General features: G+C 45.5%; 50 protein-coding genes (2 of these 50 cut by a window edge). 18 read left to right on the forward strand and 32 right to left on the reverse strand.

The window, feature by feature from the left end; translation table 11 throughout:
• The 3 genes from BSZ04_RS17660 to BSZ04_RS17670 form a co-directional block, all read left to right on the forward strand.
• On the forward strand, positions 1-378 hold the 3' portion of the coding sequence (locus BSZ04_RS17660) for a response regulator transcription factor (RefSeq protein ID WP_010447445.1). Its footprint begins 300 nt before the window's first position; the window shows 378 of its 678 coding nt (coding positions 301-678); its start codon lies off the left edge, out of view; it ends in the stop codon at positions 376-378.
• Positions 375-1,652, forward strand: coding sequence for a sensor histidine kinase (locus tag BSZ04_RS17665; RefSeq protein ID WP_088881001.1), 1,278 nt, complete (start codon positions 375-377; stop codon positions 1,650-1,652). The genes BSZ04_RS17660 and BSZ04_RS17665 overlap by 4 nt, the downstream gene beginning before the upstream one ends.
• Positions 1,653-1,864: 212 nt before the next feature.
• Entirely contained in the window at positions 1,865-2,761 is an 897-nt protein-coding gene (locus BSZ04_RS17670; protein WP_088881002.1) for a 1-aminocyclopropane-1-carboxylate deaminase/D-cysteine desulfhydrase, read from the forward strand.
• A 19-nt stretch (positions 2,762-2,780) separates the two neighbouring features.
• On the opposite strand, the gene BSZ04_RS17675 is transcribed toward BSZ04_RS17670, so the two are convergent.
• Positions 2,781-3,323 carry an isochorismatase family protein gene (locus tag BSZ04_RS17675; protein WP_162531072.1) on the reverse strand — a complete coding sequence of 181 codons (543 nt, stop codon included), beginning with the start codon at positions 3,321-3,323 and terminating at the stop codon, positions 2,781-2,783.
• A 135-nt stretch (positions 3,324-3,458) separates the two neighbouring features.
• Entirely contained in the window at positions 3,459-4,319 is an 861-nt protein-coding gene (locus tag BSZ04_RS17680) for a LysR family transcriptional regulator (RefSeq protein WP_088881004.1), read from the reverse strand.
• A gap of 114 nt (positions 4,320-4,433) precedes the next feature.
• Between BSZ04_RS17680 and BSZ04_RS17685 the strand changes: the two genes are divergently transcribed.
• The 7 genes from BSZ04_RS17685 to BSZ04_RS17715 all read left to right on the forward strand — a co-directional run bounded on the left by BSZ04_RS17685 (position 4,434) and on the right by BSZ04_RS17715 (position 13,185).
• Positions 4,434-5,498 (forward strand): HlyD family secretion protein, encoded by a 1,065-nt coding sequence (locus BSZ04_RS17685; RefSeq protein ID WP_071236157.1) that lies wholly within the window; start codon positions 4,434-4,436, stop codon positions 5,496-5,498.
• A gap of 9 nt (positions 5,499-5,507) precedes the next feature.
• The gene (locus BSZ04_RS17690) at positions 5,508-6,524 is read left to right on the forward strand and encodes a DUF2955 domain-containing protein (RefSeq protein WP_038885053.1); all 1,017 of its coding nucleotides are present in this window, start codon (positions 5,508-5,510) and stop codon (positions 6,522-6,524) included.
• A 530-nt stretch (positions 6,525-7,054) separates the two neighbouring features.
• Complete coding sequence (locus BSZ04_RS17695; protein ID WP_010447437.1) at positions 7,055-8,029, forward strand: autoinducer 2 ABC transporter substrate-binding protein; 975 nt, start codon at positions 7,055-7,057, stop codon at positions 8,027-8,029.
• Positions 8,030-8,091: 62 nt separating this feature from the next.
• A complete protein-coding gene (locus tag BSZ04_RS17700; RefSeq protein WP_088881005.1) occupies positions 8,092-9,585 on the forward strand; it encodes a sugar ABC transporter ATP-binding protein in 1,494 nt (497 codons plus the stop codon).
• On the forward strand, positions 9,578-10,576 hold the full coding sequence (locus tag BSZ04_RS17705) for an ABC transporter permease (RefSeq protein WP_088881006.1): 999 nt from the start codon (positions 9,578-9,580) through the stop codon (positions 10,574-10,576). Before BSZ04_RS17700 ends, BSZ04_RS17705 begins: the two co-directional genes overlap by 8 nt.
• Positions 10,577-10,579: 3 nt before the next feature.
• A complete protein-coding gene (locus tag BSZ04_RS17710; RefSeq protein ID WP_088881007.1) occupies positions 10,580-11,539 on the forward strand; it encodes an ABC transporter permease in 960 nt (319 codons plus the stop codon).
• Positions 11,540-11,550: 11 nt separating this feature from the next.
• Complete coding sequence (locus BSZ04_RS17715) at positions 11,551-13,185, forward strand: FGGY-family carbohydrate kinase (protein WP_010447431.1); 1,635 nt, start codon at positions 11,551-11,553, stop codon at positions 13,183-13,185.
• A 77-nt stretch (positions 13,186-13,262) separates the two neighbouring features.
• Here the strand turns inward: BSZ04_RS17715 and BSZ04_RS17720 are convergent, their stop codons facing one another.
• The 6 genes from BSZ04_RS17720 to BSZ04_RS17745 all read right to left on the reverse strand — a co-directional run bounded on the left by BSZ04_RS17720 (position 13,263) and on the right by BSZ04_RS17745 (position 20,009).
• Positions 13,263-13,610, reverse strand: a complete 348-nt coding sequence (locus tag BSZ04_RS17720) for an SH3 domain-containing protein (protein ID WP_010447429.1) — start codon at positions 13,608-13,610, stop codon at positions 13,263-13,265.
• A gap of 53 nt (positions 13,611-13,663) precedes the next feature.
• Positions 13,664-14,080 carry a GNAT family N-acetyltransferase gene (locus BSZ04_RS17725; RefSeq protein ID WP_045387896.1) on the reverse strand — a complete coding sequence of 139 codons (417 nt, stop codon included), beginning with the start codon at positions 14,078-14,080 and terminating at the stop codon, positions 13,664-13,666.
• Positions 14,081-14,378: 298 nt separating this feature from the next.
• Positions 14,379-14,732, reverse strand: coding sequence for a hypothetical protein (locus tag BSZ04_RS17730; RefSeq protein ID WP_088881009.1), 354 nt, complete (start codon positions 14,730-14,732; stop codon positions 14,379-14,381).
• 460 nt (positions 14,733-15,192) lie between these two features.
• Positions 15,193-16,221, reverse strand: a complete 1,029-nt coding sequence (locus tag BSZ04_RS17735; protein ID WP_088881010.1) for a methionine synthase — start codon at positions 16,219-16,221, stop codon at positions 15,193-15,195.
• A 30-nt stretch (positions 16,222-16,251) separates the two neighbouring features.
• Positions 16,252-17,226: a DUF1852 domain-containing protein gene (locus BSZ04_RS17740; RefSeq protein ID WP_088881011.1), complete on the reverse strand. Its 975-nt coding sequence runs from the start codon at positions 17,224-17,226 to the stop codon at positions 16,252-16,254.
• Between the two features lie 449 nt (positions 17,227-17,675).
• Positions 17,676-20,009 carry a hypothetical protein gene (locus BSZ04_RS17745; RefSeq protein WP_088881012.1) on the reverse strand — a complete coding sequence of 778 codons (2,334 nt, stop codon included), beginning with the start codon at positions 20,007-20,009 and terminating at the stop codon, positions 17,676-17,678.
• Positions 20,010-20,720: 711 nt separating this feature from the next.
• Here BSZ04_RS17745 and BSZ04_RS17750 point away from each other — a divergent pair.
• Positions 20,721-21,335, forward strand: a complete 615-nt coding sequence (locus BSZ04_RS17750; protein ID WP_162531073.1) for a 3'-5' exonuclease — start codon at positions 20,721-20,723, stop codon at positions 21,333-21,335.
• A gap of 55 nt (positions 21,336-21,390) precedes the next feature.
• Here the strand turns inward: BSZ04_RS17750 and BSZ04_RS17755 are convergent, their stop codons facing one another.
• The 14 genes from BSZ04_RS17755 to BSZ04_RS17815 form a co-directional block, all read right to left on the reverse strand.
• Entirely contained in the window at positions 21,391-22,083 is a 693-nt protein-coding gene (locus BSZ04_RS17755) for an ABC transporter ATP-binding protein (RefSeq protein WP_167381314.1), read from the reverse strand.
• A 22-nt stretch (positions 22,084-22,105) separates the two neighbouring features.
• Positions 22,106-23,389 (reverse strand): ABC transporter permease, encoded by a 1,284-nt coding sequence (locus tag BSZ04_RS17760; RefSeq protein WP_088881015.1) that lies wholly within the window; start codon positions 23,387-23,389, stop codon positions 22,106-22,108.
• 2 nt (positions 23,390-23,391) lie between these two features.
• Positions 23,392-24,606, reverse strand: a complete 1,215-nt coding sequence (locus tag BSZ04_RS17765) for an ABC transporter permease (protein ID WP_088881016.1) — start codon at positions 24,604-24,606, stop codon at positions 23,392-23,394.
• The gene (locus BSZ04_RS17770; RefSeq protein ID WP_088881017.1) at positions 24,603-25,874 is read right to left on the reverse strand and encodes a TolC family protein; all 1,272 of its coding nucleotides are present in this window, start codon (positions 25,872-25,874) and stop codon (positions 24,603-24,605) included. Before BSZ04_RS17770 ends, BSZ04_RS17765 begins: the two co-directional genes overlap by 4 nt.
• Positions 25,867-27,003 carry an efflux RND transporter periplasmic adaptor subunit gene (locus tag BSZ04_RS17775; protein WP_088881018.1) on the reverse strand — a complete coding sequence of 379 codons (1,137 nt, stop codon included), beginning with the start codon at positions 27,001-27,003 and terminating at the stop codon, positions 25,867-25,869. The genes BSZ04_RS17770 and BSZ04_RS17775 overlap by 8 nt, the downstream gene beginning before the upstream one ends.
• A 169-nt stretch (positions 27,004-27,172) precedes the next feature.
• Positions 27,173-28,021 carry an MBL fold metallo-hydrolase gene (locus BSZ04_RS17780; protein ID WP_088881019.1) on the reverse strand — a complete coding sequence of 283 codons (849 nt, stop codon included), beginning with the start codon at positions 28,019-28,021 and terminating at the stop codon, positions 27,173-27,175.
• 262 nt (positions 28,022-28,283) lie between these two features.
• Positions 28,284-28,808, reverse strand: coding sequence for a GNAT family N-acetyltransferase (locus tag BSZ04_RS17785; protein ID WP_088881020.1), 525 nt, complete (start codon positions 28,806-28,808; stop codon positions 28,284-28,286).
• Complete coding sequence (locus tag BSZ04_RS17790; protein WP_088881021.1) at positions 28,805-29,239, reverse strand: GNAT family N-acetyltransferase; 435 nt, start codon at positions 29,237-29,239, stop codon at positions 28,805-28,807. The genes BSZ04_RS17785 and BSZ04_RS17790 overlap by 4 nt, the downstream gene beginning before the upstream one ends.
• Before the next feature lie 17 nt (positions 29,240-29,256).
• The gene (locus BSZ04_RS17795) at positions 29,257-29,862 is read right to left on the reverse strand and encodes a class I SAM-dependent methyltransferase (protein ID WP_338063143.1); all 606 of its coding nucleotides are present in this window, start codon (positions 29,860-29,862) and stop codon (positions 29,257-29,259) included.
• Positions 29,828-30,001, reverse strand: a complete 174-nt coding sequence (locus BSZ04_RS25305) for a hypothetical protein (protein WP_231896300.1) — start codon at positions 29,999-30,001, stop codon at positions 29,828-29,830. The genes BSZ04_RS17795 and BSZ04_RS25305 overlap by 35 nt, the downstream gene beginning before the upstream one ends.
• Positions 30,002-30,026: 25 nt before the next feature.
• The gene (locus tag BSZ04_RS17800) at positions 30,027-30,656 is read right to left on the reverse strand and encodes a class I SAM-dependent DNA methyltransferase (RefSeq protein ID WP_088881022.1); all 630 of its coding nucleotides are present in this window, start codon (positions 30,654-30,656) and stop codon (positions 30,027-30,029) included.
• Between the two features lie 106 nt (positions 30,657-30,762).
• The gene (locus BSZ04_RS17805) at positions 30,763-31,275 is read right to left on the reverse strand and encodes a protein disulfide oxidoreductase (protein WP_038889907.1); all 513 of its coding nucleotides are present in this window, start codon (positions 31,273-31,275) and stop codon (positions 30,763-30,765) included.
• Complete coding sequence (locus BSZ04_RS17810) at positions 31,272-33,383, reverse strand: protein-disulfide reductase DsbD family protein (RefSeq protein WP_088881023.1); 2,112 nt, start codon at positions 33,381-33,383, stop codon at positions 31,272-31,274. The genes BSZ04_RS17805 and BSZ04_RS17810 overlap by 4 nt, the downstream gene beginning before the upstream one ends.
• 67 nt (positions 33,384-33,450) lie before the next feature.
• Positions 33,451-33,849: a hypothetical protein gene (locus tag BSZ04_RS17815; protein WP_231896336.1), complete on the reverse strand. Its 399-nt coding sequence runs from the start codon at positions 33,847-33,849 to the stop codon at positions 33,451-33,453.
• A 139-nt stretch (positions 33,850-33,988) separates the two neighbouring features.
• Between BSZ04_RS17815 and BSZ04_RS17820 the strand changes: the two genes are divergently transcribed.
• From BSZ04_RS17820 to BSZ04_RS17835, 4 genes are all read left to right on the forward strand, one after another.
• Complete coding sequence (locus tag BSZ04_RS17820; RefSeq protein ID WP_088881024.1) at positions 33,989-34,888, forward strand: LysR family transcriptional regulator; 900 nt, start codon at positions 33,989-33,991, stop codon at positions 34,886-34,888.
• A gap of 99 nt (positions 34,889-34,987) precedes the next feature.
• Positions 34,988-36,319, forward strand: coding sequence for a paraquat-inducible protein A (locus BSZ04_RS17825; protein ID WP_010447377.1), 1,332 nt, complete (start codon positions 34,988-34,990; stop codon positions 36,317-36,319).
• A complete protein-coding gene (pqiB, locus tag BSZ04_RS17830; protein WP_088881025.1) occupies positions 36,312-37,958 on the forward strand; it encodes an intermembrane transport protein PqiB in 1,647 nt (548 codons plus the stop codon). The genes BSZ04_RS17825 and pqiB overlap by 8 nt, the downstream gene beginning before the upstream one ends.
• Positions 37,958-38,527: a PqiC family protein gene (locus tag BSZ04_RS17835; RefSeq protein WP_088881026.1), complete on the forward strand. Its 570-nt coding sequence runs from the start codon at positions 37,958-37,960 to the stop codon at positions 38,525-38,527. The genes pqiB and BSZ04_RS17835 overlap by 1 nt, the downstream gene beginning before the upstream one ends.
• 62 nt (positions 38,528-38,589) lie before the next feature.
• Here BSZ04_RS17835 and BSZ04_RS17840 read toward each other — a convergent pair whose 3' ends face one another.
• Both BSZ04_RS17840 and BSZ04_RS17845 read right to left on the reverse strand, forming a co-directional pair.
• Positions 38,590-40,218, reverse strand: coding sequence for a methyl-accepting chemotaxis protein (locus BSZ04_RS17840; RefSeq protein WP_088881027.1), 1,629 nt, complete (start codon positions 40,216-40,218; stop codon positions 38,590-38,592).
• 335 nt (positions 40,219-40,553) lie between these two features.
• Entirely contained in the window at positions 40,554-40,865 is a 312-nt protein-coding gene (locus BSZ04_RS17845; RefSeq protein ID WP_010447370.1) for a DUF3861 domain-containing protein, read from the reverse strand.
• A 245-nt stretch (positions 40,866-41,110) separates the two neighbouring features.
• On the opposite strand from BSZ04_RS17845, the gene BSZ04_RS17850 reads away from it, so the two are divergent.
• Positions 41,111-41,536, forward strand: a complete 426-nt coding sequence (locus tag BSZ04_RS17850) for a MarR family winged helix-turn-helix transcriptional regulator (protein ID WP_088881028.1) — start codon at positions 41,111-41,113, stop codon at positions 41,534-41,536.
• A 69-nt stretch (positions 41,537-41,605) separates the two neighbouring features.
• On the opposite strand, the gene BSZ04_RS17855 is transcribed toward BSZ04_RS17850, so the two are convergent.
• The 3 genes from BSZ04_RS17855 to BSZ04_RS17865 all read right to left on the reverse strand — a co-directional run bounded on the left by BSZ04_RS17855 (position 41,606) and on the right by BSZ04_RS17865 (position 45,426).
• Entirely contained in the window at positions 41,606-43,246 is a 1,641-nt protein-coding gene (locus BSZ04_RS17855) for a methyl-accepting chemotaxis protein (RefSeq protein ID WP_088881029.1), read from the reverse strand.
• A gap of 393 nt (positions 43,247-43,639) precedes the next feature.
• Positions 43,640-44,662 (reverse strand): tryptophan--tRNA ligase, encoded by a 1,023-nt coding sequence (gene trpS / locus BSZ04_RS17860; RefSeq protein WP_010447362.1) that lies wholly within the window; start codon positions 44,660-44,662, stop codon positions 43,640-43,642.
• A 359-nt stretch (positions 44,663-45,021) separates the two neighbouring features.
• Complete coding sequence (locus BSZ04_RS17865; protein WP_010447359.1) at positions 45,022-45,426, reverse strand: MAPEG family protein; 405 nt, start codon at positions 45,424-45,426, stop codon at positions 45,022-45,024.
• A 229-nt stretch (positions 45,427-45,655) separates the two neighbouring features.
• Here BSZ04_RS17865 and katG point away from each other — a divergent pair, with 229 nt between their 5' ends.
• The gene (gene katG / locus BSZ04_RS17870; RefSeq protein ID WP_088881030.1) at positions 45,656-47,836 is read left to right on the forward strand and encodes a catalase/peroxidase HPI; all 2,181 of its coding nucleotides are present in this window, start codon (positions 45,656-45,658) and stop codon (positions 47,834-47,836) included.
• Positions 47,837-48,267: 431 nt separating this feature from the next.
• The gene (locus tag BSZ04_RS17875; protein ID WP_088881031.1) at positions 48,268-49,224 is read left to right on the forward strand and encodes an AEC family transporter; all 957 of its coding nucleotides are present in this window, start codon (positions 48,268-48,270) and stop codon (positions 49,222-49,224) included.
• A gap of 37 nt (positions 49,225-49,261) precedes the next feature.
• On the opposite strand, the gene BSZ04_RS17880 is transcribed toward BSZ04_RS17875, so the two are convergent.
• The 5 genes from BSZ04_RS17880 to BSZ04_RS17905 form a co-directional block, all read right to left on the reverse strand.
• Positions 49,262-49,714, reverse strand: a complete 453-nt coding sequence (locus tag BSZ04_RS17880) for a MarR family winged helix-turn-helix transcriptional regulator (RefSeq protein ID WP_088881032.1) — start codon at positions 49,712-49,714, stop codon at positions 49,262-49,264.
• Positions 49,715-50,168: 454 nt separating this feature from the next.
• The gene (locus BSZ04_RS17885) at positions 50,169-53,330 is read right to left on the reverse strand and encodes an efflux RND transporter permease subunit (RefSeq protein ID WP_088881033.1); all 3,162 of its coding nucleotides are present in this window, start codon (positions 53,328-53,330) and stop codon (positions 50,169-50,171) included.
• A 2-nt stretch (positions 53,331-53,332) separates the two neighbouring features.
• Entirely contained in the window at positions 53,333-54,469 is a 1,137-nt protein-coding gene (locus tag BSZ04_RS17890) for an efflux RND transporter periplasmic adaptor subunit (RefSeq protein WP_088881034.1), read from the reverse strand.
• Between the two features lie 337 nt (positions 54,470-54,806).
• Entirely contained in the window at positions 54,807-56,444 is a 1,638-nt protein-coding gene (locus BSZ04_RS17895) for a methyl-accepting chemotaxis protein (protein ID WP_088881035.1), read from the reverse strand.
• A 1,101-nt stretch (positions 56,445-57,545) separates the two neighbouring features.
• Positions 57,546-57,671 carry the 3' end of a zinc ribbon domain-containing protein YjdM gene (locus BSZ04_RS17905; protein WP_088881037.1) on the reverse strand. The gene runs 210 nt beyond the window's last position, so the window shows 126 of its 336 coding nt (coding positions 211-336); its start codon lies off the right edge, out of view; its stop codon occupies positions 57,546-57,548.

Here is a 57,671-nt window from a genome sequence, read left to right on the forward strand (position 1 = left end):
ACCAAACCATTTGACTTGGATATCTTAGAAGCTCGAATGGAAGCACTCATCCGTCGTTATCGTGGGACTGTGGCTTCAGCCAAACTCGAGTACGGTGAAGTGTCGATTGACCAGAAAACACGAAAAGCTTACAGACAAGACAAGTTACTGGCGCTCAATCCAACCACATACACCATCTTAGAAATGCTGGTAAAGAGTGCCCCGGATATCGTTACGCGTGAGGATATTGCATTTAGCTTGTGGCAAGAAAATGAGCCCAATAATGATGTATTACGCAGCCATATTTACCAGCTGAGGAATCAACTCGATAAACCGTTCGAGTCACATCTGTTAAAGACAATACCGAAAGTCGGCTTTAGATTGGAGAGTGGTGAATGATACGCCGACTGCTTGACAACACACAGAGCATGACTGGGCGGTTAGCTCTGTTTTTCTCTTTGGTTTCAATCGTCATCGGTATATTTTGCTTCCTATTAGTTACAGCGTCACTACTATGGTCTGAAGATCGTGTCGGTGAGCGTCGCATCATGATAGACAAAAAAGAGGCCATAGAGCATTTTCAACTCTATCCTGATGAAGGGATCATTAAACTCGACCTGCTAACCACCGCGTACAACGATATAGAGTTAGTTCCAGCCGAATATCAAGAATACTTAGTTGGAAAAAAACAGTTTCTCGATGAAGTGGGTGACGAAATATCCTCACGTATGGTCTACATGAGTACTTATACACATAATGGTGTTGAGTACCCAGTCATCCTCATTTCGCTCATTGATGAAATTGAAATCACCTACGATGAATTTATCTTCGTCGTCGCTTTAGTACTCAGTGTCGTTGCGGTCCTCATTTTTTTGTTTGGCAGTCTCTTATTGCGACTATCTCAAAGCCTAATCGAGCCTGTAAATTCATTGAAAAGCCAGTTGGATCAACATCATGGTGACCCAACGCAGATTTTTTCAGTTCCAGCCGGATCAGCACAAGAATTCCAGAAACTGGCTTCGCACCTAAACGAATACCGAAGTGAAATTAATAAAACCATCAACCGTGAACAAGCATTTGCTCGATATGCGAGTCACGAGCTTCGTACTCCTCTAACGGTAATGAAAGGTTCAAGCAGCTTATTGGCAAGAAGTGCAAATACAGATTTCCAAACACGCCAAGTGAATCGAATTCAGGATGCCACGCAGCAGATGTCAACTATGGTGGACGCCCTACTCGGTTTAGTGCGATACGAGCGCAATGCAGATGACTCTCCTATGCGAAGCATTACCGAAGAGGAACTCAGCCAAATCATCTCCCAAAGCCAAGCTCAAGCGGATGAAAAAGCGCTCAAATTTGATGTTCAGGTAAAGGGTAATCCAACAACGCGAGCCACCAAAGCGGTGCTCACTATTATTCTTGGCAACCTAATTCGCAACGGTATTGCGGCAACACCATCAGGGTCGATTCACATAGGCATGGATAAAAACACCATCTCGGTCCGTGACGAAGGGGAAGGCTTCTCAAGTATTCCTCATTCTGATGGTCATGGCTTGGGCTTGATGATTGTGGATGACTTATGCCAACGCTATGGCTGGCAATTTAAGATTGGCACACATCCAGAGGGTGGATGTGAAGCACTGATTGATCTCGCTTCAGAACATCAGGAATAACCGAAGCGGTGGTTCACCCAAGTAACCTCCGAGCTGCGCGGCTCATACAATTCGCAAAGAGTGCCGTTCGGGAGCATAGCATTGACCCAATGTCTGCATCTTGAAGTCTCTTAGGTATATTGAAACACGGACTTTTTATCTGAGTTTAATAGCGTTACACTACGCGCCCTTTTTTACGGCAAGGTCACGTGGTTGGACACGTCAGCAGTAGCATGAAACTCTCTGAAAGCCCGATAACTCAACACAACTTTAACGGTCATACCTTTTTCCTAAAGCGTGATGACATGCTGCACTCTCACTTTTCTGGGAATAAAGCACGTAAGTTTATGGCGTTGATGGAAACGCAGAATAGCGATATCAAAACGCTTATCAGTTATGGTTCAGCCCAATCCAATGCGATGTATTCCCTTGCTGCACTGGCACAAATCAAAGGCTGGAACTTCGAGTTCTACGTTCACCACATTCCTTCTTGGCTCCAAGACGCGCCGATTGGTAACTATCGTGGCGCACTTGATCTGGGAATGACCATCACCGCAATGCAAAACATTGGCTCTGAGCTTCACCCTCTGGAGTATATTGAACAAGTGCGTGGCATGGACGAAACCACCCTTGTGGTGCCTGAAGGCGGACGAGCTTCCATTGCCGAACCGGGTGTGAAACAGCTAGCAATGGAAATCCTTGAGTGGACGCGTTTTGAAGGCAGTAAACAGTTTGTCATCGCCTTACCATCCGGAACGGGCACAACCGCACTCTATTTGAGTAAGCATTTAAAACCACACGGAATTGACGTAGTAACCTGTGCTTGCGTAGGTGACGCACAATACCTGACTGAACAATTCAATACTCTAGAAACGGATAACCATCCGACCATTTTATCCGTGCGTGATAAACACCACTTCGGCCGTTTATACCAAAGCGATTACGAAACATGGAACGCGTTGCACGACCAAACTAACCTTGAGTTTGACCTGCTTTATGACCCGTACATGTGGCAGTGTTTACAGCCGTGGTTGGCAGAAAATAAAGACAAGACTCTCATCTATATCCATCAAGGTGGATTACTTGGCAACGAGTCCATGTTGCCAAGATATCAACGAGAATTCGAATAAATACAGTAGCGTAATCTGGTTACTTAATGAGTGCTAGGATTGATTTAAATTCTGGCGCGCGGCAATCTTCAACCATTTCATACAAGCACATTTCAACACCAGTTAAACCAACACCATTGGCGGCCAGTTTGGCTAGCGCCAGCGCCTTGTTAGCTGGTGTTCGGGAAGAAACACAATCAGTCACAAGTTCCACTCGGTAACCCATCTGCCGCAGCGAGACCGCAGTTTGATACACACAAATATGTGACTCGATGCCACAAACCAACCACGTATCGACTTTGGCGTTTTCTACTGCGAGCTTGAATGTTTGCTCTTTGCAACCATCAAACGTGTACTTGGCGATCGGCAGATGATCTTTCGCCAACACTTCACGAATTGGTTCTACGGTTGGTCCCAAGCGATCTGGGTTTTGCTCTAGCCAAACAATAGGTAAGTTGAGTGCTTTCGCTCCTTTGACTAGTTTGGTGGTGCTTTCAATCAGCGCTTCGCTTTCATGCATGAGCGTTGCCAATTTACCTTGTACATCGACAACAATCAGACCCGTGGCATTTTTCGATAACATTCTCATCTCCTATGAGTCGCTTGAGAATCGACATATTCAAGCGTTTGATTAAGATAAATCTACCAGATCCACCAGACAATCAGATGAACAAATTCGCAAAGTTATTGCCCGCTCACGCTATTGCTATTGCTATTGCTATTGAAATTTTTCTCTAAACAGCTCAATCAAGGCTTTAACCTTGTTTGGCAAAAACAGGTTAGATGGATAAATCAACGTCAGATGCTGTTTAGGATGAGTAAACTCTGGCAACACTTCGACCAACTGCCCGTCCTCCAAGGCAGGCTTTGAATGCACTTGAGGTATGAATGCGATGCCGTTTCCTGCAATCGCCATTAGACGCAGCAAGTTCAAATCATCTGACCTAACCGCCACGTGTAATTCTGGGTCCAATAAATCTGCATTGTATCTATTGGTCAACAACCGATGATGTTTTAAGTCATCCATGTTTTTCAGCGGTGGATGTGCATCAAGATAGGCTTGGGATGCCACGAAATGACTACGATACGGCAATAAACTGAACTGAACATAACTGTCATCCGAGACTTTCGCAACGCTCGGAAGAAGCTGAAGGTCGAATGCTTGGCGTTTGAGATCGACACTCTCTTGATGGTTTTCAATCTCCACCGACATCTCCGGGTAGCGCGTGGTGTATTCGTTGATGATCCAATTGAACGCCGCTGAGCTCATCAACGCAGAAGGAATAGCAACCCGTACTTTACCCGTCAGCTCTTGCTGATACTCGTGCATCACCTTCAACCCTTGCTGAATATGTTCAATTGGCTGCCCCACCAGCTCAAACAGACGCTTGCCGTGCTCGGTAAGCTCAATAGTTCGCGTGGTTCGAATCAGCAGTTGGCAACCCAGGGCTTTCTCTAATTCTTGCAATCGACGGCTCACTTTAGAGCGTTGCAGCTGGTTAGCTTCTGCCGCAGCACTGATGCCGCCGTGCACGACAGTTTGGCTAAACAGATGAAGATCATCAAAACTTACGTTCATTGTCCTACTTTTAGGTCATTTGTGCGCTTATTGTCATTCTACTGAATTGTGACCGACTTCTCTATAATTCGTTATCTTATTTGCTTTATAGCCCCATAAATTCAGGATTTCCTTATGACAGCGGATCATAAATTCAAACACTGGATGCGAACACTTATTGTCCTGTTCATTGTACTATTTTTCTACATCATCATTGCTGACCGACACGCGCCAATCACCACCGAAGGGCGAGTTCAAGGCTACGTAGTACAGGTTGCTCCGGAAGTATCGGGCAAAGTTACCAATGTTATGATCGACAACAACCAGGCAGTACACAAAGGCGATGTACTGTTCAAGATTGACGATCGAAAATACAAAATAGCGCTAGAGCAAGCCGAGTTGTCACTGCAATCGGCCTATGAGAAAGAAGCCACCCTATATTCACAACGTGAAGCGGCATTGGCAAACATTGCGCGCGCTCAAGCAACTTACAACAACGCGCACAACGAATACTCCCGTCTGCAAAAGCTGTCTCAACAGAAAGTCATTTCACAATCGAACTTAGACAACGCCTACGCACAAAACCAAGTATCGCGTGCAGCCCTAAAGGCTGAGCAGCAAAACCTGAAAGTGATTGAAGCCCAACTTGGCGATAAAAAAGGCCAAAGCACCGCTGTGCGCATTGCTAAAAATGGTATCGAGAAAGCACAGCTCGATCTTGCAAATACCTCAGTACTTGCACCAAGTGACGGTGTTGTGACTAACCTGCAGTTGGAAGTGGGAACCATGGCAAACACTAACATGCCACTACTGACATTCGTACCAACAGGTTCAATGTGGGTGGCGGCTGATTTCCGCGAGAAATCGGTTGCCAACGTCAATAACAGCTATCACGCAATGGTCGCGTTTGATGCTAATCCAGGCTCAGTCTACGACTTCGATCTGTCCAGCCGAGATTACGGTGTCGCTGCAGCACAACAAACACCCAATGGCGCGCTAACCAAAGTCGAAGTAAACAACCGTTGGGTACGAGATGCACAGCGCACTCGCGTGAATCTAACCAGTGAAGAAGCACTGCCTTCATCGCTATTTGTCGGCTCGCGAGCAACCATCGTGCTTTATCCAGACAACAGCCCGTTCTGGGCGCTGATGGCACAAGTACAAATCTATCTTGCTAGCTGGTTCCACTTTATCTACTAGGCGGCTACAATGAAAACCTTACGTATTTGGTTCGGCTGCTCAATGGGGTTGGCATTGAGCATGATCTTTGGTTGGTCATACGGTTTCTTTGCCGTCATGCTGCCACTGTTCGTGCTCGGCCGCATGGATCACTTCAGTCTGCCCTTAGTATTGATGGTGCTGTTCTCTGCGGTTTGGACCACGGTTCAAGCCACCTTTATTCTTGAATACCTGCAATTTCATCCCACCCTGATGTTTGCTGCTGTTGGCATCATGATGATGTTCAAATGCATTGCAATGATGAACCAGAAAACCTACTTGTTTGGTTATATGGGATTGCTGGTCGGCTCTATCGTACTTAACTTTGCAAGCTACGATTTCATGGATATTGAAGAGTTCAACGTCAACCTTTGGGTGATCTCATTCAGCAATATCTTTGTTTGCGCCCTTGCCTACTGGCTGTTCCCAGAGCCTGAATCAAAGATCCTGCAAACAGAAATGACCACGCCAGTGAAAAGCGATATCGACTACATTAGCCAAGTTGCAATGGGTTGGGTCGTCGCTATGGCAGCGTTTGTGGTGTTCCAAGTGGGTGATTTGTACGACTCACTCTCTGCACAAGCTTCGATACTCATTATCCTAACGCCAATGACACTGGCTGGCTCACTGGCAATGGCAAAGATACGCATCATCGGCACCGCACTAGGCTGTATTGCGGGTATGACAGTACAGTTAATTTTGGGCAGTTGGTTTGGGCACGGTTTGTTGTTCTGGCTAGCATTTACCATCGCGATGGGACCATTTTGTCTGTGGCTCACCAAGGGGCAAGCCAAAGCCGCCATTGCATTCTCGGCCATGTCTGCTCTATCCGTGCCACTAACAACATCGTTAGTACCCGAGCAAAAAGACGCGTTCTTTTCCATCTTGTACCGCTTTAGCTCTATCTTCATTGCGGTGTTACTCACTGCCATGGTGATGTGGGTCGTACACCACTGGATTCGAGTGATGTTATTGAAGCACCCAGAGATTCAACATGTAGAAATGTAGTTGTGCATGGTGAACCGAACCTGGTTCTGGTTCTGGTTCTGGTTCTGGACAGTTTACGTCAGTAGCCGCTTGTGAAAACTGCGCACTATTATTCGTTATATAATTACAAACTGCCTGCGTTCTCTCTTTTTCTTATCATGAACGCAGGTGATGACCATCACCTGCAAGCCATGTAACAAACTGTTTGATTGCTATTTATTGTGATTGAACGTCACTATTTATCAATTAATCTCTCATTAAGAGCCAGTTCTACTCGTCACCATCTGCCTGCATTTTCAAAATTCAATAAATATGTAAACAATACGATCTAATTGTTATGTTTTTGATAACCACAATGGCGAAAACTGATCCTTAAATTACGTCACACTTTCACGATCACAATTTATTAACACAAATCGCTATAGAATTTTTCATTAACGTGTGTAAATCACACTTCAATCTCTGGTGCTCAATCTTCTATTGAAATACACCTTAAGATCACCTCATCGATTCAACTTACCCTACACATAACGAATAAAGGATTGATGAAGATGAAAAAGGTCTTACTAAAAGCGGCAGCTTTAACGCTAGCCCTTGCTGCTGCAGGCGTTCAAGCTAAAGATTATGAAATCGTAAACGTAGTTAAAGTGTCTGGCATTCCTTGGTTTAACCAAATGAATAAAGGGATCGAGCAAGCAGCTACGGATTTCGGCGTGACAGCTCGCCAGCTTGGTCCTTCCACTCCAGATCCAGCGCAACAAGTTAAAATTATTGAAGACTTAATTGCCAAAGGTGTTGATGCAATTACTGTGGTGCCGAATGATGTAACTGTATTGGAGCCAGTATTTAAAAAAGCTCGTGAGAAAGGGATTATCGTATTAACCCATGAGTCACCAGATGGACATGGCGCGGATTGGGATATCGAAACGATTGATAACCAAGCCTACGCGAAAGCAACCATGGATGAGCTTGCAAAAAATATGGACAAGCAAGGTGGTTACGCGGTTTATGTTGGCTCATTAACGGTGCCACTGCATAACAACTGGGCAAATCTAGCGATCGATTACCAAAAGAAAACCTACCCAGACATGTATGAAGTCACTAGCCGTATGCCAGTTGCTGAAAGCATCGATCAATCTTATGCCGCAACGAATGACCTGATGAAAGCACACCCAGATATGGCAGGCATCGTTTCTTACGGCTCATTAGGTGGCATCGGCGCAGGTGAAGCCATTAAGAAAAAACGCGCAAAAGACAAAATCAGCGTCGTGGGTATTATGATGCCAAGCCAAGCTGCTCCGTACTTAGCTCGTGGCGAGATTGATAAAGGCTTCTTGTGGAACCCAGCAGATGCGGGCTACGCCATGGTTGCCGTTGCTAAGCAAATGCTCGAAGGCAAAGACGTATCTCAAGGGGTCAATGTCCAAGGGCTGGGCGATGCAGAAATCGATACGCAAAACCGCGTGATCAAGTTTAACAAGATTCTAGAAGTGGATAAAACCAACGCACGTCAGCTTGGTTTTTAAGCTAAACAAACTCTGTTCTAAATTGGGCGGTGCAACGCCGCCCTACCATATTGGAAATGATCATGTCTGGAACTCCTTTTATTACCCTCAAGCAAGTATCCAAGCACTTTGGTTCCGTAAAGGCATTGGATGGGATAAACCTAACATTCAATCAGGGTGAGGTGCACTGCTTAGCCGGGAAAAATGGCTGTGGGAAAAGCACATTATTTAAAGTGATATCTGGCGTTCACGCACCAGAGAAAGGCGCTGAAATCACATTAGCGGGCAAACGCTACTCTCGACTCACTCCACAGCAATCAATAGAACACGGCATTCAAGTTATCTATCAAGACTTATCCCTATTCCCAAACTTGACTGTCGCAGAGAATATTGCCATTCAGGATCATGTTGAATGGACAAAAGGGCTGGTGCAACAAAAGCGTATCCAGAGCATTGCAACTCAAGCAATGGCAAAAGTAGGTGTCAAATTACCACTGGATAAACGCGTTGAGCAGCTTTCAATTGCCGAATGTCAGCTCGTCGCCATTTGCCGAGCCATGGCATCTGATGCCAAATTAATGATCATGGATGAGCCAACCGCCTCACTCACTCGCACCGAAGTGAATCACCTCATCGAAGTGGTCGCAGACCTTAAATCCAAAGGCGTCACTGTGGTATTTGTGAGCCACAAGCTTGATGAAGTAATGGAGATCTCCGACCGAATCACGGTCATTCGTGATGGCCGTACCATCGGTACCTATCAAGCTGATGAAGTCGACAGTGACGAATTGGCTTTTCTAATGACCGGACAACGATTCGAATTCACTCCTCTTGCCGATTACTACCAGCAAGGTGCCGTCAAACTTGAAGTCGAAAAGCTGTCAAAACGTGGCCAGTTTGACGATATTTCATTTCAAGTTCGTGCGGGAGAGATCGTCTCTATCACCGGCTTACTTGGCGCAGGCCGAACCGAATTGTGCATGGCACTGTTCGGCATGACTCAACCAGACAGCGGCGTTATCCGCATAAATGGCCAACCAACTACATTCAAATCTAACCGTGACGCGATTTCTCAAGGCATCGGTTATGTCTCTGAAGACCGCATGTCGACTGGGTTGGTGATGGAACAAGCGATTCAAGACAACATCACTGCATCAGTGATGCACAGACTGAAGAAGCCCTCAGGTTTTCTTGACCATCTAAAGGCAAACAAGCTCGTCGATAGATTGATTTCTTCATTGTCCATCAAAGTCGCGGACCCAAAACTCCCGGTAACCAGTTTATCCGGTGGTAATGCGCAGCGTATCTCTATCGCAAAATGGATAGCCGCAGAGCCAGAAGTGCTCATCCTTGACTCTCCGACCGTGGGTGTTGACGTTGCCAACAAAGAAGCAATCTACACCATCGCAAAAGACCTTGCCGCAAAAGGAATGGCAATCATCATGGTCAGCGATGAAATCCCAGAAGTGTTCTACAACAGTCACCGCGTGATTGTGATGAAAGAAGGACGTTTTACTCATGACTTCCAACCCGCTCACTCTACCGAGCAACAAATCATGGAGGCAGTCAATGCTTAACCAGTTTCGTTGTTCCTTATCTTCATTCACCAAGCGTCATGAGTTCTACCTCTCATTGATGATTGTGTTGATTGTCGCAGTGCTGACTTTTACCTCTGAAGATTTCCTCACTCTTGGCAACATCTTTGATATGTCAGTCAGCTCTGCATTGCTAGGCATCATGGCTTGTGGTTTGTTTGTCGTGCTTATCGCTGGCGGCATCGACATCTCCTTCCCAGCGACCGCTGCGATTGCGCAGTACATCACCGCGACGTACATTTTGACGATTGGTGGTAACTTCATGATTGCGTTTGCTATTGCAACCGTTGTGGGTGTGTTACTGGGCATGATCAACGCCACACTGGTATACAAACTCAAGGTGCCAGCGATCATCATTACCATTTCAACATTGAACGTGTTCTTTGGCTTACTGATTTACTTTAGTAACGGCGAATGGTTGTACGGTTTTCCTGACTGGTTTATGGATGGTGTTGAGCTGTTCACGTTTACCGGTAGCGATGGCTATGACTACGGTTTATCACTGCCAATCTTAACCTTAGTTGCAATGATTGCCCTCACCTCATTCCTGATGTCTAAGACCCGCTTAGGTCGTCAGATTTACGCGGTAGGCGGCAATGCAGACGCGGCGAGTCGTATTGGTATTAACCTCTTTGGTATTAATCTGTTCGTTTATGGCTACATGGGAGCACTAGCAGGCATTGCTTCAGTGGTTCAAACCCAAATTACCCAATCAGTCGCTCCAAACTCTCTTATGGGGTTTGAGCTTACGGTACTGGCTGCAGTTGTACTTGGTGGCACGAGTATGACAGGAGGCAAAGGTACGCTGTTTGGCGTGGTCCTTGGGGTGATCTTGCTCGCCGTTGCTAAGAACGGCCTAACGTTGCTCGGTGTACCTTCATATTGGCACACGGTCGTAACTGGCTTAATCATTGTTTGCAGCATCAGCATGACGGCAATCAATGAGAAAAAACAAGCGCTACAAGAGGCATAAACCATGGAACAAGTGCTAAATAGTTTAAAGCTACCGACAGACAAGAACATTCGTTACTTACTGGTGATTTTAGTTGGCATTCTCGCCGTTATGGCGTTCTCAAGTGGGCAAGCATTCTTCTCCATTGATAACTTACAATCGATGTCATCGCAAATGCCACTGCTCGGTCTACTCGCACTAGCAATGGCCGTGTGCATGCTGACTGGTGGTATCAACCTGTCAATCATTGCAACAACCAACGCGTGTGGTTTGGTAATGGCGAGCATCATTACTCAAGCTCCTGATAGCTCAACAATGCTTATCTTGGCGCTTTTCGGAGGCCTCATTACCGCTACGGTTATCGGCTTGCTCAATGGTGCATTGATCGCGTATGTTGGCGTTTCACCAATACTCGCCACCTTAGGGACAATGACCCTGATTAACGGTCTGAACGTGTTGATCTCTGGCGGTAGTGTTATCTCTGGTTTCCCAGAAACCCTTTTGGTACTCGGCAACGGATCTATCTTTGGCGTACCTATGCCGCTGATCTTGTTCGTTGGTTTTGCAATTGGCTTGTGGGCACTATTGGAGCACACCAGTTTAGGCCGAACTATCTACCTGATGGGATCCAATGAAAAAGCCACTCGTTTCTCTGGTATCAACACACAAAAAGCGACCTTGTACGTTTATGTCATCTCTTCTGTGCTTTGCTGGGTCGCAGCCATTGTGATGATGGCAAAATTCAACTCCGCGAAGGCTGGCTACGGAGAATCCTATCTTTTGACGGCCATTCTCGCTTCAGTACTGGGGGGAATTAACCCAGACGGTGGTTTTGGACGCATTATCGGAATTGGTCTTGCACTTATCGTATTACAAACATTAGAAAGTGGCTTTAATTTGCTGGGAGTGAGCAGCTATCTCACTATGGCGCTATGGGGCGGCATCTTGATCTTATTTATCTTCTTACAAAAAAATAAGGCTTAACGGAGCAGTATATGAGTATTTATTTTATCGGTGTTGATGTAGGCAGTGGCAGCGCGCGTGCGGGTGTCTTTAACGCAGAAGGTCGTAAAGTGGGCGAAGCCAAACGCGACACCATGATGTTCAAACCTCAAGCTAACTTCGTTGAGCAATCTTCCGATGACATCTGGCAATGTGTATGTCTTGCGGTTAAAGATGCGGTTTCTCAAGCCAACATCGACCCTATCCAAGTCAAAGGCATCGGTTTCGATGCAACTTGTTCATTAGTCGTGTTGGATAAAAGTGGCCAACCGCTAACGGTGAGCCCTACTGGGCGCAGCGAACAAAACGTCGTAATGTGGATGGACCATCGCGCTATTGCGCAAGCCGATCGGATCAACAAAACTCAGCATCCTGTATTGGCTTATGTGGGCAACCGTATCTCACCAGAAATGCAAACACCTAAGCTGCTTTGGCTCAAGCAAAACATGCCAAATACATGGGCAAAAGCGGGTTACTTCTTCGACCTACCCGACTTTTTAACTTGGAAAGCAACATTCGATGCCAGTCGCTCCCTTTGCTCAACCGTATGTAAATGGACATACCTTGGCCATGAAAACAAATGGGATCGAGGCTTTTTCGAACTGATTGGTTTGGAAGACCTACTGGAAGACAATGCAAAAACCATTGGTGACAGAATTCTACCTATGGGCCAGCCTGTCGGTGACGGTCTAACGGTGCACGCAGCCGATGACTTAGGTTTAACCCCAGGAACCGCCGTGGGCACATCCATCATCGACGCCCATGCCGGTGGTATTGGTGTTCTTGGTGCCTCAGGGATGACGGGTGAGAAAGCCGACTTTAACAAACGCCTCGCTTTGATCGGCGGGACCTCGTCTTGTCATATGGCAGCGTCAAAAACTGCTCGATTCATTGATGGTGTTTGGGGAGCATACTACAGTGCAATGATCCCAGGTTACTGGCTCAATGAAGGTGGGCAATCAGCCACTGGTGCTTTGATTGACCACATCATCACCTCTCACCCACTGTATGAAAACGCGAAGGAGCTAGCCGATAAACAAGGCAAAACCGTTTATCAACTATTAAACGATCGCTTGTTGGAACTTGCTGGCAATAAAGAAGACATCGCATTTTTGACAAAAGACATTCATGTTCTGCCTTACTTCCATGGTAACCGCTCACCGAGAGCGAATGCTCATTTAACTGGCACAATCACCGGACTAAAAATGTCAAAAACGTTGGATGATATGGCATTGCAGTACCTTGCGACCATTCAAGGCATCGCACTCGGCACACGCCATATTATCGAAGTGATGAACGACTCAGGCTATGACATCGATACCATTATGGCCTGTGGCGGTGGTACGAAAAACAGTGTCTTTCTACAAGAGCATGCCAACGCGACTGGCTGTATGATCCTACTGCCAGAAGAGAGTGAAGCCGTACTTCTTGGCTCTGCAATGTTGGGCTCCGTGGCTGCAGGGTTCTACAGTGATATTCCAGATGCGATGAATGCGATGAGTCGGATAAGCAAAAGCGTGATGCCTCAGACAGAGAAAATAAAACACTTCTATGATGCGAAGTACAAAATTTTCCACAAAATGTATGAGGACGATGCTCAATACAAACGTCTAATGGAAGCGTTTTAAAACACCAAACCCAAGGCTCATCACCTTGGGTTTTCTAATTCTGGATACAGATAAGCCATACCATCACATTGGCTCGCTCATCCCTTAGATAAATGATTTAAAGGAGCCCATCCCCATTCACCTAACGCCCCAACCTTCTCGCACCATATCCAGCCATTTAGCTCATATTCTTCGACAAGTTCATCGCCCACTGACAGCGTGTGTTCTTTTGCAAAGTAATCTTTGCGCACCAGAACATCGCAGCCTTCAATTGTAAGTATTTGCTTTGGCACCCAGCCTTCTTTCCCGACGCCTTTACAGAATACCCAATTGGCCCAATCCCCATTTGGGTCGGACTCTTCAATAAATTGTAATTGTTCACCTTCAGACACCTGTATCGGATCCTTTGGTGCATCTGTGTACTCTTTGATTACCTTATATTTCATGGTTTTATTCCTGATCGGTTCTTAACGTCTGTTGATTGGGTGAGCAATGCAACCTAAACGTTGCTTAGCTCAGAGGAATTGAAGGAAAACATACGGACTTCATCACGTGGGAACCAACCCAACTTCTCATAAAATGCTTGCGCATTAAGGTTTTCATTAGCAACAAAAAGGTGAGTTTTCGCAATCCCTACTTGAGACAACGCATCCACTGCACTTGAGATAAGTCGAGCACCAGTACCCAAGCCTCGGCACTCAGGCTTAACCGCTAAATGTTGAACATAACCTCTACGCCCATCTGTCCCGACTAAAATGGCGCCGACAACCACATCACCATCCAACGCGACAAAACTCAAACCAGGATTGCGTTCTAGATATTTGGCGATATTTTCTTTGGAATCGGCATCCCTTAGCAGCATGGCTTCTGTTTCAGACCACAACGCAATAACCTGATCATAGTCTGAGATTTCCATTTCTCTTATCACAGTAAACTTCCCTAAAAACAAAATGATGCAATTGCACTTTACTCTATAGACACATCAAGAAGCTTACCAGTCAGTTTTGCTTAAAAATGCCGATAGTTACGCATCAAAGTAGAGGAATCCAAAAGTGCAGGTTTAGCTTGAGGGAGCTTGAATTCGGTCGAATAAAGGATGAGATATTTGAGCCTATTAAGCTATTGTTTTTGCGCAATCAGAAAGTCTTTTTGCAAGCGCAATAGGCTCAAGTGCAAGTAAGAACATTGCGTGATGCACTTACCTGTTAACGCGATTACCAATTACAAGTATCGTTTCGTTTTGGATCTAGCTTTAGGCTGGTTTCAGTGAACCACTGTGAGGTAAATCCATCAGCAGGAAATAACTCTGTTTTGTCGTCTGAGATCTTGAAAGTGAACTTACCGTTCGAGTTCAACACGACGTAGTTACCGTCGTCTTTCTCCTCAATTTGGTACAGTCTTGGAGCCATGCCAGCGTATGCTTTACCGCTATCACAGAAGATAGCTTCATCCATCGAAGATGACTCATCTTGGTTAACATAAACCCCTTCCAACCATTCAGCAGCAAAACAGCCATTAGCAACCAAACCTAGCGAACAAAGCGATAACAACAGTGATAATTTTTTCATTTTTTCCTCTATATAATCACTTATCTATCCAAGTGGCTTCATCACAAATAATTCAGCCACCATATATGAATCGCGATTAATATACTTATTTTATATATTCAGCTCTAGTTGATTAAATAGGCATTTTTTGTTTCCGAATTAAAATCACAAAGGGACTGAATTTTATTAGATGCTTTATCTAATACTAACTTTTATAAACAGAAATCAATCTATACTGTTGATTTAATAGACAAAAATAACCAAGAGCTTAACTCTTGGATTTGTTGTGAACGACATAATTCCTAGCATCTGTCATCCTGAACAGCGAGGGACGAGCGTGATTCAGGATCTACCCACCGAGTGCTGTTAAGTTCGGAGGTTATCGCCATTTCCCAGCGAGTGGTTAGCAGGTTCCTAGTCTCGTCTAGACTCGCTGAAATGACCCGACTTTAGTTAGTTGTGGCGAACCTAAGTTTTGATATTAGCCAGCCAACTCTTTACGAATGATCTCTGCGCCTGCGCTGAGTGCATTGAGCTTCGCAGTTGAAACTTCACGCGATAGAGGCGCCATGCCGCAGTTGGTGCATGGGTAAAGTTTGTCGGCATCGACGTACTTAAGCGCTTCGCGCAGAGTATCTGCAACCTCTTCTGGTGTTTCAATCTCGTTGGTTGCCACATCAATTGCGCCAACCATCACCTTCTTGCCGCGGATAAGCTCTAGTAGTTCGATAGGCACACGCGAGTTATGGCACTCAAGTGAGATGATATCAATATTGGACTTTTGTAGCTTCGGGAATACCTCTTCGTATTGTCGCCACTCAGTGCCTAATGTTTTCTTCCAATCCGTATTGGCTTTGATGCCGTAGCCATAGCAGATGTGCACTGCGGTTTCGCACTTTAGCCCTTCAATGGCGCGCTCTAAACAGGCAATGCCCCACTCGTTCACATCATCAAAGAACACATTAAATGCGGGTTCATCAAATTGGATAATGTCGACGCCTGCCGCTTCAAGCTCTTTGGCTTCTTGGTTAAGAATCTTTGCGAATTCCCAAGCCAGCTTTTCTCGGCTCCCGTAGTGCTCATCATACAGTGTGTCGATCATCGTCATTGGCCCCGGAAGCGCCCACTTGATCGGTTGTTTGGTTTGCTGACGCAAGAACTTCGCATCTTCCACAAACACAGGTTTGGTTCGGCTTACTGGGCCAAAGACCGTCGGTACACTCGCGTCATAGCGATTACGAATGGTCACGGTTTTGCGGTTTTCAAAGTCTACTCCGCTAAGGTGTTCAATAAAGGTTGTCACAAAGTGTTGGCGTGTTTGTTCACCGTCACTGACAATATCGACCCCTGCCAGTTCTTGCTCTTGTAAAGAGACACGGAGCGCATCGCGTTTGCCATCAATCAGTTCGTCGCCTTGCAGTTTCCATGGTGACCAAAGCGTCTCTGGTTGAGCCAGCCAAGAAGGCTTAGGTAAGCTGCCCGCCGTTGAAGTCGGTAATAGTGTTTTCATCGTCATTCCCTTTTAGATTATCGTTTTCGATTACGCGTAATTTGCAGACCATTGCTCAAGGATCGCTTGATAAGGTTTGATGAAGTGCTCCTCAGCAAACTTCCCTTGCTCTTTTGCAAGCTGGCTGCGCTCTTCGCGGTCATAAACGATTTGGGTTAACGAGTGATCAAGATTCTTCAAGTTCGGTTGGTAGCACTGGCCGGCTACCGCGTTCGCGTTGTAAATCTCTGGGCGATAAATCTTTTGGAACGTCTCCATGGTACTGATGGTGCTGATCAGCTCTAGGTTCGAGTAGTCATTCAACAAGTCACCGAAGAAGTAAAACGCCAACGGAGCGACACTGTTTGGCGGCATAAAGTAGCGCACCTGTAACCCCATCTTTTTGAAGTACTGCTCGGTCAATGACGATTCGTTTGGCTGATATTCAAAACCCAACACTGGATGCTGGTTGTCAGTACGGCGATAAACCTTGTTGTCCGACACACTCAAGCAAATCACTGGCGGCTTTTGGAAGTGCTGTTGGTACGATTCCGACTTCACGAACGCTTTAAACAGCTTACCGTGCAACTCACCAAAATCAGCAGGAATGCTAAATTGAGGCTGGCCTTTGTTGTGGTCTAACAGCAGAACGCTAAAGTCGTAATCACGCACGTAAGACGAGAAGTTGTTACCCACAATGCCTTCGATACGTTCGTTGGTTTTGCGGTCAATAATGTTGGTTTTAAGCACTTCAATGGAAGGGAACGCTTCACCACTGCCTTGGATATCCATATCCACAGAGATGATTTCCAACTCGACGCTGTAACGATCGCCATTTGGGTTATCCCAATGCGCCAAGGCATTAAAACGATTGTCGATCATGCGCAGTGCATTGCGAAGGTTATTTTGGCGGCTGTCACCACGAGCTAGGTTGGCAAAGTTGGTCGTGATGCGCGTGCTGTCTGATGGTTGGTAGTTCTCGTCAAAACGGATGCTCTTAATAGCAAAATTGAAATCGTTATTCATGGTGAGTTGGTATCCTATTTCCTTAGATAAACGCTGACTGATTCCGAACTCTGTTCTTGGGGATGATTGTGTTTTTTGATTTTCCCAATCGTCAGTGTGTGCAGCTTTCACTTCGAAAATTTAGTTCAAAAACAGCTGTCACATTGCCTAACACCAGAGCAGTCTGTTTTTTATACTTTCTTCGTTACTTGAATAACATTGGTATTGCTTCACATTGAACATGAAGGAATTTCATGGTTTGAATTTTTGGGGTTGTTTGAGACCGAGATAATGAAACGCAGCGATTGCTACGCCTCAAACTTGTAGATGAAGAGATGGTTGGTTTTGAGTGCGGTAACTAAAAAGAACTATCACGAAGTGATTGAAAGTGAGGTAAGGAAAAAATCATTCCGAATGATTGTTCAGAAAATAGTGAAGTAAAGAGGCTCCGCTCGGAGCCCTTACTTATTCTAATCCTTAGACTGCCTTTTTATAGGATAACCCTCCCAGTACTTACTGAAGTCGCTATGCTCATGTAATGTAAATATCATTGTGGAGTTTGGTCCACCTAATAAATTACATGGTGCGATAATTACAGGTTTAGGAATATTTCTTTTTAATAATCCTGTTACTAAACTCGGCCCATATATTACATGTTTACGCTCTTTGTAATCGCAATATGTAAATTCTAGAATATCGAACTCATTCTTTAACGTTGATTTCAATACATAGTGCTTGGGGAAGAAACGATGAATATCCGACTTAACTATGGCCTTCTTTAACCTAACTGCACATGCCGTCATCGTATCTAGAGAAGGAAAAGAACTTTCATCTCTAAAATGGTCAATGCCGTTTCTTACTTCTGCTAACTTAGACCTATTTATTAGATTAACGATGCTCTCTAAATCATCTTTGTATAGCTCTAATTGAGTTACGTCGTAATCAGCCCAAGCTTGAGTATGACGAAATGGAAAAGGAATCAAATCTTGATAAATAAACCTAGGTATGCCACTTTCTGGTCGTTTTAGCTCATCTCTAGACTTAGATGCAAGCTCCTCTACCCAAGAAACAAGAAGTGACAGATAATGAAGTAGAACCCCCAGAGCATTATCACCATTTTGAGACCAACTGATGTCATTATCGCTAATCAACGTCCTACTCACGCACTTTCTTGCCTCCAGAATATCGAACTTAAACCTAGCAGGTGAATAATGGTCATATGCTAACAACCACGTATTATATGCAATGAACTTATCCAAAAATTCTTCAAGTGAAACAAATAGATTAACCCCGCTAGAACGAATTCTTTCCCTATCGTCTTCTGTACTGATTCTGTCTAACTCTGTAAGTTGATTTTCAAAGTTAGTAAGCCTTTTCAGTAACCTCTCTAACAAATCATCATATTGAGATGGCGTATAACCAATTTTCCACATGAGCCGGTCAATAGAGCTTTTAGAAGACTCCTGAACTAAGTTCGTAGACAACTTAACCGCCGTACATACGTGCTTTGTAAGAATACTACTAGTTAAAACTAAATGAGATAAAGCTTTTTCAGGTCCGTAGGTTTGGATATAACTAACTAAAGCATCTTTTTTACTCAGCCCCGAAAACTCCCTCAGCTTCCATTCGAGTTCGCTTTCCAAACCATTTTTTTCATAGCCGGATAGAATCAACGAAACCAAATGCATCATTGGAGCCGGCATTTTTGACCTGATACCCAATGATGAAATCTGACATGGGGAGTTGATCGCCTCATTAGAAGACACGTATTTCGGATCTCTTATTTCGGAGGTTGGAACATTAATCTCTTTTGTTGATATTAGATAGTCTATATACTCAATTATATCATTATCTTCTAAACTAAGTATTAGTTGCAATTTTTGTTCACTAGATAGTTTTTCAACGATAACTTCGGTGCGATTTTTTTCAAGTTCCGACGTACTTTCACATTGTTTTAGCAACTTCCTCAAATGACTTTTATGGATTCCATTCAAAGCGTGACATGTTAAAGCACTAAGCTCTTTTCCCGTAATTGTATCACATACTGTTTCAAGCAAAAATGCATACTCTCTACGTATAATAGTTTCGCTTTCTTCAAGATTCTTTAACGACAGATGCCAATTAGTACGTCCCCCTAATGCGTTTCCTAATTTTTCGGAGATTTTCGAGTAATAAGAGACCACTGGTGTATTAGGGTCGGGAATCAATGCTGTGGGGTGAGCTTGATCACAGCTAACACTAGCACAATGCCACATTGGAATTGTAAGAGAAGGATAAACAGAACGACGCTCTTTGGATCTTATAATACCAAGTGGTCCAATCAAATAATATCCACATTGATATATTCCGTCTGGAGTATTCTCTAAAAGATTCAAAACATCTTCTTTATATAAGTACTTTGACGGCTCCGGATAAAGGCTGTTATATTTATTATACAACTCATTACCAAACCGATGTGGATATTTTATCTTCCCACTTATCACTTCAGACTCTAACAAATTTGCGATACCATCAATATCACAACTCAAATAGTCATAGAAGATCTTATGATGGTAAAAATAGCCAAACGCTGCAAGGTAGAAGTTGGGATTTTTAGATTCCATCTCCTCTCTAAAATGTATATTTAGCAATCTATCAGAAGAATCATTAAATACAACCAAATCTCCCCAAAGGCTTGATGCTTGATAGTCTTTAGTATAATAAGCATTTTTCCATGCTCGACTTAAAGAATAAAGTCTACAAAGTTGGTCTGTTGAATCTAGGCTCTTCAAATACTTTAATGTTTCGGATGGTTGTTTCCACATAGAGTTCTCTTATTATAATTAATTTTCATTTAGTTTATAAAAAATCATTTTTTACCGATATTTAAATGAAACAAAACGTCGGTAGTAGAAATAATTGTACTTAATATAGTTCAAAGACAACACAGTCTTTGCCTACTGTAGCAATTCCATTCAAGGCTATTCGGATCTATGTTTTTAGCAGAAGCGGTAATGCTCTTTAGCTTTAAAGTAGAAAAATGTAGATACCTAAAGCCATACCACTTCCTGCTGTGGCCTTACTTTTTAAATCAAGAAATGACAAAAAATCATCCATCTCTCGATGAATAGTAAATATTTAAATAAATCTATACGGCTGTATAAACCTAGATTTATCCTACATTGTGCATATTAAGAACCAACCCTCAATGCAAATAATCAATCGTATCAACAATATAATTTAGTTGCATAATGCTTGGTAATTAATGAGATAAACTTCTAAGTTTTTCCAAATTCTTTTCGTATAGACGAGCTTTCCCTTGCGTTACACCATCACTATTAACAACTAGCAGCACTATAAAGTAGATAGCTATTGGTAAAACGAAGATGTAAACGATTAACAGCTTTATCAAACAATTGGTTATCTGTTTATCTTGGCTTCCCTAGATTTCTCACGCAGCTAACACCTCCCACTCCTTCCCTTTTCCACCACTTTCAACGATACTCTTGCGCCTTATTGTTCAGTTGGAAAACTTCATGCCTCAAGCTAACTCCGTTGTCGTACTCGACTTTGAAACCACAGGTCTGTCTCCGAATATGGGTGATCGCGCAATTGAAATCGGTGCGGTTAAGATCGTTGATGGTGAGGTGGTCGATAGTTTTCAGCAACTTATGAATCCTGGCTTTCGTGTTAGCTCATTTATTGAGGGCTACACCGGCATTACCAATAACATGCTACGCACCGCGCCGAGCTGTGATGAAGTGATGGCTTCGTTTAGTGAATTTATTGCGGGAGAGAATCTTATTGCGCACAACGCGTCGTTCGATAAGCGATTTCTGGATGCAGAGCTAGAGCGAATCGGCTGTGGTTATTCTGGCGAGTTCGCTTGTTCTTTGTTGGTAGCAAGACGCCTTATCCAAGATGCGCCGTCACACAAGCTGGGTGAATTGGTTCGTTACAAGAACATTGAAAACGATGGTGTATTCCACCGCGCGTTAGCCGATGCTCAGGTAACGGCAAAGCTGTGGTTGCTGATGGTAGAAGAGCTTGAGCAATCGGGCATTGCAGCGCCAAGCTTCAAGTTTATGCAGACGGTAAGTAAAACAGCGAAAGGAAAAGTGGACCAGCTACTGGCTAAAAGCCGCGCTTAATCCACTCGAATACTCACGCTTCACTGTTCGAGAGTTTATCTCCAACACTGGGGCGTTATTGCGGAACCCTATCCGAAATCACCTTGCCATCTTTGATGGTGATGATACGTTTGGTGCGCTCTGCAAGGGCGTTATCGTGCGTCACGATGATCAAGGTTCTGCCTTCAGCGTGGAGCTGATTGAACAAGGCTTCAATCTCTGCGCCGGATTTCGAATCCAATGCCCCTGTAGGTTCATCCGCTAAGATGAGTTGCGGATCGTTGACCAAGGCTCTTGCAATCGCGACCCTCTGTTTTTGACCGCCAGAAAGCTGGTTTGGTTTGTGGTCGAGACGATCCCCTAGCCCCACTTGTTCTAACAACTTCGCGGCACGTTGACGGCGCTCTTTGGCTTTGATGCCAGAGTAAACCAACGGCAGCGCCACGTTATCCAATGCTGTTGCGTATTCCAACAAGTTAAAGCTTTGGAAGACAAACCCAATCTTTTGGTTGCGAATACCCGCTAGCTCGTTCGCGCTTAAACTTGCCACGTTTTGACCACCTAGTTGGTACTCGCCATCGGTTGGTTTATCTAAGCAGCCGAGCATGTTCATTAGCGTTGATTTTCCCGAGCCAGACGGGCCAAGAATCGAAAGAAACTCACCTTGATTGATGGTTAAGTCAACGCCGTCTAGTGCGCGTACTTCCGCCTCTCCGCTTGAGTAGTATTTGCAGATGTTGGTTAGCTCAACAAGTGGTTTGTTCGACATCTTCTCTCCAGAATTCTTATTATTATTCACTTTGCAGTGCCTCCAACGGGCTCACTTTGGCAGCTCGGTTTGCAGGCAACCAAGCGGATGCAACGCCGATGATCACCAAGGTGGTAATCACAATCGCAACAACAATCCATGACAGCTCTGGGACTGGCTTGCCAAGGTGCTCATAGAACACGTTACCTTCTAGGTTGATGGCGCTGATTGCCGATACCAACGCGTAAGTCACGCCTAATCCCAATACGCCACCTAACATCATGGTCATCAGTGATTGCACCAAGTAGTGCAAGCGAATCGCCGTTGGTGTAGCACCGACCGCCATTCGCACGCCGATATCTCGGGTTGAACGCTTCACAGTCGCGTACATAACGTTGGCGATCCCCACACCCGCTACGGCAAGGGTCACAAAACCGATAATGCCCAGAAAGCTTTGCAGGCCAATCAAGAACTGCTGCATGCTTTTCTGTTTGAGGAACATGTCTTCCACTTGCACCACTTGCTCATCACTCACACTGGCGCCGTGTTTACGAGCAATCACCTGACGAATGGTCTTTGCCAATTTTTCACGATCAGCATGAGCTTGCGGCTCGACGTTGATGCCACCAATATCGCCATTAGTATGAAAACGCTGCCACGTTGCTAACGGCACAAAGCTGGAATAGTTGATTTGGTCGCCCTGCTCTATCTCGGCACTGCTCTTCTTCAATACACCAATCACGGTGAATTCTTCGCTGCCAATCTTGACCTTTTCCCCTACGGGATCGGTTTGTAGTGTCACTGGCGCGAACCAGCTAAAGTCATCGACAGGGTTGAACAAGTCAGCCGCGAGCGAATAACCCAATACGACTACTTTGCGCATCTGCTTTTGGTCGAGTGGATTTAGCCAACGTCCGCCATCCATTGGTGTTAGGTTGGTCATTGATGCAAAGTCTGTAGTGACGGCTAATGGTTCTTGCCATGAACCTCGGTCGCCCACGGTAATGCGCTCATTCCAAATTGCGGTGGGAGCAACACTCTTCACTTCTGGAAGGGCTTTGACCACATCAGTATCGTCGACTTTTAAGGTTAAGAATTTGCCTTGGTGAAAAGCGCCATAATCGACTGTCGCCATACCACCCGTTAGGTAAATCAGGTTCCCGTTACCATTTTGCGCGGTTCTTAATACGCCCTGACGAATGCCCTCGCCCACGGCCAGCATTGCGGCGATACACAAGGTCGCCCATGCCACAGCAAGAATGGTTAAGCCCAAGCGAAGCTTCTCTGCCGCCATTTCCTGAAAGATTTGTCTCATTGGTAGCAACATGATTATGCCCTCGCACTCAAAGCAATTACTGGAGTAAGTCGCGATGCTCGTCTCGCCGGGAAGTAAGACGCCAACAACGCCAGAACCAGCGTGACTAACAGTGACCAAGCAATGGAATCCGGTGTGATTACAGGAAAACCTAACCATTCAGGCAAGGTGATGGAGCCTAACAACGCGACCACCATATACGCGAATAACAGGCCAAGTGCGGTGCCGACAGCTACCAAGAACAAGCCCTCAAGAATGAACTGGCTAAGGATGGATTTTTGTGTTGCGCCTATTGCCAAGCGCACGCCGATTTCTCGCGTTCGCTCTGTCACTGAGAGAAACATAATGTTCGCGACACCAAGTGCTCCAACAGCCATGGTCATTGCGCCACTTGCCCCAAGGAAGATTTGAATGCCTCGGAAGATACCCGTGATTAGCGCAGCACCTTCACTAAAGTCCGGTAGGTTGATCGCTTCTTTATCGGTTGGGTCAAAGTGCAATTGCTTGGCGTAGAAATTCACTATGGCTTGTCGGAAAGCGGGACCATTCATGCCTTTTGTTGGCTTAAGCAATAGCATCCACGGTTTAGCATCCCACAAATCGAGATACGTGGTTTGTGGAATAAACACTTTGCGGCTGTCGCCGAATGAAATGCCTGCGTCTTCATCTTTGATGATACCAATCACCAAGAAGGGAATACCGTTCACTTTAACCATTTGCCCGATGCCGATTTCACCCATCTTGGCAATTTGATCGCCGAGTACAGCAACACGCGTGTGGTTAGCGATATCAGTTGGTGACAGGTTGCGCGAGCCAGACTCCAACTTACGTTGAATGAGGGAGAAGTAAGACGGGTCAATACCGCTGACGTTGCTGGTCAGGTTCTGCCCTTTGTCATTGGTGACGCTCGCATCCCATTTGGCATAAACGCTCGACGCAGCCTCGACAAAGCCGGACTGCTTAATCATATCGACTTTGTCTTGCGGGATCTGAATTTGACGCCTTGAAGGTAAGCCGTGCCATGGTTTGCTGGTGCTCGACGGAAACGCGATTTGAACGTTGTTGACCATAAACGACAGCTGCTGGGTTTGATGGCGATAAAAGCCCTCACCCAATGCAATCAGCACCACCACGGATATCACGCCCCAAGCAATGGCAATGATGGCAAGCATGCTTTTCATGCGATGCGCCATCAGCGTTTGCCATGTTTGTTGCAATAAACTGGTCATGAATTAAAAGCTCGGGAGATCAGTGCCATGGTGTCGTCGTCTAACTTGCCTGCAGTTTGCAGCAAACCGATACGCTGACGCCAGTAGTTGTATAAGTTGCTTTGCAGGCTATTTTTGGCCTCGAACAAGTTGTTATGCGCGCTAATGACTTCCGATACTTCTAACATACCCGCATCGTAAAGTTTCTCTTTGCTGCGCAGCACTTTTTCACGTGAGGTAACCAGTTCGTTTGCCATCAAGACTTGGTTCCAGTTGATGTCAACTTGAGTAAATTGCTGAATCACGCGCTTTTGAATGTCGATTTCGACTCTGCGTAGATCTTGTTTGGCACTGAGGATATTCAAGGATGCTTCGTCAACTCTTGCACGAGTTGCGCCATTCAGATCGATCGGCACGCTTAGGGTAATGCCCGCGTTGAATTCACCATCTTTGCGTCGGTCATCATCGTTATACCCAACGTTCCCTTTTACGGTTGGGTAGTAACCACCTTGAGCCGAGTCTTTGGCAAACTCACTGGCTTTGACATTTTGCGTAGCCACTAACAGCTCTGGACTGCTGTCTTTGGCAAGCTTTAACCATTGCTCTTGAGAATCCACCATCATTGGCGGTTGAATAAGAGAATCTGTGCGAATTTGGTCAACGCTTTGTGGGATCTGGTTGATCAGTGCAGCTAGTGCGGCGCGTTTGACTTCCAGATCAGAGCGCGCACTCAAAATGCCTGCTTTGTCTGCGACTTGAGTTGCACGAATTTCTTCCACGTCCACCGATTTAACCTTACCCGCGAGGTAACGCTTCTCGATGATCTTCAGCAGTTTGTTGCCTTCTTCCAGTTTGGATTGCGCCAATTGCAAATCACCTTGTGCGCTCGCGACATCCAAATACGATGAAAGCAGTCTTTGTGCTAGTTCATTGTGTGATTGAGTCAGTTCTAATTGAGCCTTGATGTAGTTGGCATTGGCTTGATCCAAATCTGACCATAAGCTGCTGTCCCAAATAGTTTGAGAAAGCGATGCACCGTAGCTGTTGGTGTTATCGGCAGATTCACTCCAACTCGCCGATGCTGTTGCACTCAAACCTGGCAGTAATGAACTGCGGCTCGCATCTACACTGACTTCACCGAGTTGCACTCCAATCTTGGCTTTCTCGTAATTTGGGTCACTCTGTTTCGCTTGTTGCCACGCTTGCTCAATGGAAATCGCATTGCTTGGTAAGCTGAGTGTTGCGGCTAATATCGCGCAGCCAATTTTAGACAGATTCAGCTTAGCCATGCGTCGCTCCCATCATCATGCTGTTATCAATGATCTCTTCGTCTAGTTCCACACCATCCAATACTTCAACGTTAATGCCATCTGATAAGCCAAGTTTCACTTGTTGTTTATGGAATCCTTGCTCAGAGCTGTCTGGAACCAACACGCTCGGCGCATCACCATCAAACTGAAGTGCTCGCTCTGGCAGCGTTAAAACGTTCTCTGATTTCTTCAGCGTGATTTGCGCTGTCGATGAGAAACCCGAACGCAGCATCACTTCTTTAGGGATTTTCAACTCACCCACTTCTACCCCAAATCCGTTATCGAAGCTTTTTGCCGATGCATTGCCTTCTGGCGAGTTTAAGTTCTCTGATTGAATCGCAACTTTGGTCAGCACGCCGGAGATTTCTACATCTGGATACGGCGCAACGGTCAGCAATACCGGCATACCCGGAGAAAGCTGCGCGGCATCATGCTCGCTTACGCTGCCTTTGAAGATCAGGCTGTTCATGTCGGCCAGAGACATCATTTCTGTCGCGGCTTGGCTGGATTCGGTTGAGATAATTGGTTCACCAACTTCCACCTTGCGGTTCAATACTGTGCCGTCAATCGGTGCGTAGATGGTAGAGGTCAGACGCGCATTGCCGATCGATGCTTCACCACTGCGGATCAATTCGAGGTTCTGGCGTTTTTGAAGCACGTTCGCTTGAGCCGATTTTACCGTCGAGCGCGCACTAACGTATTCATCGTAGTTGCTTGGAATGATGTCTTGCTTCACCAAGCTTTCTAAGTTGGCGAGCTTTTGCTTAGCCGATTCGAGGTCTGCTTCGCTGCGCATCAAATCCGTAGATGCATCCGTAAGTGCCTGTGGGGTCGGGTTCGGACGAACCTTAATCAATGGCTGACCTTGTTTCACTTTCTCGCCAACTTTCACGTAGATTTCGCCGACGATGCCGTCGATTTGCGACTTAATAGAAACCGAGTGCGCCGGGACAATGTTGCCCACTGCGACTGCTTGTTTTTCAATGGTTCCCTTTTCCACGACCAGAGTCGGAAACGCCTCTGGTTGAGCCGAAGATTGCAGATAGAAATACGCACCGCCGCCAAGCAGCGCAACGCTCACAGCAGAGACAAGCCAAGTTTTTGCCATTATTGATTCCAATTATTGTTTTATAGTCTTGTGACCATCTCATGATCACAAAGTTCTGGGATAATATCGGCTTTAACGTCCTGAATTTGTCGCATTTGGTAAGACTATGTAAGGCAGGATTGACAATAAACAAAATGAATAACTGGATTTAGTAAATCACCATGAAAATTTATAGGTTTACGCTGCGACCTGTCGGTAAATGTTCTAGACGATCCTCTAACACTTCTTTTAACAGCCCGTACGCCTTCATACCGGTGCAATGCCCCGTATAAAACTTATCAATCGAATACTCTGATAATGCTCTACCCAGTGCTCTAATATCGTCTTTGGTGCCACCAATACCATTCAACACGGGCAGGCCTACGAGATGAAAGCCACCAACTACCGCTTTGATTGTGCTGTTTGGAAACAACTCAATGGCGGTTTCAACCATGTTCAGTACTCCGCTGTGGGCACATCCCGTGAACACAACCAAGCCATCTTCTTCCTTGATCACCAAAAGTAACTCGTGTTCAAAAGCGTCTTGCTCATAGCTGCCAACTTTCGATTGGGTATAAAGGTACTGATTGCCTTTAGGTTGTGGGTACTTGTCGCTGATCTTGGTAATAACATGAACATTCGGGGCAACTTGCGTCGTTTCGCGTACTTGCACTATGCGGTCATTTGTTGTGTCTAGCAAAGCTTTGTCGATACCAACATCGCTTTTAAAACCAAAGGCGCGAAAGTAGTAATCCTGTTCTTTACATGCCTTCAAGTAAATGCGAGCGGTGTCATTCTGCTTCAAGAAGTGGGACGCTCCGTTGCAATGGTCATGATGTCGATGAGAAATAACGGCGAGATCCACTTCTTGAATATCAATATTTAGTAAAGGCGCGTTATCGCAAAACGTTCTACCACTGCCCATATCGAAGAGCAGCTTTGTGCCTAAAGTTTCGATATGCAGTGATAAACCGCGTTCGACACAGAGATCGGTTCTGCCCTCAACACGAGAATTATCAACGAGAGTGGTAACGATCATGGTGCCTCCTAGTGGCGTTGAACAGCTTTAGCGGGAGGGACAATAACGAGATTTGATGCTTCTAGAAAAAAGTAATGCTAATTGTGTGATTAGACAGAGGTTTACGACATCAGTTTTCAATCACCTTCGATTCTTACTCTATTTTTAATCCACTTAGCCCATCAAGGGACCTTTCTCTGATCCATTGATGTGGAGTCATCCAGACGAGCAGGTGCAATAACGCCTAAACAACAAAAGCCCAAAACACATATTTTGGGCTTAGTTAATCTTCTAACCACATATCTAAGCAGTCTTGTGGATTGGCGCTGAGCGCTGGAAACACAGCATGTTCCTTCAACAACCCTTGTTTCTTAAATCCACATTTTTCGAGCACGCGAATACTGGCTTGATGGTCGATATGTGGAGCTGTATGAATCTGCTCGACTCCGATACTTTTCAGATATTCAGTGCCGAGCTGACACGCCTGAGTCGCATATCCTTTACCTTGATAATTTCTAGAGATCCCAAAGTGAATTTCGCTACTGCTTTTTTCAGGGATTAACACCAAGCAACCAATGGGGACTTGAGAGGCAATTTCTTCGATTGCTAGTACCAAGATATTAGGGTGAGCCAACTCGTACTGGCTTCGCCATCTATTGATAGCTTGCAATGTTCGAGTTGAGCTTAGATGGGCTTGTCGATTGAGATACAAACACGTTTGCTCATCGCCAAGGTAGTTTTCAAACAAAGGCACCGCGTCCGATTCTTCAATATGACGAATTGCCACGTGTTGCGCTTCTAATCTCACTGACTCTCACCTTTATACACGTCTGGGTTCCATATCTGCATAAAATTCTCGACAGGCTCGATAGGCTTAAAGCCGCACTGCTCATACAGACCATGAGCATCACGCGTTGCAAGAATCATCCTTCGCAAACCTTGAAGGTCTGGGTGGGAGACAATTTCAGAAACCAACCATTTACTAATGCCTTGCCCACGGAACTCTGGGAGCACGAAAACATCGGCAAGATAAGCGAAGGTGGCTTTGTCAGTAATAAGGCGAGCAAATGCGACTTGTTGATTCGACGCAGTGAACACTCCGAAGCAAAAGGAGTTTCGTACCGCTTTATCTAGCGTGTCTCTCGGCACTCCTTTCGCCCAATAGCTCTGTGAAATGAAGTGATGGATGCAATCCAGATCCATCTCTTCAAAGGCAGTGCTAATGCGATATCCTTGCATGGTGTTCTCCCAATAAATCAAAGCTTCTCTGCGACGCAAATTAGGTTGTTTGAATTTTCAGAAAACTTCTCTTCTGCCCAAGAACTGTATTTCTCGGTAATACTTAACCCCGCCAGAGCAAGAAACGCTTCAATTTCAGATAACTTTCGATACTTCAAATCAATGCTTGAGTGTGTTGTTGACCCATCTTGGTAGTGACGTTTTTTCTTCAAATAAAGGATTGCACTTTCAGCGTCATAACGTTCGCTCATTCCCATGTACTTCACTTCGCCTCTGTCGGGCAATTCATAGGTTTGCCACAGGGACATTTCAGCATCAATTTCCAAGTTATCCGGCGTTGGTAAACGGGTATCAAAGATAAAACGCCCACCTCTATTGAGGTGATTAGAAATCGAATTAAGGACGCCAACTAGCATCTCATCGGAGAGGAAAGCTTGGAAAGCGTTGCCCGTCATAATCGCCATGTCGAAGCGTTTATCGAGAGAGAATTGAGTGGCATCCTGTTGCAAGAAAGAAAGGTTATCTAATCCCTGCGCTTTTCGTTTAGCATGTTTTAACATCCCCTCGGCAATATCAATACCGACAGCATTATCGAGCTTCTTCGCGACAGGTATGGTGACAATACCCGTACCACAGCAAACTTCGAGCTCCCATCGCGGTAATGTGCTTTTGTATCAGAGCGATATCATCTTCGTAATGTTTATCATACTGAGCATCGTATTCCATGCCTGATGCAAACTCACTGAGATCTTGTGTCTTCAAAAACAGCCCCTGTTTATCTAATTTATTAACTTGGCTTTCTTAGCTCTAAGAGCAGGTAACGACATACATAACCTGCACCTGATGTGTAGCCGACGAGGTTTTCCAAAGACACCACTTCTAGCCCTGCATTTTCGCTGAATTCGCGGACTTCTCTCTCGGTGTAAGCCGTATGTACCACCGTGCCACTATAGGTGTTTCTTGGGAGGTCTTTTCCTTCTGGGTCGTGACATTGGAAACTGATAAAACAGCGTCCGTCAGCATTGAGCTTGTTGGCAACGCATTGAAGTAGCGATTGCGGATTGGTAAGGAATTCCGTGAATCCGAGAGCGGTAATGATGTCGAAGGTTTGATTGAAAACCGGAGAGAAAGGCTGGTCGAGATTATGAACGTTGACGCTTTGATAGAGGTTTGTTTCGCGTGCTTTATCGACCATTTTGGATGAAATATCCAAACCGTGTAGAATAACGTCCGGGTAATGCGTTTTGATGACCTCCCCAATACTGCCAGTGGCGCAAGCCAAATCAAGAGCAGAAGCTTGTTGGAGATTGAGTGCTTTTAGCTTTCCATCTATCCAGCGCGGACCAACATATTGGCTGTCTTCGATTAATTTCTGATAGCGCTCAGATACTTCATCATACATTTTAGCAACGTCCATGATTCCTCCTTGATCTTTGAACGTTTGCCAATGTAGCACGCCATGCTCACCTGCACACTTATGTCATTGTAAAAGCGTGAAAAAAGTCGACGTGCTACACATTGATTTAGGCCATCCAGATCCTTGCTAAAATGCCTATTGGTGTCGTAACACCTGTGGTGATTGAGCTTACCTTTCCATCTTTTAATACATAGATAGTCGGCGTCACGCTGATGCTCCATTCTTGCATAATGCTGCTTTTCGGATCGTTGATGTTGTCGAACTGGTAGTCTTTCGCCTGCATGAACTTTTGTACGCGCTCTTCCGGTCCGGATGCGCCGGATACTGCAACCACTTCATAGTAATCGCTTAACCAACTCACGCTTGGGCTAACAAACTTACACGCCGGACACCAAGTTGCCCAAAAGTACACAACCACTGGTTCTTCATGACTTTTGGCAATCACATCGACAAACTCGCCATCGGCCATGATCGCACTCAGAGGCGGTGCTTGCTCTTTAGGGATGTCTTTGGTGCGGTACCAATCCATGGCGACCGAAATCACGGTCACCATGAGCACCATTTGCAACGCTTGACTAAGCCAGTATTTGAGCGACTTGCGCTTTTTTACTGTGTTCACTTAATCGTGCCTCCGCTCGCTTGTTCGATGGCTTTCACCACTACATCGTCAGTCAAAATCACTGGTAGAGGAATCCCCTCTGGCGCAGCTGGACCATAAACGATATTAAATGGCACACCAAAGCGACCATGTGCACGCAAGAAGTCGGTCACTGAGCCATTCGGATGTGTCCAATCGCCTTTCAGTGTCGCCACGTTCGGGCTTTGCAACAGTGAGTAAACCGGATCTTGCCAGATCACGCCGATCTTGTTGGCTTTACAAGTCACACACCAATCTGCGGTAACATCGACGAACACCACACGTCCATTCTTCACGTGGTCTGCAATCGCTTCGTTTGACAGTTTTTCCCAAGCCAAATCTTGTGGCAATGGCGTTGCCCAGTGATTGGCAGTCACACTGCCTAGTACAAGACCACCAGCAATCAGTACCAGTGATACCGTGCCGGAAATTGCCAACGCTTTATTGCCATAAATACGTTTAACACGCGTCATGATAACGATGAACGCAACCAAGCCGATCAGGATGACCCAAAATACTGGCAAGTGATTCGCCATCAATGACAACAACCATGCACTGGTTGCCAACATCATTATGCCGAATACGATTTTCACGACATTCATCCATTGACCTGGTTTTGGCAGTTTCAACGCAATGCCCGGGAAGATAGCCACTAAGATCCAAGGCAGTGCCATGCCCAAAGCTAAAGCAGTGAAGATAGCAAACAGAGTCACCACGTCTGCACCCAGCGCAAACGCAACAGCAGTGCCTAAGAAAGGTGCTGAACAAGGCGTTGCTAACAGAGTCGCGAACATACCTTGCACGTAATGCCCAAATAGCGAGTTATCGCCCTTCGACGCTAACCAAGTGTTGGTACCTGATGACAGGCGAATCTCAAACAAGCCAAGCATGTTGGCACCAAACAGTCCAGTCACCAACAGCATTAGACCTAAGAACCAAGGGCTTTGGAATTGAACGCCCCAGCCGATGGCGTTACCAGTGAGCTTCAGCACTAAGATAAAGCCAGCCAGTAGCCAGAACGAAGTCAGAATACCCAGCGAAGAAGCCACGAATTGAGTGCGAATTTGGCGACGTGCAACCCCTTGTGCCGCTACGATGCTGCTTAGCTTCATGCCCAATACTGGTAGCACGCAAGGCATGATGTTGAGAATCAAACCACCGAGTAACGCGAACAAGAAAATGTTCACCAAAGACGTACTTGGCAAAGTTTGCGTGATAACGCCTGCTTTTGCTTGCGCGGTTTCTTGCGCAAGTAAGTTGTTGTCTTTGATTGAGACGTAAACCGATTGGTTATCCAGCTCTACATCACCCAACCAAGTATTCACTAGGTAGTTTACGGTAAGTGTATTGCCCTCTTGATGCTGTCCTTCTAATTTGAAGCTGTAATCGCTGGTTGCTTCATCGACACCATCAACCAACACTTCAGGTTTTTGCCAACCTTGTGAGTTAGTCAGTTTGATTTGTAGCTTAGATTGGTTTGCATCCCAATTTGCTTCTGTCACTTCAACAAATGGCGACGCTTGAGGCACACTGCTGACCGCTTGCGCGTAAGTGAACATCACTCCTTCATCAACTTGTAGGTCGGAAGGTAGGAAAGACAGTTGAATGTGGTAATCGGTTAGTACACAAATGGTGGTACATGAAGACAGGGTCAGCGTCGCATCAATCGTCACTGGTTTGTTCATGTCTTCGACGTGCAACGTCATTGGGAAGACGGTGTCACCTTTGTAGCCTAGCGTCTCGATACCAAGCAGCTCGTATTTCTGCGGGTACGGCCATTGCCAATCCACTTTGGTTAGGTTTTGCGACTTTTCCCAATCAATGGAAGGAGCAACACCGCCCTCACCCGGCGAACGCCAGTAAGTTTTCCAATCACCGATCAGTTTGACATCAAGGTAACCAGTGAGTGTGTTGGTATTTGGATCTTGCTGGCCCGTTAAGACAAAGCGCGTTTGCACAGGTGGATGCTGCGGGTTGGTCAGCCATCCCGTGTCTGTCGTTTGTGCTTGTGCAATTAGCGAGAATAAGCTCAGTGCCAGCGTCATGATAAGCATCAACGCGGCTTGAGTCGTTTTTTTCATGTGGTTCATAGTTATTCCTAGTTAAAAACAAGTGTAGAAAAAGACTGACGATTCGAAACTCGTCAGAAATCACTTGTCATTCGCGGAATACACACAGGGTGAGATGGACTCGATACTTTTGGGCTATCGGTTCGGTCCATTGTCTTTTGCTGGCGAACGCACAACAGCGCCACACGACAAGCGCAAAAATGCCAACAAATAATACAACGACCAAGGTTTCCAGTTGTTGTTGAGCAAATTGAATCAGCTTTTCAGACAGCTCACATTTACTCGTGTCATGCCCTTTTTCTGCTTTTACGATTTTAACTTCATCGCCGACAACCGCAGAAGTCGAACTTGCGTCATATTGCATGGCACAGCTGAACATCAAGCCAGAATTTTTCATCAGACACACCACAATCACCCAGCCTATTAGCGCTAGGAGCCATTTGCCCTGTTGTCGTGACGCAGCAGATTGTAAGGTGGATGAATGCATTCTAACTTCGATAAATGTGGAAACGCCGGAAATCATACGCAAGTTAGCATAAACCTCAAGTGGTATGATTTTTTGCGTCGCTCTCATTGGTAACTAATTATGATAGTCTTATGACTACCGTTTCCGTAAATAATTCAACATGCTCAATAAAGTTAATCTTGCTGATATTCGCTCGTTCGTTTTGATCGCTCAACTGGGTAACTTCACCAAAGCGGCAGAAGCACTTTCTGTCTCTCGTTCTCATGTGTCTCGCCAAATCAGTGGGCTTGAAGCACAGATGGGCGTGACCTTGCTGACCCGCACCACACGAACACTGCGTCTAACTCATGCTGGTGAACGTTTCTATCAAGAATGTGAGAAAGCACTGCACGATATCGACCAAGCGTTAATCGCCGCGGTCGACGACACTCAAGAAGTGCGTGGTTTGATTCGCGTAAACTGTGTGGGTGGCTACATCGGTGAAGACATCATTGCCAAATACGTCAATGAGTTCATGTTGGAATACCCGAACATTACGGTCGATCTCGACTTCTCTTCGCCACGCATTGATTTGATTGAAGATCAGTTTGACGTGGCGATTCGCATGGGCGAGTTGGAAGACGCAGGCTTTGTCGCACGTAAGCTGATGATGATTGATATGGTGACGCTTGCAAGCCCGAGATACCTGAAGACTTACGGCGAGCCGGTCACCCCAAAAGAGTTAGCCAAACATCGCACGCTAACGGGCTCAGTCACTCGCTGGAGTTACCGCAACGTTGCTAACCCGAAAGAGCACAGCGATGTGATAGTGAAAGGTAATCTGCGTTGCAAGAACGGACGAGCACTTGTGATGGGCGCATTACACGGTAATGGAATTATTCGTGTGCCACTGAGTTACTGTGACGAGGAAGTCGAGCGAGGCCAACTGGTTAAAGTGATGCCGGAATGGGAGATCCCGTCTGTGCCGCTGTCTGCCATCTTCCATCGTGATCGCTACCAACCTAAACGTCTTCGTACCTTCATCGACTTCGTTAAAGCCAAATTTGAGCAGGATTTTTAGTAACGAATGTAAGAAGAGAGCAAAACAACCCAGCTAAAACAAGCGCATATCGATAAAAAGGGTTATTCTTAGTTATTAAAAGTACGAAATAATAATTGAATGAGCATTCAACCTAATTCTCGCCAATTGATCGCCTGTGAAGAATGCGGCCTAGTTGTCCGTATTCCAGATATACAGCAAGGTCAAAAAGCACAGTGTCCACGCTGCGAGCACTCACTAACAAAAGTTAACGCTAAACCCTATCAAAGTGTAGTGGCGGTATCGATCGCTAGTTTGATCATGTTGGTTTTGAGCATTTCATTTCCATTCATGTCATTTAGCGTTCAAGGGCTCACACAAGAAATAACGTTAATGCATGCAGCCAAAATGCTGGCTGAGTTTCACAACGTTTTACTTGGTGTCCTTTTACTGGCTACCGTAGTCGTGTTACCTGCCATATATGTCGGTCTGATATTGTTCCTTCACTTGGAAGCATTGAAATCAACGAAGCACCCATTAAGCAAAAAGAAAACGCGTATGGCAAAAGTGCTGTGCCGGATTTTATTCCGGGTGGAACCTTGGCTAATGGTCGATGTATTTCTGATTGGTGTATTGGTTAGCCTGATTAAAATCGCCTCTCTCGCAGATGTCGGTATGGGCAGCTCATTCTGGGCATTCTGCGTGTATACGGTGTTAGTTGTTAAATGTATTTCTATGGTCGATAGAAGCTGGCTCTGGGGGCACTTCATTGCGGCGGTAGAGCTACCAAGTGTAAAAGAAGGCGACACTCACCACAGCGAGAATCACATCGGCTGCCACACTTGTCATCAACTGAACCCTATTGAAGATAAAAAACACCAGAAGTGTATTCGCTGCCAAAGCCCAGTGCATAAGTACGATCCCATAAACAACCTGCAAAAAGCCTGGGCACTATTGTTTGCGTCGATCATTTTCTATATCCCAGCCAACTTATACCCAATGATGTATACCGTCAGCCTTGGTCATTCCGAAGGTTCAACAATCATGGAAGGTGTCGTGCTGCTGTGGCAACTGGGCTCTTACCCGATTGCTGCAGTTATCTTCTTCGCTAGTGTATTTATCCCGATGGCCAAAATGCTCGCGCTGGCCTGGTTGTACTACAACGCCCAAAAAGCACAATACTTACCTCCGGAAGAGAGTATCTCGCGTTTAAAAGTGTACCGTATGACCGAGTTCATTGGCCGTTGGTCAATGATCGATATCTTTGTCGTCGCCATCTTAGTGGCTTTAGTGCAACTACAGAACTTAATGGCAATATACCCTGGCCCTGCAGCACTCTCTTTCGCTGCAGTGGTCATTTTTACCATGCTCTCTGCAATGATTTTTGACTCGCGTTTATTGTGGCAACTTCCACAAAAACAAGCGCAGGAGCCAATAACAGATAACTTAACTGAGAAAGCTAAATATGAGTGATGAGAACAAAATAACCGCTCAAATAACCCCACAAAAGCAGATATCTGCGATTTGGATTATCCCAATTCTTGCATTGGCAATGGGCGCATGGATGCTGTTTCAGTACGTCAACAGTACCGGGCCAGAAATCACCCTAAAACTTCCAACCGCAGAGGGTATTGAAGTCGGAAAAACCGAGATCAAAGCTCTAAACGTTAAGGTTGGGGTGATTACCGATGTAAAACTGAGCAAGGACTATGACCACATCATTGCCACCGCACAGATGAATAAAGATGCTAAGCGCATGCTTCGCGAAGACTCGATGTTTTGGGTGGTAAAACCTCGTATCGGTCGTGAAGGCGTATCGGGCTTAGAAACACTGCTTTCCGGTGCTTATATTCAGCTTCAACCTGGTAAATCAAACATAGAGCAAGAGCACTTTGATGTGTTAGATGTTCCACCTGTCGCCGCTCCTGATGCGGAAGGTTTACGAGTAGTACTGACCAACCGAGAGGCAGGTAAACTGGGCATTGGCGATCCGGTTATCTACAAAGGCTTTACTGTCGGTCGTGTTGAAACTACAAGTTTTGATGTTGATACTCGCCGTGCACTATACCAACTGTTTATCTTCAAGCCATACGACAGTCTCATTCGAACTAAAACACACTTTTGGTTGAGCTCTGGCGTCGATCTTCAGTTAAACGCTGAAGGCTTCGAAGTCAAATTCGGCTCCTTAGAAACGTTGATCACCGGCGGTGTGACATTTGATACGATTCCAGGAATTGGAGATGGTGCAGAAGTCACTGAAGACATGACAAAATTCCGTTTATTCGATGACGTGAAACAGGTTCGTGAAGGCATGTATGACGAGTACATTCAATTCGTTATGATGTTTGAAGAATCGGTTCGAGGGTTGAAACGCAAAGCACCTGTTGAGTACAGAGGCCTAAGAATTGGTACTGTGATGAAAGTGCCTATGCGCATGCCAACCCCTGAGGAAGATTTTTCCGCAAAGAAAATTCCAGTATTAGTACGTATCGAATTGGGTCGAGTTTATGACAATCTTCCAGTAGATAAACTTCCGCTGTTTAAAGGCAAGTTAAAAGAAGAGTTTAAGAAAGGCCTTCGCGGCACGCTAAAAACTGGTAACTTGCTGACTGGTGCATTGTATATTGATACAGACTTCTACCCCGAGGAAGCCCCATACGTAGCAAGTACTTTCGAGGGCTTAGATGTGTTCCCTACAAAACAAGGGGGCTTTGCTCAAGTACAACGACAGGTTAATGACTTCCTAACTAAGATCAACAATCTACCAATGGAAGATACATTGCTTTCCCTAAACAAGACGCTAAAGACCTCCGAGAAGACATTAGCATCTGCAGAGCGTGTCGCGAGCAGTATCGATAAGTTGCTAAATCAACAAGACACTAAAGCAATACCAGCGGATATTCGTCAAAGCCTGCAGCAGTTGCAAAAGACACTTGATGGCTATGGCCCGAACTCAACGATGTACAGCGAAATGGAATCAACGTTGAAAGAGCTAGAGAAAGTGATGACCGAGTTCAGGCCCGTCCTGCAGCAATTGAACGATAAGCCAAACTCACTTGTATTTGGTAAAGATGAGATGAACGACCCAATGCCAGTTAGAGGACAAAAATAATGAAACGTAGAATTTTATTGATCTCTGCCCTACTCGCTGGCTGCAGTAGCGCTCCGCAAAAAACCGATGCCTTTTATGTGTTGCCAGAGTTAAGCGCAGCAAACATTAATAGCACCCTAGTAGTCCAACGCACTCCGCTCATTGTTCGTCCTGTCGAGTTAGCCAGTTATCTCGCTGATAGCGGAATTGTGTATCGCACATCAGAAACTCAGATTGTTCAAGCAAAGCACAATCAATGGGCACACAGCATTTCTGAGCAGATCACTTCTCGCGTGATTAACGAACTACGAACCAAACAAACGCAATACTGGCCTGTTGAAGTCAACAACTTGCTCGATCAGAGTCACGAAAGCAAACTTCAGCTTTCTCTAAGCAAGTTCAACGGTAACTTTGAAGGCAATGCGGAGCTCGAAGGCGAATGGTTAATTATTGATGCGAATGGCAAAGTGACAAACAGCGCGCCAGTAAACATCAATGTTCCCTTGCAAAACGACGGCTACGACGCACTTGTTGATGCACTTTCTGAAGGCTTAAGTAATCTAACAGACCAGATAGCCGCTAAGCTGTAATCGGCCATGCCAAAAAAACAAAGCCCTAGCAATAATGCTAGGGCTTCTTATTCTACCTTCTCTTAGAGCTTGAAGGTTTCCATTCTTGATTTCAGATTATGGGCAAGACTACTAATCTGCTGACAAGCCACCGCCGTTTGCGATGCCCCTTCAGCCATTTCTGTTGATGCACTATTGATGTGCTCGACACTACGATTCAGTTCCTCAGAGACTGAGTTCTGCTCGCTACACGCCGTCGCGATTTGAGTACTCATTTGAGCAATGTTATCCACCGAGTGCTCAATTTCATTGATCTGATTGCCCGCCTCATTTACCTGCTCGACACACTGAGCGATGCCTGCTTGGCAATCTCGACTTGAGTGCCCCATCTTGCTGGTGTTTTCTTGCAGTTGATTCACGATTTCGATGATTTGTGAAGTTGAATCCTGAGTACGTTGAGCTAAGGAACGAACCTCATCTGCAACCACCGCAAATCCTCGCCCTTGTTCACCCGCACGCGCCGCTTCAATTGCTGCGTTAAGCGCTAGCAAGTTTGTCTGCTCCGCGATGCCACGAATCACATCTACAACTAGGTTGATGTTGTTCGAACTAGATTCAAGCTCCTGTGCTAAATCATCTGACTCTTGAATTGTCTGCGATACACGCTCGATAACAGCAATAGTTTGTTGAAGCGTTTCCGTACCCTGCTTCGCTACCTCGGTAGCTGAGTAAGCAGAAGTCGCACCTACTTCGGTATTTTGTGCCACTTCCCCTACAGCGGCTTGCATCTCTGTCATTGCAGAAGCGACGGAGCTCAATTCAAGCTGCTGATTCTGCATACCAGAAGCGGTTTGAGAAGAGATTGCGCTGACCTCTTCTACTGCAGCGGTCAATTGAATGGTCGAATCACTAATTTCAGATACTAATGAATGCAAATTGCTTTGCATCGTCACAAGCTCTTTTAGCAAAGTACCGAGCTCATCTTTAGTTAGATCTTCCTCATCAATCGTGTTGTTCAACTGACCCTGCGCGATCTTAGAAGCAAATGCCAATGCACGATCTACTGGACGACAAATCGCACGTGAAAGTAAAACTGAAGACAACGCGATGACCACGATAATAACGAGCGCACCAATACCAGCGCTGTATTGAGTGGAAAGCGCCTCTGCATGCACTTCTTCACCGATATGGTTCACAAGCTCATCATTTAGCGCGAGCGTATCATCTAAACTATTCAGTGCTTTTGAGTAAGTTGAGAAACTGAATAAGACGACTGTGTTCGCTTCATCCGACTTACCTTGGCTAAGTAAATCATTATAAGGTTTGGTCTCTTTTATGTACTGGTTCCAAGTTTCCTTAAATACGGCAAACGATTGCTTTTCTTCCGTATTTAAATTCAATGCTTCAAAAGCGGCAATCCCTGACTGCACATCTGCACGCCATTGATCAAGATCTTTCAGCCATTCACCAATCTTTGGGTGATCCCCATTTGGAAGCAACGAAAACTCATCTTTTCGCACTTTAGTGATGTCGACTTGAATCCCCTTCAGAATAGCAACCGACGGTAGGCTCTTCTCTGTAAGTACCGCAATATTCTTATTCAGAGTCGATAAGCTCAGCACCAACATAATAGATACCACTGCAAATACGACAAACACAGTCAAATAACTCAACCATATTTTCTTTACGACACTTAAGTCTTTAATACTCATAAACTTCCTCGCGACAGCGTTAATGAGACGTCTCAAAAATGAAACGACATCAAACGCAAAAAACAATACTTACTAACAATGTGACTACTTCACGCCTCTTTATAACCGGGGCGTTACACGCTCACTTTAACCACCCATTGATAAAGTTGTTATCACTATTTTCTGATTTTGATACGTAGCTCGACTTATATATACCGCTTCAATAATCAGCTATTTTTTTCAGTAATACTTCACGACGAATTTCCAAAATCTCATCAATCAATTGCGCTTTTATGGTGACACAAAAAAACCGAACCATTACAGTTCGGTTTTTCGATATAAAGCGGTGGTAATAACTAGTCAGCAATAGCTGATTTAACTGTACTCTTTAAATTCTGCATAAACACTTTGAACGCTGGCATGAAGTCAATGAACAGTGGGTGCTTTCTGTCTTTCATCATCACAGGGCCTAGCAAACGTATTGCTACACCAACTTTTGTCGCCTCAGCTTCATCAAGTCCACTTCCCTTTCTCAGGCTATCAACGACTTTAAGCATATCTTCCCTATCAGTATGCTCAAACTGTAAAGTGTTCTCTACTTGACCTTGACTGTTTACTTCTTCAACAGTAATTCGGTAGTGCTTATCTTTTCGGTTGTTAGACATCATTTTTTCACTCTCGGGTAATTGATTATGAGCAAAGGCTTTCGCTCTTTAAATGCGGTTCAACATAAGTTTGATGACGAGTACCACAACGATTACATCCATACCACCAACTCACTCCCTAGCTTCGACATCCTATTTTGAGAACTGATGGAGCTCTCCCGTATTGAATTAGCAGCCAACAAAGTTGATAATGTCAACTATATATTTTTAATTGACTTTGTCAACTATATTTAAGGAAAGGTATTCTTGTGTCCGAAAAAAACACTCTAGACGGCTTGTTTAGATTGGTTCATACGCTCAAGCGCAACCTGCATGAACAAATTGAACATTTAGATTTAGACATCACACCAATGCATGTGCGGGTGCTAAAAATCATTTCTCGTAAAGCTCAATGTACCGCCATCGACATTTCCAACTACTTGGATCGCGATAAAGCACAGGTCACGCGACTGATCAAAGTCTTGCTTGAACAACGTCTAATCGTTAAAGAAGCGAATCCAGAAGACAAACGTAGCCAATGGCTCCGAGTCACAGATGAAGGCAATGTAGTCATGGAAAAGATCGCACACGTTGATGAGTTGATACTCAAAAAAATGACACAAGATATGTCTTCGGAAGAGCTCGAAGCTTTTCAAAAAACAACGAGCAAAATAGTTAGAAACTTGAGTGAATAGATGAAAATCGCACGCTATTTAATTTAGCGTGCGTTTTTTGATGATAAATAGAACACTAGGTCAATACACCTAGACTTTAAAAAACGCGACTTCTTCTTTTAGTCTGTTCGAAAGCGCATTCAGATTTTGGCTTGCAACGTCGTTATTTTTCATCGAATCAATCGAGTCTTTAGACATACTGGAAATTTGATCCATCGCCACTACAAGCTCGCTCACTACTTGAACTTGTGCTTCTGTCGCACCCACAATGTCACGAACTCGTTCCAGTGAATCCTGCGCTTGTTTCTCAATACTCACCAATAAATGCGTCGCTTCTTCAGTGTTCCTTTGACAACTTTCCACTTGTGGTTGAGTGCTTTCCATCGCATTTACGCTGGCAACCGTTTGTGCTTGAACCTCTTTCAACATGCTTTCAATTTGAGTCGTTGCTTCACCAGTACGTTTAGCTAGATTTCTCACCTCATCTGCAACAACAGCAAAACCACGTCCAGACTCACCTGCTCGCGCCGCTTCAATTGCAGCATTGAGCGCCAATAAGTTGGTCTGCTCAGAGATGTCACTGATCATATTCACAATGCCACCAATATCGCGCGTTTTTGCCTCTAGCGCTTTCACTTGCCCGACAGTGCCATTCACCGCAGCGGTAACTGACAACATTTGCTCTGCAACAGCAGCAATACGCTCACGGCCATCACGAGCATTCTCTGATGTGTTAGCAGAGTTTTGCTCCGATAAATGAACGATCTTGGCAATCTCATCAATGCGAGCATGCATCGTTTCCAATCTAATCGCCATTTGGTCCGTCAGTGAGGCTTGCTGTTGAGCCGTATCAAATACCGAGCGAGAACCGTGAGACACCTCTTCGACTTGTTCTGCCAATTGTTCTGATGCTCCGCGAATATTGCTGACGATCGAGCTTAGTTTTTCTGACATCAAAGACAACGAATGCAAAATACTGCCCGGCGCACTATCGCTATGATCTTGTGTTAACTCACCTTCAGCCATCTTCTGAATCGCACTTTGAGCGACAAACGGTTCACCACCCAGTGAACGTCGGAAACTGCGTTCGATAACAAAGCCAACTAAGATTGAAATCAGTAAAGCAATTCCACTCAAAGCAAGCATCAAGCTTTGAAATCCACTTGCCTGTTCACGAGCAATCGGTGTGAGTTGTTGATTCAATTCCTCTTGATAATCGATGAACTCATTGATCGCCTTCAACCACATTGCAAAGCTAGGGCGAACTTGGTCTAACAGTATTGTGGTGACTGGTTCGCCGTTTTCTTTCTTGCTAATGACCTCTTGCACCAAAGGCAATGTCTGCGCCTGAATATCATCAATACTGCGCAAGATTTTTAGCTCCTTTTCCGTAAAAGGAACACCATCAGCCTTCATCTTCTGCATAAGCAGCTCCGACTGACGGTAGAATTCTTCAAGCCTTTTGATCTCATTTTCAAAAACACGCATTTCTTGTGCATCACGGGCCATAACCACATCGCGAATGGCAATCGCGCGATCATGAACGCTGCCGCGATAGTTAATCGCATATCGTTGTTTTACTGAGTTAATGTCTGTCACCTCAGACAAGGTCATATCGATAAAGTTAACCTTTTGAATTCCAACTATTGTAAGCACTGCCATTAGCGCTACTAACGTACCAAAACCTAGCGCCAAACGAGTTCTCACTTTCAACTGAGCAAGGTATTGCATTTCATACTCCTGATAGCAAACGAGAAAGTTGAGGGCTACTTGATCAGTAGCCTCTATTTTTATTTTTCCACGAAAGAAACCAGACCTTCCAAGCCTTGCAAAAATTACAAATAAGATGTGATTTTGGCTAAGTCAGTTCCAATTCGGTAACCTAATCACAAAAGAAACTCGATTTAACGATGGATGAAGATAATTGGGGCGAGATTTCAGGGTTGCGAAAGGTTTCAATGGCAGGATTGTTGCAGAGGGGAAATAAACTAGTCCAATCGCTTACATCAATTAAATCAATAGGTTTTGCCGAATATAATAGGGCCCATTAGATAAAGAGCCCCTATTGAGTGTCCGCACTGCTGTACGTTGAATACGCACGCGATGTAGCTGTATCCGCGAATCTCAGAACAGGTTCAAACCAAACACACCTTTTACATCAAACAGTACTTGTTCGGTTTTCTCACGTGAACGTTGGCTGCCTTGTTTGAGGATATCGACAAGCTGCGCTTTATCATCTAGGAACATGGCGCGTTTTTCTCGGATTGGTCGTAGCATTTCTTGTAAGCATTCTTCCAATACTTTCTTGGTAGTGCCGTCACCTAGCCCGCCACGACGATAATGTGCTTTTAGCTCTTCAACATAATCTTTATCGGTATGAAAAGCATCTAGGTAAGTGAACACAATGTTGCCTTCCACTTGGCCCGGGTCTTCGATACGCAAGTGGTTTGGGTCTGTGTACATAGACTTCACAGCCGCTGAAATCTCTTTCTCTGTAGCCCCTAGATTAATCGCGTTACCCATGCTTTTCGACATCTTGTTTTTACCATCGGTACTAGGCAAACGCGGCGCGTCGCTGAGCAGCGGACGGCACTCCTTCAGAATCTCTTTTCCACCGAGATGGTTTATTTTTCTTACGATTTCGTTAGTTTGCTCAAGCATTGGCAATTGATCATCGCCGACAGGAACTAAGGTAGCGTGAAAGCCTGTTATATCTGCCGCTTGAGAGATTGGGTAAGTCAGAAACCCTGTCGGAATCGAACGTTCAAAGCCTTTATTTTGGATCTCGTTTTTTACCGTCGGGTTACGCTCTAACCGCGCAATTGAAACCAGATTGCTGTAGTACATGGTGAGTTCAGCAAGCGCTGGCACCTGAGACTGCAAACAGATGGTCGTTTGAGTCGGGTCGATGCCTACCGCAAGATAATCCGCCACCACGTTCAGAATATTAGAAGAGACCTTAGAAGGGTTGTGCGCGTTATCGGTTAACCCCTGCATGTCGGCAACTAAAATGGTTTGATCGTGCTGACTTTGTAGCGCAACACGCTGCTGTAATGAACCAACGTAATGGCCTAAATGCAAAGGGCCTGTAGCTCGATCGCCAGTAAGAATGATTTCACGTTGTTGAGTATTTAGTGTGGTGTTCATGACTTATCTCCGACTAAAAATAGATCGCTACTGGAGATAAAAAAGACAAGACACTCTTAGCTACCGTCCAGCAGCGTAAGAATGTAAGGATTCCGCGCCGCTCTAATTAGAGCGCCACCAGAAGAAGTTTGATGAAGGGGTAAATGTCGTTTTCATATTTTTTAAACTAACAAGGAGCAGAGCTAAAAACAACCCTACACCTTGCATAACTTGATTTTCCAGTTTTGATAGGTTCAACCAACACTGAATCAAATTTGGATATACATTGCGATGACCAGTGCAGCGCCAAACACGCTACCTGATACAAACGCAAACAATACCGCTCGGTTCTGTTTACTTTTCATCCGTGAATACCTTAGTTAGAACCAATTAATGGCTCCTAAAATAAAAATCGCGCCTAATCCAATTAGGCTAATTACAAATGCAATACTTCTTAGTATTTTTAAGTTGATGTAGTAAAACAGCATATGCAACACACGACCAGTCAAGTATACCCAAACTGCGATATTGAGCAGATCAGCAGATGCACTAGATAGTAATGCGAACATCACAAACAAGATGTAGATGCCAACACTCTCATTACTGTTATGTAGTGACCGTGACGCCCTAAATAGAAAACTTTCATGATCTGCTTCTATGGGATGTCCCGGGGTATGTCTTTGGGCTAAACCCAATACGTCCAGAACAAGAAGCTGAACCAGAAAAACGAAACCAGTTAATCCGATTGCAACTATCGTCGGTGAGTAAGCAATATCAAGCTCCATCTACATTCTCCATAAATCTACGCTAAGTTTTGCTCTGTAGGCTCAAGGCAAGCGGACCGAAGTTAAATGCTGAATCGCTATATCTGCGATCCATTTCAGAAAAACTGACGCTTATGGCTCCCTCCATCTCGAGATTTTTCGCTTTTGGTCACCGTAGTAAAACATCAAAGCAAAATACCCAACCAATAACTAAACTTTTGGGACACTAAGCCTTGTTAGGGAGCAAGAGATGAGCGACAAAAACCATCACTCCAAATGTCCTGTTATGCACGGAGCGAACACTAACCAACAAGCCAGCGAGTTCAATTGGTGGCCGAAAAGCCTCAACCTCGACATTCTTCATCAGCACGATCATAAGACCGATCCAATGGGCGCGGACTTTAACTATGCCGACGCGTTTAACTCTCTCGATTTCGAGGAAGTGAAAAAAGACCTGAAAGATCTGATGACCGACAGCCAAGATTGGTGGCCAGCAGACTGGGGTAATTACGGTGGCTTAATGATTCGTATGGCGTGGCACTCTGCAGGTACATATCGAATTGCAGATGGTCGTGGTGGCGCAAGTCGAGGGAACCAGCGTTTTGCGCCACTCAACAGTTGGCCTGATAACGGCAACCTCGACAAAGCACGACGTCTACTGTGGCCAATCAAAAGAAAATACGGCAACAAGCTCTCTTGGGCAGACTTAATGATCCTTGCTGGCAACATGGCTTATGAATCGATGGGCTTTAAAACGTTCGGTTTTGCAGGCGGTCGTGAAGACATTTGGCACCCAGAAAGAGACATCTACTGGGGTGCAGAGAAAGAGTGGCTACAACCGAGCGGCGGCGAAAATAACCGTTACTCTGGCGAACGCGATCTTGAGAACCCACTCGCCGCGGTGATGATGGGCTTGATTTACGTGAACCCAGAAGGCGTCGATGGCAAACCAGACCCACTCAAAACCGCACACGACATGCGAGTCACCTTTGCGCGAATGGCAATGAACGATGAAGAAACTGTTGCGCTAACAGCTGGCGGCCATACCGTGGGTAAAGCTCATGGTAATGGCGATGCTTCGGTACTTGGGCCAGAGCCTGAAGGCGCAGAAATTGAAGACCAAGGTTTTGGCTGGCTCAATAAGACCTCTCGTGGCATAGGGCGTGATACTGTCACCAGTGGCGTTGAAGGTGCATGGACTACTAACCCAACGAAGTGGGATAACGGATACTTCCACTTACTGTTCACCTACGATTGGGAAATCACCAAGAGCCCTGCAGGTGCCGCCCAATGGGAACCAGTAGACATCAAAGAAGAAGACATGCCTGTGGATGTGGAAGACGCTAGCATCCGTCACAATCCGATGATGACCGATGCGGATATGGCGCTCAAATATGACCCTGAATATCGCAAGATTGCGGAGCGCTTTCGTGACAACCCAAAAGAGTTCGAAGATTGCTTTGCTCGCGCTTGGTTCAAGCTAACGCACCGCGATTTAGGCCCTAAGTCTCGTTACCTTGGCCCCGATGTGCCAGCGGAAGATTTGATTTGGCAAGATCCGGTCCCACCAGTCTCTTACTATCTGTCTGAAGACAATATCGATGCGCTCAAAATGGCGATTCTCAATAGCGAATTGAGCATTGCCGAGTTGGTTTCCACGGCATGGGATAGCGCACGTACTTACCGTGGCTCTGACCGTCGCGGCGGGGCAAATGGCGCTCGTATTCGCCTTGCTCCACAAAAAGACTGGGTAGGTAACGAACCTGAAAGATTGCAGAAAGTACTCAATGTGCTGGATTCGATTCGCACTACGCACCACTCACCTATCAGCATGGCCGATATGATTGTACTCGGTGGTAGCGTAGGTATTGAGAAGGCCGCCTCCAATGCTGGAATGGATATCTCAGTACCATTTAGCCAAGGCCGTGGAGATGCTACCGATGCAATAACCGACGCCGATTCGTTCGATGTACTCGAGCCAATCCATGATGGATTCCGTAACTGGCTAAAATCCGATTACGTGGTCACCGCGGAGGAACTTTTGCTTGAAAGAAGTCAATTGATGCAGCTAACTGCGGTTGAGATGACAGTGCTTATCGGCGGTATGCGCGTACTGGGCACCAACTATGGCGGCACGAGCCAAGGCGTACTCACCGATAACGTCGGCGCGCTAACTAACGACTTCTTCGTCAACCTCACTGATATGAGTTACACCTGGCATCCAGTCGGTGATAACGAATACGAAATCCGCGAGCGCGCTTCTGGCCAAACAAGATGGACAGCGTCACGTGTGGATTTGGTGTTTGGTTCGAACTCGGTGCTCCGCTCTTATGCCGAGGTTTACGCTCAAGACGACAACAAAGAGAAGTTCGTACAAGATTTTGTTGCCGCGTGGGTGAAAGTGATGAACAACGACCGCTTCGATCTTTAATCGCAAACTCTAATCCAGAGCCCTCTTTTTGAGGGCTTTAACATTCTCCACACCATTCTTCCTCACTCTTTATGAGAGCCAATCAGCGCACTTTCATCAATAGTGCAAAAGTACATTTAACAAAAACAAAGCTCTATTTCTTTCGTCGATCTCGATGCTCAAAAGGCGACGATGTGACAATGCCCAAAACAAATTAGATTTGCCTGCTATCTACCTATTCCCAGTTATGGCTTAATGTACTTATATCGAAAAACTTCAAGGTGCCGGATTTAGAGCGTTGCCATTAACTAGAACTCAAGAAAAGCAATGCAACGTAATAGCCAGCGAGTTCCAAATTGTTGGGGGCAACAAAAGGTAAATGACTCGCGCCCAAAGGACGAGGTTACTTGAAGATATAAAACAAAACTCTTTTCATTGCTGCGGATACACTCATGGATGCTGTTTTACATCAGTTGCAATTCTCGTTGTCGATCACTGGCCCCATCTGCTTAATGTTGGTGCTAGGCGTTATCTTCAAACGCATTGGGCTTATCAACGACAACTTTATCGAAGTCGGGTCTAAACTGGTGTTTCAGGTCACGCTGCCCGCGATGTTGTTCTTGAGTATCGTCGTCTCCGAGCATGATTTCTCCGCAGCCAGTGGCTTTGTCAATTACGGCATTGTTGCCAGCATTTCGTTTTTCATCTTCACCTATATTTCCGTCAAACTGATCTTCAAATCTTCGCTAGATCAAGGTGTTTTGATTCAAGGTGGCTTTCGCGCCAATACGGGCATCATTGGTATTGCGTATGTGGCGAATGCTTACGGTTCTCAAGGAGTGGCTCTGGCTGCGCTTTATGTCGCGGTAACGACCTTTATCTATAACGTACAAGCGGTGATTTGTTTGTCTCCCAAAGGAGCTACGTCTGGCTCTCAAGCCGCCAAACTGATGATGAGGACCTTAACCCGCAATCCGCTGATCATCTCGATTGTTTCTGGCATGGTGTTCTACCTGCTGTCGATTCCTGTTCCGGATGTGGCGATTGATGCCGGTAACTATCTATCAAAGATGACACTTCCCCTCGCCCTTCTGTGTACCGGAGGCTCTCTCGATTTAAGTTTGATGAAGAAAGAGAAAGGGCCGTCTTGGTTCGCCAGTAGCTACAAGTTACTGGTTGCTCCTATCGTGATTACCACAGGGGCCTATTGGGTCGGTTTTAGAGGTATCGAGCTTGGTATTCTGTTCTTTATGAACGCTTCTCCCGTTGCGGCAGCAAGCTACGTTATGGCGCGCTCGATGGGAGGTAATTCTGTCTTGGCGGCGAACATCATCGCTCTAACCACTGTGCTTTCAACAATGACTTGTACCGTAGGGATTGTGATTTTAAATGCGTATGGCTTGATTTAACAACAAAGCCTCACGAACACAAAAGCTCGGTAGATGCTTAGGAATGGTTGGCTAAGGTCATTTTACGCACCAAACGGAAGAATTCATCGGATTCCTCCTCCGTCAGACAAGAGAAGAAATCTTGCTTGAGGTTAGTCATGATGCGGTGCACTTTGCGTACCGCTTCTACCCCTTCTTTGGTGAGCGTCAGAATCTTCAGTCTTTGATTGGTCTCGCACTTAGATACTTGAACAAAGCCGCGCTTCTCTAAGTTATCCACCATGCGTTTTGCGACGCTTCGCTCCGTTAGAACCGCATCCGCTAACTCTTGCTGGCTCATTGGCTGAAACTCTTCTAACGCTGCTAAGGCACTCGCCATTTCCAACGTCATTAAGTCCTGACGCGATAGCTCTGCTTGGGCACGATTGCGGAAGGTTCGGTTCATCACGCTGCACACAAACATCGGGCTTTGATCCAACACGGATATCGGAGAAATCTTCTGATCTTTCATACTTGCCTATTCTACTTTCGGCTTTGTTTTCATTTGGATAGTACTGCGTTTACGAGAGATTCCCGACTGCACTCCTTCGTCGCTTTCGGGAATGACGAGAAACATAACCGAGAGAACAACACCCCGTCATTCCGACGAGCCTAGGCGAGATCAGGAATCTAACTGCCACACGCTCCCACTCAATGTTTCACGTAAAGCCACAGCACTCGGTGAGCAGATTCTGAATCATGCTCGCTCCTCGCTGTTCAGAATGACGAGAAACATAACCGAGAGAGCAATACCCCGTCATTCCGACGAGCCTAGGCGAGTTCAGGAATCTAATTGCCACACGCTCTTGGCTCAATATTTCACTTCAAACGCAAACTATCCAATTGAATCCAAAAATAAAGGACGCCGAAGCGCCCTTTTCTTGTACTTATTAGCAATAGTATAACTTAGTCTTTAGTGCTAAGTCCTACTCTTGGCTTACCGTTGGTTGTGAAGTAGATTCCACTTGCTCTTTTTGTGCTTCTTTTCTTGCGCGGCGGTCGAACAAACGCTCAACCACAACGAAGAACACAGGCACGAAGAAGATACCAAGCAAGGTCGCACTTACCATACCGCCAAGTACACCCGTACCTACCGCGTTCTGACCCGCAGAACCTACACCCGCACTGATTGCCAGTGGCACTACACCAAGACCAAACGCAAGTGAGGTCATGATAATCGGACGAAGACGAACACGTACCGCATGCAGCGTTGCTTCAATCAAGCCCGCGCCTTTTTCATAGTATTCTTTCGCAAATTCCACAATAAGGATCGCGTTCTTCGTTGCCAGACCAACAGTGGTCAACAAGCTAACTTGGAAGAATACGTCGTTATCCATACCACGAGTCATGACCGCAAGTACCGCACCTAGCACGCCGAGAGGCACTACAAGCACAACCGCGAATGGTACTGACCAGCTCTCATAAAGTGCTGCTAGTACAAGGAAGACAACCAAAATCGATAGCGCGTAAAGCATTGGCGCTTGGTTACCAGACAGACGTTCCTCGTAAGAAATACCGTTCCAGTTCACCGTAAAGCCAGGAGGCAGTTTTTCTACCATGGCTTCGATTTCTGCCATTGCTTCACCGGTACTTACGCCCGGAGCCGCGCCACCTTGGATGTTCATCGCTGGTAGACCGTTAAAACGTTGCAATAGCGGAGAACCGTAAGTCCACTCACCCGTTGCGAATGCCGAAAATGGCACCATTTCACCTTGTGAGTTACGCACGTACCATGAGTCGAAGTCTTTCGGCTGCATACGGTATTCAGAATCACTCTGCACCAGCACTTTCTTCACGCGTCCGCGGTCGATGTAGTCGTTGATGTACGCGCCACCCCATGCTGAGGATAGGATTTGGTTTACATCATTGATGCTCACATCCAGCGCACGCAGTTTCACGTGGTCGATGTTTACTTGGTACATCGGCGCATCAGCTTGGCCGTTTGGACGCACGCCCACTAGTTTCGGGTTCTGTGCTGCCATACCTAGGATTTGGTATTGAGCCGCTACAAGCGCCTCATGACCGTTACCGGTTGAGTCTTGTAGGTAGAAATCGAAACCAGTCGCGTTACCCAACTCTTGAATCGCTGGTGGCGCAAATGCAAACACCATTGCTTCTTTAATCGTTGAGAAATAACCCATCGCACGACCTGTTAGCGAAGCCGCATCCGAACCCGGGGCTTCACGTTCTGACCAATCTTTCAGACCGATAAACGCCATACCCATGTTCTGACCTTGACCCGCGAAGCTGAAGCCCGCTACAGAGAAGACAGATTTAACGTTGTCCTTTTCTTCTTCTAAGAAGTAATCACGAACTTTTTCTAGCGTCTTTTCCGTCTGCTCTTGAGTCGAGTTCGGTGGCAAGATTGCCATTGAGAATACGGTACCTTGGTCTTCATCCGGTAGGAACGACGTCGGTAGGTTCATGAACAACCAACCTGCACCCGCACTCATCGCCACGAACACCAATAGCATGCGACCCGTGCGTTTTAGCATTTTCGCTACGCCCGCTTCGTAACCCGCCGTTGCTGCATCAAACTTGCGGTTGAACCAGCCGAAGAAGCCTTTCTTATCCGAAAATTCCGCATCGCCTTTTTTCAGTAAGCTCGCACAAAGTGCCGGAGTAAGAATGATCGCCACCAATACCGATAGCGTCATCGCCGCTACGATGGTGATAGAGAACTGACGGTAGATAACGCCAGTTGAGCCCGACATAAACGCCATCGGTACGAATACCGCAGATAGCGTCAAACCAACACCCACTAGCGCGCCAGTGATCTGCCCCATCGACTTCTTGGTCGCTTCTTTTGGATCGAGACCATCTTCGTGCATCACACGTTCCACGTTCTCAACCACAACGATCGCATCATCCACTAGCAAGCCGATAGCCAGAACCATCGCAAACATGGTTAAGGTGTTAACACTAAAGCCTGTCGCGTAAAGGATCGCGAACGTACCCAGCAATACCACCGGAACCGCAATCGTTGGAATGATCGTTGCACGGAAGTTCTGCAAGAACAGGTACATGATCAAAAATACCAACACGATCGCTTCAAGCAGTGTCTTGATTACTTCTTTGATCGACGCGTCAACGAATGGCGTTGTTTCGAACGGGTAAGCGATCTTCAAGCCATCTGGGAAAGTCGCACTTAGCTGACCAAGGCGTTCTTTTACAGCTTCTGCCGTTTCTAGCGCGTTCGCACCAGTACCGAGAGAGATACCAAGACCTGCCGCCGGGAAGCCGTTGTACTGACCTTTGATGTCGTAGCTTTCCGCGCCGCGCTCAACACGCGCCACGTCTTTCAGGTAAACATTCGAGCCGTTCGCTTCTGATTTCAAAATGATGTTTCTAAATTCAGCCACGCTGGTTAAACGGCTTGCCGAAGAAATCGTCGCGTTAAGCAACTGACCTTTCTGCGCAGGGGCTGCACCCAACTGACCAGAAGAAACCTGCGCGTTCTGCTCACGAATAGCGTTCGCAACGTCGATTGCAGTAAGGTTGAACTGAGTCAATTTGAATGGGTCTAGCCAAACACGCATTGCGTATTGAGAACCAAACGCTTGCACTTGACCTACACCCGTAACACGGCTGATCGGATCTTGAATATTGGTAACAACAAAGTCACCGATGTCATTTTCCGTAAAGTCCGGGTCTTCTGAATAAACCGCCACAACCATCAAGAATGAGGTGTTAGATTTGTTTACAACGATACCTTGGCTTTGTACTTCCATCGGAAGTGATGTCATCGCCAATTGCAGTTTGTTCTGTACCTGAACTTGCGCGATATCTGGATCCGCTTCGCTATCAAACGTCAGCGTGATGGTTGCGTTACCAAACGCATCACTGCTTGAGTTTAGGTAGCGCAGGTAGTCCAGACCGGTCATGTTTTGCTCGATAACCTGAGTCACAGAGTCTTCTACGGTTTTCGCAGAAGCGCCAGGGTAACGAGCACTGATAGAGATCGTGGTCGGTGAAATCGTTGGGTATTGAGAAACTGGCAAGTTGAACAAGGACATCACGCCCGCCAACATGGTCAGAATCGCAAGTACCCAAGCAAATACCGGACGATCGATAAAGAATCGTGCCATGATTATGCCTGCTCACCTGATTGAATGGTCACTGGGCTACCAGGTCGAACCATTTGAAGCCCCGTCGTAATAACTTTGTCACCCGCTTTTAAGCCTTCAGTGATACGCCACTGGTTATCGATAGATTCCGCTGTCGTTACCGGAGTAATCGTCACTTTGTTGTCCGACCCCACTGTCATAACCGATGCTTTGCCCGTTGCGTCACGCGTTACCGTGTTTTGCGGGATAAGAATCGCCACAGGATCCACACCAACAGTGACCGTTGCACGCACGAACATACCCGGTAGCAACAAACCTTCTGGATTCGCGAATTCTGCACGTAGCGTTACGCTGCCAGTACTTTCGTCTACGTTTACCTCAGTAAACTTCATCGTGCCTTTGTGCGCGTAAGTCGAACCGTCTTCAAGCGTTAGTGTCACCTGAGCGGACTCGTCTTTTTGCAAGTGGCCTTGTGACATCGCTGCTTTCAAACGAAGTAGCTGAGCAGAAGATTGCACGATATCAACATTGATTGGGTCTAGTTGTTGGATGGTCGTCAGCGTCGCCGATTGGTTTGCCGTTACCAGCGCACCCGCCGTCACGTTTGACTTGCTGATCACACCACTGATTGGCGCTTTCACTTGTGCGTAAGACAGATTGATCTTCGCTGTGTTGATCTTCGCTTTTGCTACCAACACTTGCGCTTTCGCTTCTTTGTAAGCCGCTTCTGCCTCGTCAAGATCTTGCTGACTGATAGACTTCTTAGTGATCAACGCGCGGTAACGACGAACGGTTGAGTACGTCGATTCTTCAGATGCTTGCGCGCGAATAAGCTCCGCTTCAGCACTTAGCAGATCAGCTTGGAATGTAGAGTCATCGATCTGGTAAAGCGACTGACCTTTTTCGACCACACCGCCCTCAACGAAATTGCGCTCTGAAATAATGCCTGTTACCTGCGGACGAACTTCTGCTTCTTTAAACGCTCGGCTACGACCTGGTAATTCTACCGTTAATGCCTGATAAGTCGGTGCTACCGTCATCACGGTGACTTCAGGAGTTGGCGCTGGACCACCTTGTGCTTGTCCCTCTTGGCTTTGCTCACATCCCGCCAATAAAAGGCTCGACGCAATCAAAAGCGATAGCGTGGTTCTACGTGTCATGAAAATTCTCTCTTCCTAACTAAAAAATCTGGCTTTATTTGAAGCCAGCAAATATTAGTCGGGATGATAATTACTCAATGTTGTACATACAACAAAATTTACCGCTCTTTACGATAGACAAAAATGTTTGTTTGAAAGCTGTTATTGAACTCTCAATTTAGGTGGTTTTTTATTGGAAAAACAAATTTTCTGTGAGCAATCAAAGTGAGTTTATTCTCAATAAAAACAAGAAAAAAGAGTGGACAAAATAAGAGAATTCGTAACAAAGAAATGGGGATGACCAAAAATAAAGCCCGCACAAGGCGGGCTCAAAAATTAGAATACTGACAGCAGTAAATTAAACTCGGAACTGACTCACTTGTTTATCTAGTTGTAGCGTTTGTTCAGATAGCATAGACAGTGATTGCTGCGCTTGATTCACAACATCTACAATCGAAGTACTGCTGTCTGCTATACCTTGCACGTTTCTATTTACATCATCGCTCACGGTACTTTGTTGGCTAGCTGCAGTCGCAATGTGGGTATTCATCTCGTTCATTCGTGCAATCGCGTTTAGGATTTCAGCTAATGAATCACTTGCATGTCCTGCAGAACTAATGGTTTCTTCGCTGCTTAGTTGACTGCCTTGCATTACTTCTACTGCCTGCTTGGCGCCAGACTGAAGCTTTTCAATCATAGATTGAATTTCTCCAGTACTTTGTTGAGTGCGGCTAGCCAGTGATCGAACCTCATCCGCTACTACCGCAAAACCACGACCTTGCTCACCTGCACGAGCTGCCTCAATCGCCGCATTCAATGCTAGTAAGTTCGTCTGCTCTGCAATACCGCGAATCACATCCAATACTGAAGCAATGTTGCTTACGTCGTTATCCAGTGTATTGATAACCTCACTTGCACTTTCAATATCTGTTGCAAGTAAGCGAATCGATTGAACGGTCTTATCCAAAGTAATATTGGTGTTGGTGAGTTCTTCATTAGCAGTTTGGCTAGCCATCGCTGCTTCTGTCGCACTATCACTTACATTGCGGCTTGTAACCTGCATCTCATGGACAGCAGCCGCTACGGCTTCACTGTCTTTTTGCTGATGAGAGGTAGAATTAGCAATGGTCGCAGTTAGCTCGTTCAGGTGCGACATTTCGTTACGTAGCGTGTTCGTACTCTCGATAACTTGAGACACCGTTGTTTGGATCTTGGAAACGAACTCATTGAAAGCACCAGCCAACTGCCCAATCTCATCTTTCGCATTCATATTAATGCGCTGACTCAAATCACCATTACCAGATGCAATTTCTGTCATTGCGTCTTTAATATCGTTGATTGGTTTCATTACAGTACGAAGCAACACAATGACCATTCCCAGAGCTGCAAGAATAACGATTGCAATGCCAGCACCCAAAATTAATTCCGCGCGAGTCGATGCCGCACGAATCTGAGCATTAAGTGACTTCTGCTCAGCTTCTATCGCATCTTTCACTACGTTAAGCTGTTTACGAACCGCAACGAACTGCTTGTCGAATTGGCCTTTGTGCTCCATGTAAAAACTCGACCATTGAGATTGTGGTGAGTTAATCATCTCTTCATAGCTATTGAGCCATTTTTCGCCCAAACTCACTAGCTGATGGGTTTCGTTAGCTTGATTTGCTGGTAACAAACCCGCTTGGGTTAACTCCAGCGACTTTTTCATGCGCGGAAGGGCTTTATACGCGTTGTCTTTATATTCGAACAGGTGGTGGTCAATCTCAGCTTGAGTTTCTGCGAGAGCTAAACCTTGAATTGCCGAAGTCGCTTGATAAAGATCGCGGTAGGCATCCTCAATAGTAAATAAGTTTGGAATGATTTGTTCATTGAGCGTATCGGTAAGTTCTGCCTGCTTCCACATCGTCAGAACATTTAAAACAGAGCTGATAGTTAATAATGCAATCATTAAAGTAAGAGGAAGCACTATCTTCTGCTTAATAGACATGTTGTTGAACATAAAAAGATGCCCTTTGTTATTGTTTAAATTGCATCCGATTATATCAGAGGTATAACACAAGTAATTCCAGATACCGTGCAACATATTATAATTATTTTTATCTTTACGATGAATAATTCAAATTCAACAAATAATTGAATTTAATATGTTAATTTTTAGGAAGTAAGGTCACAGATTGTATGTTTGCGTACACACTGCAATCTGTTGAGGTGAGTGCAAGGCCATCATTATATCTATTTGGAAATGCCCCCAAACTGTTAAGCCAAAAGCAGACGCTGGTAGAACAATATGAACGGCAGAGAAAAACACTCCCAACGCACCTCGTCGAATAACGGTTGGCTTATATACTTTGACACCTCTCGGTGGGAACTGTCCCTCGATAAAACCACGAATCCCCAAAGGCAGCATCAAAACAACAGTTAATACGAACATTAGAAATGGGTACCCAAAGAATATTAGGTTCCATACAAACTCTACCCCTGACATTCCCATTATCTCGTAACATTCTGGATCTGAGGCAATACCCTCTAGGTAGGGTTTAGCTATGAATTTATATAATCCAAACACTCCGGCGCCGAGAACACCGACGCTCATAACCCTTACCAGTTTTTCTTTACTTGTATACTCAAGTGACTTCAAGATGCAGGGTTCAGAGCGTTGTCACTGATTCAAGTTCAAGGAAAACAACGAAGCGGAATAGCTAGCTCTTTCCAAGTTGTTTGACGAAGAAATTGCTTCAGTGACACGCTCCCGAAGGGCGAGTTGCCTTGGTTCGCATGCTTCGTTAACAATTTTCGATTTAAAACCACTAGATCTTCAAATTGTTGCCTCGCCTTCAAACCAAGTCATTCTCGCTGAACCAAGCATTTCGAGGTTACTTGAGTATATACTCCGGCGCATACTCTTTCGTATCCATTTTTACTCATGCATCTTTATGTAGGTAAGAGAAATAGAATAGATATGAAAATATCTGATACAAATCAGCTGAGTGATTTTCCGACGGAGAATTAAAAAGAATGAAACTAAAAAGAAAAACCTCGGTATATAAGCCGAGGTTTTAATAGAAAACGTTTAGGGTCTGTTGACCTAGTATTACCTAAATTACGCTTTTTTCACAAACTGCGCAGTTACCATCATTTCACCAGCGCCATCGACTTTACAATCTAGTTGATGATCTTTGCCGTCTTTAATACGACGAATCACTGCTTTGGTGCCGATCTTCAGCAC

This window comes from Vibrio rotiferianus (assembly GCF_002214395.1).
Lineage (GTDB): Bacteria > Pseudomonadota > Gammaproteobacteria > Enterobacterales > Vibrionaceae > Vibrio > Vibrio rotiferianus.

Bases quoted from the DNA above. Each gene is read 5' to 3' on its own strand.
- BSZ04_RS17835 (WP_088881026.1), top strand. From the start codon at position 37,958: ATGAAACGTAGAATTTTATTGATCTCTGCCCTACTCGCTGGCTGCAGT.
- BSZ04_RS17810 (WP_088881023.1), bottom strand. From the start codon at position 33,383: ATGAACCACATGAAAAAAACGACTCAAGCCGCGTTGATGCTTATCATG.
- BSZ04_RS17865 (WP_010447359.1), bottom strand. From the start codon at position 45,426: ATGGAGCTTGATATTGCTTACTCACCGACGATAGTTGCAATCGGATTA.
- BSZ04_RS17705 (WP_088881006.1), top strand. From the start codon at position 9,578: ATGCTTAACCAGTTTCGTTGTTCCTTATCTTCATTCACCAAGCGTCAT.
- BSZ04_RS17685 (WP_071236157.1), top strand. From the start codon at position 4,434: ATGACAGCGGATCATAAATTCAAACACTGGATGCGAACACTTATTGTC.
- BSZ04_RS17740 (WP_088881011.1), bottom strand. From the start codon at position 17,226: ATGAATAACGATTTCAATTTTGCTATTAAGAGCATCCGTTTTGACGAG.
- BSZ04_RS17665 (WP_088881001.1), top strand. From the start codon at position 375: ATGATACGCCGACTGCTTGACAACACACAGAGCATGACTGGGCGGTTA.
- BSZ04_RS17840 (WP_088881027.1), bottom strand. From the start codon at position 40,218: ATGAGTATTAAAGACTTAAGTGTCGTAAAGAAAATATGGTTGAGTTAT.
- BSZ04_RS17770 (WP_088881017.1), bottom strand. From the start codon at position 25,874: ATGGCTAAGCTGAATCTGTCTAAAATTGGCTGCGCGATATTAGCCGCA.
- BSZ04_RS17765 (WP_088881016.1), bottom strand. From the start codon at position 24,606: ATGACCAGTTTATTGCAACAAACATGGCAAACGCTGATGGCGCATCGC.
- BSZ04_RS17675 (WP_162531072.1), bottom strand. From the start codon at position 3,323: ATGTTATCGAAAAATGCCACGGGTCTGATTGTTGTCGATGTACAAGGT.
- BSZ04_RS17720 (WP_010447429.1), bottom strand. From the start codon at position 13,610: ATGAAATATAAGGTAATCAAAGAGTACACAGATGCACCAAAGGATCCG.
- BSZ04_RS17775 (WP_088881018.1), bottom strand. From the start codon at position 27,003: ATGGCAAAAACTTGGCTTGTCTCTGCTGTGAGCGTTGCGCTGCTTGGC.
- pqiB (WP_088881025.1), top strand. From the start codon at position 36,312: ATGAGTGATGAGAACAAAATAACCGCTCAAATAACCCCACAAAAGCAG.
- BSZ04_RS17700 (WP_088881005.1), top strand. From the start codon at position 8,092: ATGTCTGGAACTCCTTTTATTACCCTCAAGCAAGTATCCAAGCACTTT.
- BSZ04_RS17815 (WP_231896336.1), bottom strand. From the start codon at position 33,849: ATGCATTCATCCACCTTACAATCTGCTGCGTCACGACAACAGGGCAAA.
- BSZ04_RS17855 (WP_088881029.1), bottom strand. From the start codon at position 43,246: ATGCAATACCTTGCTCAGTTGAAAGTGAGAACTCGTTTGGCGCTAGGT.
- BSZ04_RS17760 (WP_088881015.1), bottom strand. From the start codon at position 23,389: ATGTTGCTACCAATGAGACAAATCTTTCAGGAAATGGCGGCAGAGAAG.
- BSZ04_RS17895 (WP_088881035.1), bottom strand. From the start codon at position 56,444: ATGTTCAACAACATGTCTATTAAGCAGAAGATAGTGCTTCCTCTTACT.
- BSZ04_RS17820 (WP_088881024.1), top strand. From the start codon at position 33,989: ATGCTCAATAAAGTTAATCTTGCTGATATTCGCTCGTTCGTTTTGATC.
- BSZ04_RS17825 (WP_010447377.1), top strand. From the start codon at position 34,988: ATGAGCATTCAACCTAATTCTCGCCAATTGATCGCCTGTGAAGAATGC.
- BSZ04_RS17890 (WP_088881034.1), bottom strand. From the start codon at position 54,469: ATGACACGTAGAACCACGCTATCGCTTTTGATTGCGTCGAGCCTTTTA.
- BSZ04_RS17885 (WP_088881033.1), bottom strand. From the start codon at position 53,330: ATGGCACGATTCTTTATCGATCGTCCGGTATTTGCTTGGGTACTTGCG.
- BSZ04_RS17800 (WP_088881022.1), bottom strand. From the start codon at position 30,656: ATGGACGTTGCTAAAATGTATGATGAAGTATCTGAGCGCTATCAGAAA.
- BSZ04_RS17755 (WP_167381314.1), bottom strand. From the start codon at position 22,083: ATGTCGAACAAACCACTTGTTGAGCTAACCAACATCTGCAAATACTAC.
- BSZ04_RS17790 (WP_088881021.1), bottom strand. From the start codon at position 29,239: ATGCAAGGATATCGCATTAGCACTGCCTTTGAAGAGATGGATCTGGAT.
- BSZ04_RS17875 (WP_088881031.1), top strand. From the start codon at position 48,268: ATGGATGCTGTTTTACATCAGTTGCAATTCTCGTTGTCGATCACTGGC.
- BSZ04_RS17695 (WP_010447437.1), top strand. From the start codon at position 7,055: ATGAAAAAGGTCTTACTAAAAGCGGCAGCTTTAACGCTAGCCCTTGCT.
- BSZ04_RS17780 (WP_088881019.1), bottom strand. From the start codon at position 28,021: ATGATCGTTACCACTCTCGTTGATAATTCTCGTGTTGAGGGCAGAACC.
- BSZ04_RS17680 (WP_088881004.1), bottom strand. From the start codon at position 4,319: ATGAACGTAAGTTTTGATGATCTTCATCTGTTTAGCCAAACTGTCGTG.
- BSZ04_RS17710 (WP_088881007.1), top strand. From the start codon at position 10,580: ATGGAACAAGTGCTAAATAGTTTAAAGCTACCGACAGACAAGAACATT.
- BSZ04_RS17725 (WP_045387896.1), bottom strand. From the start codon at position 14,080: ATGGAAATCTCAGACTATGATCAGGTTATTGCGTTGTGGTCTGAAACA.
- BSZ04_RS17745 (WP_088881012.1), bottom strand. From the start codon at position 20,009: ATGTGGAAACAACCATCCGAAACATTAAAGTATTTGAAGAGCCTAGAT.
- BSZ04_RS17715 (WP_010447431.1), top strand. From the start codon at position 11,551: ATGAGTATTTATTTTATCGGTGTTGATGTAGGCAGTGGCAGCGCGCGT.
- BSZ04_RS17750 (WP_162531073.1), top strand. From the start codon at position 20,721: ATGCCTCAAGCTAACTCCGTTGTCGTACTCGACTTTGAAACCACAGGT.
- BSZ04_RS17690 (WP_038885053.1), top strand. From the start codon at position 5,508: ATGAAAACCTTACGTATTTGGTTCGGCTGCTCAATGGGGTTGGCATTG.
- trpS (WP_010447362.1), bottom strand. From the start codon at position 44,662: ATGAACACCACACTAAATACTCAACAACGTGAAATCATTCTTACTGGC.
- katG (WP_088881030.1), top strand. From the start codon at position 45,656: ATGAGCGACAAAAACCATCACTCCAAATGTCCTGTTATGCACGGAGCG.
- BSZ04_RS17880 (WP_088881032.1), bottom strand. From the start codon at position 49,714: ATGAAAGATCAGAAGATTTCTCCGATATCCGTGTTGGATCAAAGCCCG.
- BSZ04_RS17730 (WP_088881009.1), bottom strand. From the start codon at position 14,732: ATGAAAAAATTATCACTGTTGTTATCGCTTTGTTCGCTAGGTTTGGTT.
- BSZ04_RS17670 (WP_088881002.1), top strand. From the start codon at position 1,865: ATGAAACTCTCTGAAAGCCCGATAACTCAACACAACTTTAACGGTCAT.
- BSZ04_RS17735 (WP_088881010.1), bottom strand. From the start codon at position 16,221: ATGAAAACACTATTACCGACTTCAACGGCGGGCAGCTTACCTAAGCCT.
- BSZ04_RS17845 (WP_010447370.1), bottom strand. From the start codon at position 40,865: ATGATGTCTAACAACCGAAAAGATAAGCACTACCGAATTACTGTTGAA.